This window comes from Pseudoxanthomonas spadix, from assembly GCF_003703395.1.
Taxonomy (GTDB): Bacteria; Pseudomonadota; Gammaproteobacteria; order Xanthomonadales; family Xanthomonadaceae; genus Pseudoxanthomonas_A; species Pseudoxanthomonas_A spadix.
Map to the genome: position 1 here is coordinate 111618 of NZ_RDQN01000008.1, position 42562 is coordinate 154179.

The 42562-nt window shown below is 68.9% G+C and carries 40 protein-coding genes (1 of these 40 running past the window's edge); 17 read left to right on the plus strand and 23 right to left on the minus strand.

Annotated elements, in window-relative coordinates; genetic code table 11:
- Positions 1-818, minus strand: partial view of a hypothetical protein gene (locus tag D9R12_RS12835; protein WP_244671933.1) — the 5' portion only. 67 nt of this gene lie to the left of the window's left edge; only the first 818 of its 885 coding nucleotides appear in the window; its start codon is at positions 816-818; its stop codon lies beyond the left edge, outside the window.
- A gap of 214 nt (positions 819-1032) precedes the next feature.
- Here D9R12_RS12835 and D9R12_RS12840 point away from each other — a divergent pair, with 214 nt between their 5' ends.
- The gene (locus D9R12_RS12840; RefSeq protein WP_122231016.1) at positions 1033-2313 is read left to right on the plus strand and encodes an acetyl-CoA C-acetyltransferase; all 1281 of its coding nucleotides are present in this window, start codon (positions 1033-1035) and stop codon (positions 2311-2313) included.
- 42 nt (positions 2314-2355) lie between these two features.
- Here D9R12_RS12840 and D9R12_RS12845 read toward each other — a convergent pair whose 3' ends face one another.
- From D9R12_RS12845 to D9R12_RS12855, 3 genes are read right to left on the minus strand one after another with little or no spacing between them, the layout of a single operon-like run.
- A complete protein-coding gene (locus D9R12_RS12845; protein ID WP_122231018.1) occupies positions 2356-3618 on the minus strand; it encodes a heme biosynthesis HemY N-terminal domain-containing protein in 1263 nt (420 codons plus the stop codon).
- Entirely contained in the window at positions 3615-4655 is a 1041-nt protein-coding gene (locus tag D9R12_RS12850) for a uroporphyrinogen-III C-methyltransferase (RefSeq protein WP_122231020.1), read from the minus strand. Before D9R12_RS12850 ends, D9R12_RS12845 begins: the two co-directional genes overlap by 4 nt.
- A gap of 45 nt (positions 4656-4700) precedes the next feature.
- Complete coding sequence (locus tag D9R12_RS12855) at positions 4701-5471, minus strand: uroporphyrinogen-III synthase (protein WP_122231022.1); 771 nt, start codon at positions 5469-5471, stop codon at positions 4701-4703.
- Between the two features lie 17 nt (positions 5472-5488).
- Between D9R12_RS12855 and D9R12_RS12860 the strand changes: the two genes are divergently transcribed.
- The 5 genes from D9R12_RS12860 (at position 5489) to D9R12_RS12880 (ending at position 8618) form a co-directional block, all read left to right on the plus strand.
- Complete coding sequence (locus D9R12_RS12860; protein ID WP_122231023.1) at positions 5489-5947, plus strand: YiiD C-terminal domain-containing protein; 459 nt, start codon at positions 5489-5491, stop codon at positions 5945-5947.
- Between the two features lie 31 nt (positions 5948-5978).
- Positions 5979-6407, plus strand: coding sequence for a hypothetical protein (locus tag D9R12_RS12865; RefSeq protein ID WP_244919644.1), 429 nt, complete (start codon positions 5979-5981; stop codon positions 6405-6407).
- 65 nt (positions 6408-6472) lie between these two features.
- Positions 6473-6907 carry a rhodanese-like domain-containing protein gene (locus D9R12_RS12870; RefSeq protein WP_122231027.1) on the plus strand — a complete coding sequence of 145 codons (435 nt, stop codon included), beginning with the start codon at positions 6473-6475 and terminating at the stop codon, positions 6905-6907.
- A 105-nt stretch (positions 6908-7012) separates the two neighbouring features.
- On the plus strand, positions 7013-7531 hold the full coding sequence (gene secB / locus D9R12_RS12875) for a protein-export chaperone SecB (RefSeq protein WP_014159256.1): 519 nt from the start codon (positions 7013-7015) through the stop codon (positions 7529-7531).
- 55 nt (positions 7532-7586) lie between these two features.
- The gene (locus tag D9R12_RS12880) at positions 7587-8618 is read left to right on the plus strand and encodes an NAD(P)H-dependent glycerol-3-phosphate dehydrogenase (RefSeq protein ID WP_043290284.1); all 1032 of its coding nucleotides are present in this window, start codon (positions 7587-7589) and stop codon (positions 8616-8618) included.
- Positions 8619-8796: 178 nt separating this feature from the next.
- Here D9R12_RS12880 and cls read toward each other — a convergent pair whose 3' ends face one another.
- The 8 genes from cls to D9R12_RS12925 all read right to left on the minus strand — a co-directional run bounded on the left by cls (position 8797) and on the right by D9R12_RS12925 (position 18119).
- Positions 8797-10218 carry a cardiolipin synthase gene (gene cls, locus D9R12_RS12885; protein ID WP_122231029.1) on the minus strand — a complete coding sequence of 474 codons (1422 nt, stop codon included), beginning with the start codon at positions 10216-10218 and terminating at the stop codon, positions 8797-8799.
- Positions 10219-10529: 311 nt separating this feature from the next.
- The gene (gene rpmG, locus D9R12_RS12890; protein ID WP_122231031.1) at positions 10530-10697 is read right to left on the minus strand and encodes a 50S ribosomal protein L33; all 168 of its coding nucleotides are present in this window, start codon (positions 10695-10697) and stop codon (positions 10530-10532) included.
- A gap of 9 nt (positions 10698-10706) precedes the next feature.
- Positions 10707-10943, minus strand: coding sequence for a 50S ribosomal protein L28 (gene rpmB, locus D9R12_RS12895; RefSeq protein ID WP_014159265.1), 237 nt, complete (start codon positions 10941-10943; stop codon positions 10707-10709).
- 736 nt (positions 10944-11679) lie between these two features.
- The gene (locus D9R12_RS12905; protein ID WP_122231035.1) at positions 11680-12588 is read right to left on the minus strand and encodes a hydroxymethylglutaryl-CoA lyase; all 909 of its coding nucleotides are present in this window, start codon (positions 12586-12588) and stop codon (positions 11680-11682) included.
- A complete protein-coding gene (locus D9R12_RS12910) occupies positions 12585-14561 on the minus strand; it encodes an acetyl-CoA carboxylase biotin carboxylase subunit (RefSeq protein WP_122231037.1) in 1977 nt (658 codons plus the stop codon). Before D9R12_RS12910 ends, D9R12_RS12905 begins: the two co-directional genes overlap by 4 nt.
- The gene (locus D9R12_RS12915; RefSeq protein ID WP_122231082.1) at positions 14562-15341 is read right to left on the minus strand and encodes an enoyl-CoA hydratase/isomerase family protein; all 780 of its coding nucleotides are present in this window, start codon (positions 15339-15341) and stop codon (positions 14562-14564) included.
- 5 nt (positions 15342-15346) lie between these two features.
- Positions 15347-16954 (minus strand): carboxyl transferase domain-containing protein, encoded by a 1608-nt coding sequence (locus D9R12_RS12920; RefSeq protein WP_122231039.1) that lies wholly within the window; start codon positions 16952-16954, stop codon positions 15347-15349.
- 1 nt (position 16955) lies between these two features.
- Positions 16956-18119 carry an isovaleryl-CoA dehydrogenase gene (locus D9R12_RS12925; protein WP_122231041.1) on the minus strand — a complete coding sequence of 388 codons (1164 nt, stop codon included), beginning with the start codon at positions 18117-18119 and terminating at the stop codon, positions 16956-16958.
- Positions 18120-18251: 132 nt separating this feature from the next.
- On the opposite strand from D9R12_RS12925, the gene D9R12_RS12930 reads away from it, so the two are divergent.
- Positions 18252-18872 carry a TetR/AcrR family transcriptional regulator gene (locus D9R12_RS12930; RefSeq protein WP_014159272.1) on the plus strand — a complete coding sequence of 207 codons (621 nt, stop codon included), beginning with the start codon at positions 18252-18254 and terminating at the stop codon, positions 18870-18872.
- A 119-nt stretch (positions 18873-18991) separates the two neighbouring features.
- On the opposite strand, the gene D9R12_RS12935 is transcribed toward D9R12_RS12930, so the two are convergent.
- A complete protein-coding gene (locus D9R12_RS12935; RefSeq protein ID WP_122231043.1) occupies positions 18992-19324 on the minus strand; it encodes a hypothetical protein in 333 nt (110 codons plus the stop codon).
- A gap of 98 nt (positions 19325-19422) precedes the next feature.
- Positions 19423-20304, minus strand: a complete 882-nt coding sequence (locus D9R12_RS12940) for a type II toxin-antitoxin system RelE/ParE family toxin (protein ID WP_122231045.1) — start codon at positions 20302-20304, stop codon at positions 19423-19425.
- A gap of 407 nt (positions 20305-20711) precedes the next feature.
- Here D9R12_RS12940 and aceE point away from each other — a divergent pair, with 407 nt between their 5' ends.
- On the plus strand, positions 20712-23405 hold the full coding sequence (gene aceE, locus D9R12_RS12945) for a pyruvate dehydrogenase (acetyl-transferring), homodimeric type (protein WP_043290291.1): 2694 nt from the start codon (positions 20712-20714) through the stop codon (positions 23403-23405).
- Between the two features lie 304 nt (positions 23406-23709).
- Here the strand turns inward: aceE and D9R12_RS15925 are convergent, their stop codons facing one another.
- Together D9R12_RS15925 and D9R12_RS12955 are read right to left on the minus strand one after the other, a co-directional pair.
- Positions 23710-24201: a hypothetical protein gene (locus tag D9R12_RS15925; protein ID WP_210538930.1), complete on the minus strand. Its 492-nt coding sequence runs from the start codon at positions 24199-24201 to the stop codon at positions 23710-23712.
- The gene (locus D9R12_RS12955; protein ID WP_122231047.1) at positions 24191-24901 is read right to left on the minus strand and encodes a transposase; all 711 of its coding nucleotides are present in this window, start codon (positions 24899-24901) and stop codon (positions 24191-24193) included. Before D9R12_RS12955 ends, D9R12_RS15925 begins: the two co-directional genes overlap by 11 nt.
- A 230-nt stretch (positions 24902-25131) precedes the next feature.
- Here D9R12_RS12955 and D9R12_RS12960 point away from each other — a divergent pair, with 230 nt between their 5' ends.
- Positions 25132-26106 (plus strand): MBL fold metallo-hydrolase, encoded by a 975-nt coding sequence (locus D9R12_RS12960; RefSeq protein ID WP_014159279.1) that lies wholly within the window; start codon positions 25132-25134, stop codon positions 26104-26106.
- Positions 26107-26182: 76 nt separating this feature from the next.
- Here the strand turns inward: D9R12_RS12960 and D9R12_RS12965 are convergent, their stop codons facing one another.
- Entirely contained in the window at positions 26183-27814 is a 1632-nt protein-coding gene (locus tag D9R12_RS12965; protein WP_122231049.1) for a 3-(methylthio)propionyl-CoA ligase, read from the minus strand.
- Positions 27815-28123: 309 nt separating this feature from the next.
- Between D9R12_RS12965 and folE the strand changes: the two genes are divergently transcribed.
- The 6 genes from folE (at position 28124) to D9R12_RS12995 (ending at position 32346) form a co-directional block, all read left to right on the plus strand.
- Positions 28124-28729: a GTP cyclohydrolase I FolE gene (gene folE / locus D9R12_RS12970; RefSeq protein ID WP_122231051.1), complete on the plus strand. Its 606-nt coding sequence runs from the start codon at positions 28124-28126 to the stop codon at positions 28727-28729.
- Positions 28730-28788: 59 nt separating this feature from the next.
- Positions 28789-29022 (plus strand): hypothetical protein, encoded by a 234-nt coding sequence (locus D9R12_RS12975; protein WP_147475101.1) that lies wholly within the window; start codon positions 28789-28791, stop codon positions 29020-29022.
- 173 nt (positions 29023-29195) lie between these two features.
- Positions 29196-29777, plus strand: coding sequence for a manganese efflux pump MntP (locus tag D9R12_RS12980; protein WP_014159282.1), 582 nt, complete (start codon positions 29196-29198; stop codon positions 29775-29777).
- 1 nt (position 29778) lies between these two features.
- Positions 29779-30174, plus strand: coding sequence for a YchJ family protein (locus D9R12_RS12985; RefSeq protein ID WP_043290295.1), 396 nt, complete (start codon positions 29779-29781; stop codon positions 30172-30174).
- Positions 30175-30331: 157 nt separating this feature from the next.
- On the plus strand, positions 30332-31417 hold the full coding sequence (locus D9R12_RS12990) for an NAD(P)-dependent alcohol dehydrogenase (RefSeq protein WP_122231054.1): 1086 nt from the start codon (positions 30332-30334) through the stop codon (positions 31415-31417).
- A 68-nt stretch (positions 31418-31485) separates the two neighbouring features.
- Positions 31486-32346 (plus strand): D-hexose-6-phosphate mutarotase, encoded by an 861-nt coding sequence (locus tag D9R12_RS12995; protein WP_122231055.1) that lies wholly within the window; start codon positions 31486-31488, stop codon positions 32344-32346.
- Positions 32347-32436: 90 nt separating this feature from the next.
- On the opposite strand, the gene D9R12_RS13000 is transcribed toward D9R12_RS12995, so the two are convergent.
- The gene (locus D9R12_RS13000) at positions 32437-32985 is read right to left on the minus strand and encodes a hypothetical protein (protein WP_122231057.1); all 549 of its coding nucleotides are present in this window, start codon (positions 32983-32985) and stop codon (positions 32437-32439) included.
- 244 nt (positions 32986-33229) lie between these two features.
- Positions 33230-33664: a PepSY domain-containing protein gene (locus tag D9R12_RS13005; protein ID WP_122231059.1), complete on the minus strand. Its 435-nt coding sequence runs from the start codon at positions 33662-33664 to the stop codon at positions 33230-33232.
- A 549-nt stretch (positions 33665-34213) separates the two neighbouring features.
- On the opposite strand from D9R12_RS13005, the gene D9R12_RS13010 reads away from it, so the two are divergent.
- Positions 34214-34810, plus strand: coding sequence for a biliverdin-producing heme oxygenase (locus D9R12_RS13010; RefSeq protein WP_122231060.1), 597 nt, complete (start codon positions 34214-34216; stop codon positions 34808-34810).
- Positions 34807-36717: a bacteriophytochrome BphP gene (bphP, locus tag D9R12_RS13015; RefSeq protein WP_122231062.1), complete on the plus strand. Its 1911-nt coding sequence runs from the start codon at positions 34807-34809 to the stop codon at positions 36715-36717. Before D9R12_RS13010 ends, bphP begins: the two co-directional genes overlap by 4 nt.
- Positions 36718-36749: 32 nt before the next feature.
- Here bphP and D9R12_RS13020 read toward each other — a convergent pair whose 3' ends face one another.
- From D9R12_RS13020 to D9R12_RS13035, 4 genes are all read right to left on the minus strand, one after another.
- Positions 36750-37793, minus strand: coding sequence for a glycoside hydrolase family 5 protein (locus D9R12_RS13020; protein ID WP_122231064.1), 1044 nt, complete (start codon positions 37791-37793; stop codon positions 36750-36752).
- Between the two features lie 481 nt (positions 37794-38274).
- A complete protein-coding gene (locus D9R12_RS13025) occupies positions 38275-39348 on the minus strand; it encodes a glycoside hydrolase family 5 protein (RefSeq protein ID WP_122231066.1) in 1074 nt (357 codons plus the stop codon).
- 193 nt (positions 39349-39541) lie between these two features.
- Positions 39542-40729, minus strand: coding sequence for a benzoate/H(+) symporter BenE family transporter (locus tag D9R12_RS13030; protein WP_014159292.1), 1188 nt, complete (start codon positions 40727-40729; stop codon positions 39542-39544).
- Between the two features lie 87 nt (positions 40730-40816).
- Positions 40817-42277, minus strand: a complete 1461-nt coding sequence (locus tag D9R12_RS13035) for an FAD-dependent oxidoreductase (RefSeq protein ID WP_122231068.1) — start codon at positions 42275-42277, stop codon at positions 40817-40819.
- Between the last annotated feature and the right edge of the window lie 285 nt (positions 42278-42562).

The window sequence follows — 42562 nt, forward strand, 5'->3', positions numbered from 1 at the left end:
TGGGCGCCCAGCACCGCAGCCAGTTGGCGCTGGCGCATCAGGTAATGCTCGTAGCCAAGGGCCAGGCGCTGGGGATCGTCGGTCGCCGGGGCATTGCGCTTCCTCCAGGCGGCCGGATCCAGCAGCGCCATGCGCACCTCGCCGTCGGCATAGCGCAGCAGTGGCTCGGGCGGGGCGTCCAGCCACTGCGTGTCTTCCGGTGCCAGCAGCGCAGTCTCGATCAGCGGCCACAGGCCGCCCAGGTGCTGGTGCTGGTACTGCAGGGCCATCATCGCGGCCAGGTCGTGCAGGGTCATGAAGCGCACGTGCTCGACCCTCGCCCCCAGCCCGTCCTGCAGCTGCAGCGCGGTGTCGGCGCCGGCCATGCCGCGCTCGATCAGGACCGCTTCCAGCGCTTGGCCGACCGCATCGACGTCCCCGGGCGCGCCACTGAGCAGCAACGGCAGGACCCGCAGCGCGCCGCCGACCAGCTCCGGATCGGCCTGGAACGGCCGCGGCACCGCGCCATCGGCCGCGGCGCCAAAGGCGATCACCCGCGGTCCCTGGTCGCGGCCCGGCGCGCGCTGGCGCAGTTCGTCCAGGCGCCGATGCAGCGGCCAGCCCGGGCGCAGCGCCTCGGCCGGATCGAAGTGCGCGGCGGCCAGGGTGAGTTCCAGCGTGGTGATCTGCGGGACCAGGCCGACCAGGTCGCGGGCAATCCTCTCGGCCAGCGCGCCGGCCGCGTCCTGGTCCAGCGCGGCCCGGCGGGGCGGGGCGCCACCGGCCAGTTCCAGGGCCACCAGGCCCATGACCTGCGCGGTTTGGGGTGCGTGCGTCATGCGATCGATCATGTGGGGCAGCAGCGTGTGAACCCATTCTAGCCAGCGGCGCGGACATCACCGTGACCATCTCCGGCCACGGCGCATTCACATGCCAGCGCGGAAGGTCAACGTCCAGCGTGGCCGGCCCGCAAACGCGCCGCTACACTGCGCCATACGCCAGCGCATGCGCGCTGGCGCCTGTTCGAACACGGCCGCCCACCGAGGTTTCTCCATGCCAGCTGTCCGTCCCGTTGCCATTCTTGGCGGAGTCCGCATTCCGTTCTGCCGTCAGAACACCGCCTATGCGGACGTGGGCAACCTGGGCATGTCGGTGCGCACGCTGGGCGCGCTGGTCGAGCGCTACGGCCTGCACGGGCAGGTCCTGGGCGAGGTGGCGATGGGCGCGGTGATCAAGCACCCCAGCGACTGGAACCTGGGCCGCGAGGCGGCGCTGTCCTCGGGCCTGTCGCCGCTCACGCCGGGCATCACCCTGCAGCGCGCCTGCGGCACCAGCCTGGATACCATCGCCTACATCGGCAACCGGATCGCCCTGGGCCAGATCGAGTCGGGCATCGGCGGCGGCTCGGACTCCACCTCCGAGGTGCCGATCGTCTATGCCAAGAAGCTGCGCGCGCGGCTGTTGGCGGTCAACCGCGCCAAGACGCCCCGGGACAAGGCCCGCGCGCTGCGCCAGGGCTTCAGGGTCTCCGAGCTCAGGCCCGAGTTCCCCGGCGTGGGCGAACCGCGCACCGGCAAGTCGATGGGCGAGCACTGCGAGGACATGGCCAAGGAATGGAACATCTCGCGCGATTCGCAGGACGAGTGGGCGGTGTCCTCGCACCACAAGCTGGCCGCGGCCTATGAGCGCGGTTTCTTCGATGACCTGATCGCACCGTTCCGCGGGGTCAGCCGCGACAACATCCTGCGCCCGGACACCTCGCTGGAAAAGCTGGCCACGCTCAAGCCCGCCTTCGACAGGGCGTCGGGCCGCGGCACCCTGACCGCGGCCAATTCCACGCCGCTGACCGATGGCGCCGCCGCGGTGCTGCTGGCCAGCGACGACTGGGCCGCCGCGCACGGCCACGTGCCGCTGGCCTACCTGCGCGATGTGCAGAGCGCGGCGGTGGATTTCGTCCACGGCGAGGGCCTGCTGATGGCGCCCACCATCGCCGTGCCGCAGATGCTGGCCCGGCATGGACTGGGCCTGCAGGACTTCGACATCTACGAGATCCACGAGGCGTTTGCCGCGCAAGTGCTGTGCACGCTGCGCGCGTGGGAGAGCGAGGACTACTGCACCCATCGGCTGGGGCTGCCCGGACCGATGGGGCGCATCGATCCGGCCAGGATCAACCCCAACGGGTCCTCGCTGGCCACCGGCCATCCCTTCGCCGCCACCGGCGCGCGGATCATCGCCACGGTGGCCAAGGAACTGGCCCAGCGCGGCGGTGGGCGCGCACTGGTGTCGATCTGCACCGCCGGCGGCATGGGCGTGGTGGCCATTGTCGAACGCTGAGCTGGATACCCTTCCCAAGCCCAGGGCCAGGGCCGAGGGCGGTCAGTCGCGCAGGCGCGGCAGGCCGTGGACGTCGCGTTCCTCGGGCACGGCGTGGTCGTGGATGTGCTGGCGCAGGTTGCGGTCGGGTAGCGCTGCGGCCGGCTCGCCGCGGCCGCTGGACAAGGCATTGGCGTAGCTGCGGCGGGCCAGCAGTTCCTCGCCAGCGGCGGCGTAGCCGTGGCCCAGTTCCTCCCATGCGTCGGCGCCGGCGCCCTGGGCCAGGGCCCGATGCAGGACCTCCTGCGCCTGTGACCACTGGCCCTGCTGGCGCATCAGCCGGGCCAGGGTGAGCAGCAGGCCCGGGCTGTCGGGGTGACTGTGCAGCCAGCGCTGGACACTGGCCCGGCGCGAATCCGGCTTGCCCACCGGCAGGCGCCCGTAGAGCACGATCAGCGATTCGTCCCAGCGGCTGTCCAGCGCCTGTTCCAGCGCATGGGTGGCCGCATCGTCCCAGCGCAGCGCGGCAGCACGCTGGGCGTAGGCGGCCACCACGTCCGCTTCGGTGCGCAGCGGCCTGGGCAGCGATTCCCAGCGTTCGGCCAGGGCGTTGGCATCGTCGGCCTGCAGCAGGGACTGGGTGGCCAGGCGGGTTTCCAGGTCGGCGTAGGCGTTGGCCGACAGCGCCTTGTGCTGGCGCAGCGGCCCGAGCAGGCCCCAGGCATCGCCGGCGCGGCCGACCTGGGCCAGGGCTTGCGCTCGCAGCGCCAGGCCGCGCGGCGGCAGCGGCTGGGCGTCGGCTGCATCCAGTGCGACCAGCGCCTGGGCCGGCATGGCGCGCGCCAGGGCGTCTTCGGCCAGCAGCAGGGCATGGGCGGTGGCGCTGCATTCGGCCAGGGCCTGCAGGTGGCGTTGGATGGAAGGCGCATCGTCGCGCGCCTGCGCGGCGCGCACGGCGGCGGTGCGGGCGATGACCTCGACCTCGCTGTCCTGCGCGGCGCGATCGAGCAATTTCTCCGCGCGCTGGTAGTGGCCCTGCTGCAGGGCTTCCAGACCGTCGATCAACCGGGCGCGGGCGCGCTTGCGGCGGTGCCGGCCCCAGGCGCGGAACGGCAGCACCAGCAGCGTCCACACGATCCACAGCACCAGCGCGGTGGCGATCAGGACCACGATCGCGCCGGGCACGGTGGCGGTGAGGTCATAGCCACCGACGCGCACGAACACCTGGCCCCAGTCGCGCAGGTCCTCGCGCGCGAGCCACTGCGCGCCAAGCACGCCCAGGGCGACCAGCACCAGCAAGACCAGGCAGATGCGCAGGGCCTTCATGGCGCGCCTTCATCGGACGCGGCGGCCGCCGGCTGCGGCGCCAGCGGCGGGGCCGGTGGTGGCGCGGGCTTGCCACCCATGGCCTGCAGCTGGCGCAGGGTGCTGCCCAGTTCCGGCAGCGGCGCGGTCAGCGGCAGCGCGGCCAGCCGGGTCAGCCGGGCTTCCACGGCCCTGGCCTGCGGCGAGGCCGGCCACAGCCGCGGCAGCCAGGCCGCCGCGCGCAGCACCGCAGCCTGGAGGGCCGGCGCGTCGTTGCGTTCCAGCGCGGCGCGGGCCAGGGTCAGTTCCAGCTGCAGGGCGTTTTCGAAGGCCGCGCGCTGGGCCGGCGCGATGGCCACGCGTGCGCCGCTGGGACGCACGTCGATCAGCGGTGCAAGGATGCGCTGCCAACGCGGGCGTGCGGGGTCCTCGTCAGCCACCTTCTGCGGCAGCTGCGCCAGTGCGGCGCTGACCTGTTCCAGCTGCTGCACCGCCTGGGCGCGCGGGCCTTGGCCGAGGCGGCCGATCGCGCTGCGTTCCTGTTCCAGCGCCTGCCTGAGGTTGAGCAGGCGCGGATCGTCCAGCCCGGCCAGGGTGTCGGCGGCCAGCGCGTAGGCCTGCTGCGCGCCGGGCAGGTCGCCGGCGATGGTCAGGCGCTGGGCGGCCAGGTGCAGTTCCAGCTCGGCCTGATCCAGGCGCAGCGCGGCCGCGCCCTGGCGGGTGGAATCGGCCAGCTTGGCCACGCTGTCTTCCAGCAGGGCGCCGCGCTGGCTCAGGCCGAGAATTTCGTCGCGCAGCACCCGGTTGGTGGCGGCCAGGTCCCGGAGGCGCTCGTTCTGCGCGCGCAGGTCGCGGCGCAGGGTTTCGATGCGGGCCTCCAGTGCGTCGACCTGCTGCTCGGCCTGGTCCTGCTGGCCGGTGGTCCAGGCCTGCCACTGCTGCCAGCCGTACCAGGCGGCCGCGGCCAGGGCCACGAGCAGCAGCAGGACCACGATCGGCAGCCCCAGGCGACGGCGCGGACGTTCGATTGGCTCGTGCTCGGCGGCGAACTGGTTCAAGGGCAACTCCGAAGTGCGGGCCGGCGTGATGCAACGGCCGCCATGCTAACGGAACCCGGGTGAGAACAAGGCCTTGGCCGCGCTCAGCAACTGCGCCGGGCGCGGGCCCTGCGCCTGCACGACCCGGGCGAAGCCGGCATCGGTGGCCGCCTCCATCAGCCGCGCGCTGGCCGCGACCGCCGGATGAATGAGCAAGGTCCGCTGCGCATCGGCCGCAAGCTGCTGCTGCACCTGACGCAAGGCGCCGGCACTGGTCAGCGCCACCCACGCCGGTGCCTCCAGCTCCCGCAGCCGCTGCAGCCCGGTGGCGGACACCGGCAAGGGCTGGCGCAGGTAGATCTGGGCCAGGTGCAGCCGGGCGCCGCGCGCCTGCAGCGCCGGCGCCAGCAGGCCGCGGCCATCGGGCGCGGTCACCAGGCCGACACTGCGCCGGGCAAGATCGGACAGCGCGGGCAGGGCGAGCAGGCCTTCGCTGTCCATGCGCGCCGGCGCGATCGCCGCTTCGATGCCATGCCGACCCAGCGCCGCGCGCGTGCCGCTGCCGGTGGCGATCCACGCCTGGTGCGCGCGCATGGCCAGCGGCTGCATGGCTGCGGCAAAGCGCACCGCCGCCGGGCTGGTGAACAGCACCACGTCGGCCTGCAGGGCCTGGCGCAACTGGTCGCGCGCGTCAGCGTCGTCGCGCGCGACCAGCTTCCATGGCGAAAGTGCGATCAGGCCGGCGCCGCAGCGCGCCGCGGCCTGGCGCAGCGCCGCGTGCGTGCCCTGCGGCCGCAGCGAGATGACGTACCATGCGCGCGCTCGATCCGGACCCATGAATACAAGACTACGCGATGGATCTCGACGACCTGCTGGTGCCGCTGCGCGCGACCTGCGCCTCCATGCCGCCCCTGGTGGCCATGCAGCTGGAGCTGCGCCATTTCGACGGGCAGCGCCTGTACGTGTACGCGCCGCTGGCGGCCAACGTCAACGACAAGGGCAGCGCCTTCGGTGGCAGCCTGAGCGCACTGATGACCATCGCCGGCTGGGCCCTGGCCACGCTGAAGCTGCAGCAGGCGGGCCTTGCGGCCGACGTGTACGTGGCCACCAGCAGCGTGCGCTACCGCGCGCCGCTGCTGGACGACCTGCATGCGCAGGCCTGGCTGGAACCGGACGCCGACTGGGCCGATTTCATCGACACTTTCGGTCGCCTCGGCAAGGCGCGCGTGCCGCTGCTGGCGCAGGTGCTGCTGCCTGAAGGCGGGGTGGCCGCCGAGCTGTCCGGGCGCTATGTGGCGCTGGCCAAGGGTTAGCATGCCCGGCACAGGCAAGGGGACGATCACCGTGGCACGACTTTTCTGGATGACCCTGGCGGTGCTGCTGCTGGCCAGCAGCGCGCTGCCTGCGCAGGCAGCCACCAGCCGGGCCAAGCAGCGCAAGCTGACCGACACCCAGATGCTGTTCTCCAAGGCCATGCGCTGGGGCGATTTCGAACAGGCCTGGGGCGTGGTCGATCCGAAAGTGCGCGAGCAACGCCCGCTGAGCGCGCTGCAACTGTCGCGCTACCAGCAGGTGCAGGTCAGTGGCTACAGCGAGATCGGCAGCCTGGGCGGAGCCGATGGCGTGGTGGTGCGGCTGATGGAGATGCGCGTGGTCAACCGCAACACCATGGCCGAACGCACCCTGCGCATCCGCGAGCGCTGGCGCTGGGATGACGCGGCCGGCCAATGGTGGCTGCTGGACGGCCTGCCCGACCCCTGGCAGGGCCAGTAAGCCCGTCCTGGCCGCGCTGTGCGACAATCGCCGGCCTTTTCACGCCCACCGATGCCTCTTCTGCCGTGAACTTCGAACAACTCAAGGCGTTCGCCGCCGACAACGCCATGCTGTCGCTGGCCCTGGCGGGCCTGACCATCGCGCTCATCGTGACCGAGGTCATGCGCCTGTTCCGCGGCTACACCGGCCTGCGCCCGGCCCAGCTGACCGCGCTGGTCAACACCGAGAACGCCCTGGTGCTGGATCTTTCGGCCACCGGCGAGTTCGAAAAGGGCCATATCCCCGGCAGCAAGAACCTGCCCGGCAAGTTCGATCCCAGGCACAAGCTGCTGGCCGGTGCGACCGAGCGCCCGGTGGTGCTGGTGTGCCGCAGCGGCCAGACCGCGCCGGCTGCCGCGGCGCAGCTGAAGAAGGCCGGCTTCACCAGGGTCTACGTGCTCGAAGGCGGGGTGGCCGCCTGGCAGGCAGCCGACCTGCCGCTGGCCAAGGGCCGCGCCTGAGCGCTGAACAGGCGCGCCGCCCCTGAACCGGGCCGGACGCGGCGCCACCCCATGCGATAATCCCGGGTTTTCCACCCATCACTGCACGATTTTGCGGAGTACATGATGTCCGACCAGACCACCAATGGCGCCACCCAGGCCGCTGACCAGGCCACCGGCCCGAACTTCACCGTCGAGAAGATCTACGTCAAGGACGTGTCCTTCGAGGTGCCCGGCGCCCCGGCGATCTACTCGGAGAACATCGCGCCCGAGCTCAACCTCAACCTCAACCAGCGCGTCCAGCGCCTGGCCGAGAATGCCTTCGAGGTGGTGCTGGGGGTGACCCTGACCTGCAAGGCCGGCGACAAGACCGCCTACGTGGCCGAAGTGCAGCAGGCCGGGGTGTTCGGCCTGGCCGGTTTCGATGCGCAGACCATCGACGCGCTGCTGGGCACCCAGTGCCCGAGCATCCTGTTCCCGTACGTGCGCCAGCTGCTGAGCGAGCTGATCCAGGCCGGCGGCTTCCCGCCGTTCTTCCTGCAGCCGATCAACTTCGACGGCCTGTACGCCGAGACCCTGCGCCAGCGTTCGCAGCAGGGCCAGGTGGGCACTATCGAGAACGATCCGCCGGTCGGCAACGTCTGATCTTGCCGCGGTCTGTGCTTAAGCTTGGCCCCCTGCGCCATGCCAGGGGGATGCAATGAAACCTTTGAAAGTCGCGGTGCTCGGTGCCGGTTCCTGGGGAACCGCGCTGGCCGCCCTGATCGCCCGCCACGGCCACCAGGCCGTGCTGTGGGGACGCGATCCAGCGGTGGCCCGGGCCATCGATGCCGGCCACGAGAATCCGCGCTACCTGCCCGGGATCGCGCTCCCGGTGAACCTGCACGCCACCACCGACCTGGCCGCGGCCATGGCCGATGCCGACCAGGTGCTGGTCGTGGTGCCCTCGCACGCCTTCACCGAAACCCTGCACCTGCTGGCCCCGCTGCTGCCGGCCGGCGTGGGCGTGAGCTGGGCGACCAAGGGCTTCGAGCCGGGCACGGGCCGATTCCTGCATGAAGTGGCCGAGGACGTGCTGGGCAGCGGCGTGTCGCTGGCCGTGGTCACCGGCCCATCCTTCGCCAGGGAGGTTGCCCAGGGCCTGCCGACCGCGGTGACCATCCATGGTGCAGACGAGGCTTTCTGCCAGCAGGTGGCCGACGTCCTGCACGGCCCCACCTTCCGCGCCTACACCGGCAACGACATGGTCGGCGCCGAGCTGGGCGGGGCGATGAAGAACGTGCTGGCCGTGGCCACCGGCGTGTCCGACGGCATGGGCCTGGGCCTCAATGCCCGCGCCGGCCTGATCACCCGCGGCCTCAACGAGATGCTGCGCCTGGCCGCGGCGATCGGCGCGCGCCCGGAAACACTGATGGGCCTGGCCGGCCTGGGCGACCTGGTCCTGACCTGCACCGGTGACCTCTCGCGCAACCGCCGCCTGGGCCTGGCCCTGGGCCGCGGCCAGGCCATCGCCGAGGCGGTCAGGGAAATCGGCCAGGTGGTCGAGTCGGTGCAGACCGCCGACGAGGTCATGCGCCAGGCGCGCAGGCACCGGATCGACCTGTCGATCACCGAGGCGGTGGGCGATGTCCTGCACGGCGACATCACCCCGCGCGAGGCCCTGGAGCGACTGCTGGCCCGCGAGCAGAAGCCGGAATATCCGCAAACCCTGTTCAAGGATGCAGCTGGCTGAGCGCCACTGCCGCCCGGGAGGCCTTGCGCCTGCCTTCGCGCCGGCTTCGCATGGCCTGCCGATGGGGAGGCCATGTTTTCCGGTGCACCCGACGCCTTCAGGCAGCGCTTCCGGGGAGCGAACCCGGCTTTCAACCGGCTGTGATCTTCGAGAGGACGACAACCGATCATCAGGCCGGTCAGATAAAGGAATCGGCCAGCCGCGCGATGCCTTCGCGGCTGCGCTTCCAGGCCGGCCGCCGGTTCCACGCCTCCAGGGTCAGCACGTCGCTGTGGGCCAGGTAGTCGGCCTCGATCTGGCGCATGCGCGCCACCACGCCCTGGTCGTAGCAGAGCATGCCGATTTCGGCATTGAGCGCGAACGAGCGGATGTCCAGGTTCATCGAGCCGACCAGGGCCATGTGCTCGTCCACGCTCAGATGCTTGGCGTGCAGGAAATGCGGCCGGTAGTGGGCGATCTTGACCCCGGACTGCAACAGGTCGCTGTAGTAGGACTCCTGGGCCCAGGTGGTGAGCTGCTGGTTGTTGCTGGCCGAGAGGATCAGCTGGGTGTCAACGCCCGACAGCGCGGCGATGCGCAGCGCGCTCAGGGTGCCGTCGTCGGGGACGAAGTACGGCGTGGTCAGCACCAGCTTCTTCTGCGCCAGGTGGATCAGCGCGCAGACCACGTCGCGCGCGTTGGAGAACGGATACGCCGGCCCGCTGGGCAGCAGCTGCGCGGCCACGTTGGCATCGCGCACCGGGGTGGTGGCGATCACCTCAAGTCGCTGCCCGGTTTCCAGATACCAGTCGCTGGCGAACACCGCTTCCAGGTGGGACACGGCCGGGCCTTCCACGCGCGCGACCAGCTCGCGGTTGGGGTAGCCGCGCACGAACCCGCCCGGATCGGCCAGGTTCTGCGAACCCACGTAGCCGGCGCGGTTGTCGATCACCGCGATCTTGCGATGGTTGCGCAGGTCGATGCGGCCGCTGCGGCGCCAGCGCAGGCCGCCGGGGAGCAGTTCCTGCACCTGCACGCCGCCAGCGCGCAGGCGCCTGGCATAGGCGCCGATGCCGCGCTTTGCGCCAACCGCATCGAGCATCAGCCGGCATTCCACGCCGCGCGCCGCGGCCTGCAGCAGCGCCTGGCACACCATGTCGCCGACGCGGTCATCCAGCATCAGGTAGTACAGCAGGTGCACGCGCTCGCGCGCGCCGGCGATGTCTTCCAGCAGCGCGCGCAGCGATTGCTCGTAGTCATCCAGCAATGCCACGGCGTTGCCGTGGGTGGGCATGAAGTCGCCCAGCCGTTCGACCAGCGGCACCATCTCGGTATCGGTGCCGTCGCCCTGCGGTTGCCAGCGCAGTTCGCCCAGGGGTTTTTGTTGCTCGCGGATCAGCTGCGAGGCCTCGGCCTGGCGGCGCACGCGTTCGCGCGAGAGCCACGGATGGCCGAACAGCAGGTACAGCGGCAGCCCGGCCAGCGGCACGAAGAACACCAGCAGCAGCCAGCTGCGCGCGGCGGCCGGGGTGGTGCGCGAAGGGATCCATGCCAAGGCCGCCAGGCGGATCACCCAGTCCAGGATCAGCAGCCAGCTGCCGATGGAAGGCGGCTCGGTCATCCAGGGTTCGGTGATCGGGTCATGTTCGGATTCTGCCGGTCAGGCGACGGCGGCGATAGCCATGAGCGGCGGTCACGCAAGGCCCGGCTGCGGCGGAGCAGGCCTGGTCAGGCCTGATGGTCGGGAGAGTGGGAGAGGAGCCATGCGCGCAGTTGAATGCGAGCGGTGGTTGGCCGTTGGCCTGTGGCGAACGGAGCCAAGAACAAGAAAAAGCCCGCCGGGAGGCGGGCTTTTTCTCAAAGGCGCTGGACCCCCGCCTTCGCGGGGGTAACGCAATGGCAAAGGCGGGCGCGGGCGCCCGCGCCATTGCGTTACTTGATCTTGCCTTCCTTGTAGACCACGTGCTTGCGCACGACCGGGTCGTACTTGCTCATTTCCATCTTGCCCGGGGTGTTCTTCTTGTTCTTGTCGGTCGTGTAGAAGTGACCGGTGCCTGCCGAAGAAATCAGGCGGATCTTGTCGCGCTTGCCTGCCATGATCGATCTCCTTTAGATCTTTTCGCCGCGCGCGCGCAGCTCAGCCAGAACGGAGTCGATGCCGTTCTTGTCGATGGTGCGCAGGGAGTGCGCGGAAACCTTCAGCTTGACCCAGCGGTTTTCGCTGGCGACCCAGAAGCGGCGCTCGTGCAGGTTGGGCAGGAAACGACGGCGGGTCTTGTTGTTGGCGTGGGAGACGTTGTTACCCGTCATCACTCGCTTGCCGGACACTTGGCATACGCGGGACATCTGTGCACCTCGATGAGTTGAAAGTCTGGCCAGCAATGGCCAGGCTCCTGCGGAAAGGGATCCGCAGATCTATGTCGCCCATAGCCTGGGAGACGGCGGCCCCGGCCGGTGCCGCGGATGCGGATCAGGCCATGCGATACGGGAGAAGTTTCCACTGCAGGCGGTGCGGGAATCGCGCTCCCCGCCCCTGATCCGGCAACAACCGGACGCAGCCAGCCGCCGATTATGGAGGGCTTTCCCTGCCCGTGCAAGCACTTAGGGGATGGTTCGCCCGACCGACCGGTGGGCTCCGCGCGCTGCCATGATCGCCGCGGCTGCCTTGCTAGCCGCGGACGGGCTGCTGTCGGTCAGGGCTGCAGGCCGAGGGCAAGTCGGCGCAGGCCTGCTGGGCGGCTCCGGGCGCCGGATCGATTGCTTCAACCGGCGCGCGGCGCGGGTCACTGGCGCTGATGCGGTCACCGGCGGCTTCAGCCGCAGGCGATGCCGGTCCGCCCGGGCCGCTGGCCGCGGTGCCAATCGCCAGGCCCAGCGAGAAGAACAGCGCGGAGGAAAGCAGTCGCATGACGCACATCCCAAGAGCCTGGGGAGCCAGCCTCTCGCCATCGCCGTGGGGGATGCGTGATGGCCGGGGGCGGTGAAAAAGGCGTGTCACAGCGATCCCCCCGGCGTCGGTTGTTTTTCCGCCGATCAGCCAGGGCGTGGTGCTCGGCGGCAGCGGCGCGGGCCGCGTCGGGCGTCAGGCGGGCAATGCCTGGCCGACCTTGGAGCGCGTCGGGCGGCCCAGGACATCGCTGATGAACCGGCCCACCTGCGCCAGTGCCTGCAGATCGATGCCTGTTTCGATGCCCAGGCCGTGCAGCAGGTAGGTCAGGTCTTCGCTGGCCAGGTTGCCCGAGGCGCCGGCCGCGTAGGGGCAGCCGCCCAGCCCGGCCACCGAGCTGTCGAATACCGCCACGCCATGCTGCAGCGAGGCCAGCACATTGGCCAGCGCCTGGCCGTAGGTGTCGTGGTAATGGCCGGCCAGGCGCGAGACCTCCACGCGCCGGCTCACCGCCTCGAGCATGCGCTGGGTCTTGAGCGGGGTGCCCACGCCGATGGTGTCGCCCAGCGAGATCTCGTGGCAGCCCATCTCAAACAGCGCGCCGGCCACCGCGGCCACCGCCTCCGGGGTCACTTCGCCCCGGTACGGGCAGCCGAGCACGCAGGACACGTAGCCGCGCACGGGGATGCCGGCGCGCTGGGCGGCTTCCAGCACCGCCTCGAAGCGCACCAGGCTCTGGGCGATGGAACAGTTGATGTTCTTCTGCGAGAACGCCTCGGAAGCCGAACCGAACACGGCCACTTCCTGCGCCCCGGCCGCCAGCGCCGCCTCGAACCCCCGCAGATTGGGCGTCAGCGCCGAATAGGTCACCCCCGGCAGGCGCGGCACCGCGCGCATCACCGCGTCGTGGTCGGCCATCTGCGGCACCCAGCGCGGCGAGACGAAGGCGGTGGCCTCGATGTGGCGCAGCCCGGCTTTGGCCAGGCGCTGGATCAAGGCCAGCTTGGTTTCGGTCGGGATGACCGTGCTTTCGTTCTGCAGGCCATCGCGCGGGCCCACTTCGACCACCTTGACCCGCGTGGGCAGGGACCAGGTGGCGCTCATGGCGCGGCCTGGAAATCGATCAGCTCCATCCCGGCCTGGACCTGCGCGCCCTCGTCGTGCAGGAAGGCCTGGACGGTGCCCTTGGACGGCGCGCTCAGGGTGTACTCCATCTTCATCGCCTCCATCACCAGCAGCGGGGTGCCCTGCTCCACGGTTGCGCCGGGTTGCACCAGCAGCGCGATGATCCGGCCGGGCATCGGCGCCAGCAGGCCGGCCTGGCTATCGTGCGCATCCTCGGGCGGGGCCAGCGGCCGGTGCGGCTTGAGCCGGGTATGGCCCTGGGTGGTAAACACATGCAGGTCCTCGCCCTCGGCGAACACCTCGGCCACCACCACGTGTCCACCGATGTCCAGCTGCAGCCGGCCAGCTTGCGGCGGCTGGACCAGGCGCACCGGCTGTCCGTCCAGCTTCCATGCCTGCGCGCCCTGATATTCAAGCGCGACCTCCAGCGTGTCGGCGGCGTGGACGAAGCTGAGCGTGCGCCGCGCGGTGCCGTTGAGGCGCCAGCCATCGCCCAGGTCCCACGGCGAGGGCGGCTGGGTGGCATCGGGCGCTTCGGCCAGCACGGTCCAGATCGCGGCGGCATGCAGCGCGTCCTGCGGCGGCGCGCCGGCGGCGGGCAGCAGCGCGGCGCTCTCGCGTTCGATCAGGCCGGTGTCCACCTGGCCTGCGACGAACGCCGGATGCCCCACCAGCCGCTGCAGGAACTCGACGTTGCTGGCCACCCCGACGATGCGCAGCTCGGCCAGCGCGCGCTGCATGCGGGCGATGGCCTGCGGCCGCGATGGGCCATGGACGATCAGCTTGGCGATCATCGGGTCGTAGTACGGGCTGATCTGATCACCCTGTTCGACGCCGGTGTCCAGGCGCACCTGATGATCCTGCTTGCGGGGAGCGACGAACACCGACAGGGTGCCGATCGAAGGCAGGAAGCCGGCAGCCGGGTCTTCGGCATACAGCCTGGCCTCGATCGCATGGCCGTCCAGTGCCACCGCGTCCTGCGTCAGCGGCAGCGGCTGGCCGGCGGCAATGCGCAGCTGCCATTCCACCAGGTCCAGGCCGGTGACCAGCTCGGTGACCGGGTGCTCGACCTGCAGGCGGGTATTCATTTCCATGAAGTAGAACGCGCCATCCTGGCCGACGATGAACTCCACCGTGCCGGCGCCCACGTAACCCACCGCCCGCGCCGCGTCGCAGGCCACCTGGCCCATCTGCGCGCGCCTGGCGGCGGTCATGCCGGGCGCGGGCGCTTCCTCGACCACCTTCTGGTGGCGGCGCTGGGACGAGCAATCGCGCTCGTTGAGATGGATCACCTGGCCGCCGGCGTCGGCGAACACCTGGACTTCGATATGGCGCGGCTGCTGCAGGTAGTGCTCGAGCAGCACCGTGTCATCGCCGAAGCTGGCGGCCGACTCACGCTTGCACGAGGCCAGCGCCGCGGCAAAGTCGGCGGCCTGGGTCACCACGCGCATGCCCTTGCCGCCGCCACCGGCCGAGGCCTTGATCAGCAGCGGATAACCGATCGCCTCGGCCTGGGCCTGCAGCTGCGCCGGATCCTGGTCGGCGCCGTGGTAGCCGGGCACCAAGGGCACGCCGGCGCGCTGCATGATGGCCTTGGCCTGGGACTTGGACCCCATGGCCTGGATCGCGCCCACCGGGGGTCCGATGAAGACGATGCCGGCGGCCTGGCAGGCCGCGGCGAAGGCCGCATTCTCCGAGAGGAAACCGTAGCCGGGATGGATGGCCTGAGCGCCACTGCGGGTAGCGATCTCCAGGATCGCCTCGCCCTTGAGGTAGCTGTCCACCGCCGGCGCCGGACCCAGCCGCCAGGCTTCATCGGCCAGGCGCACGTGGCGTGCGCGCGCATCGGCATCCGAATACACCGCGACCGTGGTGATGCCCAGGCGCCGGCAGGTGGCGATGATCCTGCAGGCGATCTCGCCGCGGTTGGCGATGAGGATCTTCTCGAACATCTACAGGCTCCAGGACGGCGCGCGTTTGTCGAAGAAGGCGGCGATGCCTTCGCGCGCGTCCGGGCTGGCACGCGCCTGGGCGATGGCCTGGCAGGTCAGGGCGATCAGGCGCGCGTCGATCGGCTGGCCGGCCACGTCCGCGATCAGGCGCTTGATCGCCGCCGCCGCCGTCGGCGCACCGGCCAGCAGCGCCGAGGCGATCTGATCCACCCGCGCATCCAGTGCCTCGGCCGGTACCACCTCGTGCACCAGTCCAAGCGCACGGGCTGCCTCGGCGTCGAAACGCTCGCCGGTCAGGAAGTAGCGCTGCGCCGCGCGCGCGCCGATGGCGCCGATGACGTACGGGCCGATGGTGGCCGGGACCAGGCCCAGGCGCACTTCGGTGGTGCCGAACACCGCCGAGGTCTCGGCGATGGCGATGTCGCATGCCGCCACCAGCCCGGTGCCGCCGGCCAGCGCCGCGCCCTGCACGCGGGCCACGGTCGGCTTGGCCAGCGTGGCCAGGATGCGCAGCATCTCGGCCAGGGCGCCGGCATCGCGCAGGTTGTCGTCGAAATCGTGGTCGGCCATGCGCCGCATCCATGCCAGGTCGCCGCCGGCGCAGAAGCTGCGCCCACGCCCGGCCAGCACGACCACGCGCACCGCCGGGTCCTGCTCGACCTGCCGCAGCGCGCCGGTCAGCGCCTGGATCAGGTCCTCATCGAAGGCGTTGTGCCGCTGCGGGCGGTTGAGCCAGAGCGTGGCGATTCCGCGTTCGCCGGTGATTTCGACATCGGCCATGGCGGTCACATCCTGAACAGGCCGAAGCGGGTCGCCTGGCGCGGCCCATGCGCGGCGGCGGACAGGCCCAGCGCCACCAGCCTGCGGGTCTGGACCGGATCGACGATGCCATCGTCCCACAGCCGCGCGGTGGCGTAGTACGGGTTGCCCTGGTGTTCGAACCGGGCGCGGATGGGCTGCTTGAAATCCTCTTCTTCCTGCGCGCTCCACGTGCCGCCGCGTGCCTGGATGCCGTCGCGCCTGACCGTGGCCAGCACCGCGGCGGCCTGCTCGCCGCCCATCACCGAGATGCGCGCATTGGGCCAGCTCCACAGAAAGCGCGGCGAATAGGCCCGGCCGCACATGCCGTAGTTGCCCGCGCCGAACGAGCCGCCGATCAACACGGTGAGCTTGGGCACCTGCGCGGTGGACACGGCGGTGACCAGCTTGGCGCCGTCCTTGGCGATGCCGCCGTGCTCGTACTGCTTGCCGACCATGAAGCCGCTGATGTTCTGCAGGAACAGCAACGGGATCTGGCGCTGCGCGCACAGCTCGATGAAATGCGCGCCCTTGAGCGCGCTTTCGGAAAACATCACCCCGTTGTTGGCGATCACCCCCACCGGTTGTCCGTGCAGGTGGGCAAAGCCGGTCACCAGCGTGGTGCCGTAGCGGGTCTTGAACTCGTCCAGGCGCGAGCCATCCACCATCCGCGCGATCAGCTCGCGCACCTCGTAGGGCTTGCGCGTATCGCACGGGACGATGCCGTAAAGCTCCTGCGGGTCATAGCACGGTGCCTCAGGTGTCATGGCATCGGGATGCGCCGACGGCGCCTGGCCCAGGTTGGCCACGATCTGGCGCAGGATCGCGATCGCATGCGCGTCATGTTCGGCGTAGTAATCGGCCACGCCGGAAATGCGCGTGTGCACATCGGCCCCGCCCAGCTCTTCGGCGCCCACCACTTCGCCGGTGGCGGCCTTGACCAGCGGCGGGCCGCCCAGAAAGATGGTGCCCTGGTCCCTGACGATCACCGTCTGCTCGCACATCGCCGGCACGTAGGCGCCACCAGCGGTGCACGAACCCATCACGCAGGCGATCTGCGGGATGCCCAGCGCCGACAGGTTGGCCTGGTTGTAGAAGATCCGGCCGAAGTGCTCGCGATCGGGAAACACCTCGTCCTGCAGCGGCAGGTAGGCGCCGCCCGAATCCACCAGGTACAGGCAGGGCAGGTGGTTGTGCAGGGCCACTTCCTGCGCGCGCAGGTGTTTCTTGACCGTCATCGGATAGTAGGTGCCGCCCTTGACGGTGGCATCGTTGGCCACGATCACGCAGGCGCGGCCATGGATGCGGCCGATGCCGGCGACCACGCCGCCGGCCGGCACCTGGCCTTCGTACATGTCGTGGGCGGCCAGCGGGGACAGTTCGAGGAAGGCCGAGCCGGGATCGACCAGCAGATCGATCCGCTCGCGCACCAGCAGCTTGCCGCGCGCCACGTGCCTGCTGCGCGCCGCCTCGCTGCCGCCGCGCATGACCGCCTCGGTGGTCTGGCGCAGCTGGTCCACCAGCTGTTGCATGGCCTGGGCATTGGCGCAGAACTCCGGCGTGCCGGTGCGGATCCTGGAGACGATCGCCCCCACCTCAGAGCGCCTCGTTGAACAGTTCCCGCCCGATCAGCATGCGCCGGATCTCCGAGGTGCCCGCGCCGATCTCGTAGAGCTTGGCATCGCGCCACAGCCGCCCGGTGGGGTACTCGTTGATGTAGCCGTTGCCACCCAGCGCCTGGATTGCCTGACCCGCCAGCCAGGTGGCCTTTTCGGCCGAGTACAGGATGGCGCCGGCGGCATCCTTGCGCGTGGTCTGGCCACGGTCGCAGGACTTGGCCACCGCGTACACGTAGGCCCGGCAGGCGTTGAGGCCGACGTACATGTCGGCCAGCTTGGCCTGCATCAGCTGGAACTGCCCGATCGGCTGGCCAAACTGCTTGCGGTCGTGCACGTAGGGCACCACCACGTCCAGGCACGCGGCCATGATCCCCAGCGGACCGCCGGACAGCACCACGCGCTCGTAGTCCAGCCCGGACATCAGCACCTTGACCCCGCCGCCGACGCTGCCCAGCACATTTTCCTGCGGGACTTCGCAGTCGGTGAACACCAGTTCGCAGGTGTTGGAGCCACGCATGCCCAGCTTGTCCAGCTTCTGCGCGGTGGAGAACCCCTTGAAGTCCTTCTCCACGATGAAGGCGGTGATGCCCCTGGAGCCGGCGCTGGCATCGGTCCTGGCGTAGACGATCAGGGTGTCGGCATCGGGCCCGTTGGTGATCCACATCTTGTTGCCGTTGAGCACGTAACGGTCGCCGCGCTTGTCGGCGCGCAGCTTCATGCCCACCACGTCCGAGCCGGCGCCCGGTTCGGACATGGCCAACGCGCCGATGTGCTCGCCGCTGACCAGCCGCGGCAGGTAGCGCTGCTTCTGCGCCACCGTGCCATTCTTGCTGAGCTGGTTGACGCACAGGTTGGAGTGGGCGCCGTAGGACAGGCCGATCGCCGAACAGGCCCGCGAAACCTCTTCCATCGCCACCACGTGCGCCAGATAGCCCATGTTGCTGCCGCCGTAGGCCTCCTCCACGGTCAGTCCCAGCAGCCCCATCGCTCCGAGCTTGGGCCACAGCGCGTTGGGGAAGCGGTTGTCCCGCTCGGCCTGCCCGGCCAGCGGGGCGATTTGGCCCTGCGCGAAATCGTGCGTGGCCTCGCGCAACGCGTCGATCTCCTCGCCAAGGCCGAAATCCAGGTGTTTGAAGTGCATGCCGGTGACGCTCCCGTCGGCCCCGTCTGCAGGGGTTGATCGCGCGCATGCTACGGCCGGACCATTTGGAAGTGAACCAATATTCAAAAATCTGAGGTAGATTCATACCATCGTCGTAGAGGCGCACAGACCATGGCATACCGGCGCTCTGCGCTGATGGAAGAGCGATTGGCCGGAAACCGGGTTCGGATCACCAAGGCCGCCCGGCAGTTGGTGGCGCAGGGCGGGTTCCGCGGCGCGTCGATCGCCGCGGTGGCCAAGGCGGCAGGCCTGTCCACCGGCGCGATCTACCGCTATTTCCCGTCCAGGGCTGCGCTGTTCGTGGAAGTGCTTGAAGAAGCGGTGCGGCGCGAGTGCGAACTGCTCACCGCCATCACCGGCGGTGCCGGCTCGGCCGAGCAACGGCTGTGCGCGGCGGTGGAATCGTTCACCCGGCGCGCGGTCGAGGGCCCCAACCTGGCCTATGCCTTCATCGCCGAGCCGGCCGATCCGCAGGTCGAAGCCGCGCGCCTGCTGGCCCGCGAGGCGTTCAGCGACATCTTCAAGCGCCTGCTGCGCAGGGGCGTGGCCTCCGGCGAGTTTCCCAGGCAGTCGGTCGAGGTGAGCGCCGCGTGCATCGTCGGCGCCTTCACCGAGGCGCTCGCCCATCCGGCGCCCAGGGCGATCCGGCGCATGGACAGTGGCAAGCGGATCGAGGCGATCGTCGAATTCTGTCGCCGCGCCGTGCTGGGACGGCCGCGCGCCACGGGCTGAGCCTGCGGCCAGAACACTCGCGCCGCGCGGCGTGGTGTCGAGGTCGCGCTGGGCCGGTCCACCCACAACGACCGCGAGTGGCAAGGCGTGGCCCGGCGCTCAGGCCGGGCGCTCGGGCCCTACTTGGCCGGTACCCGCTGAAACTCGTCGCTGCCGGTATTCAGGTGGCCGCTGGCCTGGTCGATGGCGAAGTTCACCGTCTCCCCGTCGTTGCTCACCTGCAGCACGCCATCCTTGTAGATGGCCGGGTAGTTCTCGGTCTCCGGCTTGCGGCTGAAGAACTTCGGGGTGGTGCTGCGGACCATGAACGACTCGCCGTTGCGCTCGATATCCATCGTCTCCTCCTGCGCCTGCACGTTGACCCAGTGGCCCACGAACTCCTCGCCCTTGGTCCTGGCGCAGCCGGCCACCAGCATCGTCGCGCCCAGCGCGATCCCCATCCACTTGATCATTGTCGTTCTCCGGTTTCGAAACTGGGGCGAGGATGGCGGCTGGGGGATGTACGCAGGGTCAAGGGCGTTTCCGGGAAATGAACAGCTCAGCCAGGGCGTTAGCGATACGGCCCCGGTCCCTTCCACACCAGCTGGCCCTGCTTGTAGACCTGCAGCATGGTGATGATCTCGCGCGAGTCGCCGATGCCCTGCATCTGCGGGTCGCCCGGATCGAGCGCGCGGCACTTGCCCGAGCCGTGCCTGAGCACGATGTCCAGGGTGCAGACCATGTAGTAGCGGGTGCCGGGCAGAGGGATGAAGAATTCCTTCATGCCCTGGGCCATCCAGGCGCGCACCTTCTCTTCGGCGCGCGGTTCGTAATAGGCGTGGTAGCCGCCGATCTCCAGGCTGGGGCCGCTGGCGCCCAGGTCGCGCTGGTTGCCACGATCGGTGGCGAGGCTGTCGGCCAGGCCGTCGTCCATGGACGTGTCGCGCTCCAGCAGGCCGGGCGGGCGGCCCCAGGTGGCGGCACGCCCGGGGCTGGGCGGCGGGTTGGCCGGCGCCTGCGCCTGCTGCGGCGTGCGCCGGGACTGGCTGGGCATCGACCAGCTGTCGTCGGCGGTGGTGGTGGGGATGTCGGCCTTCTGGTCGGGCACCGGGTCGGCCGGTCGCGGGACCAGGCTGGTCTGCAGCGGCGTGGTCGCCGGCTTGCGCTGGGCGAGGGGCTTGCTGGGCGCGACACGGGCCGGCGGGGCGGGCGTGGGCGGCGGACTGGGCGGGGCGTTGCTGGCCGGGTCGGTGCTCTTGCCGATGAACTCCATCTTCATCCGCCCGCCGCTGGCCGCGCCCTGCGGGGTGGTGAAGGTGGGCTTGGGGTCGTGCAGCAGGGCCAGCAGCATCAGCACGTGCAGCAGCGCGCTGAGCAGCGCCGCGATCCATGGCTGCAGGCGCTCGCTCCTGGGGTCGGCCTGGGGTCCGAGATGCGGCGACGCCTCGTTCATGCCACCAGCGCTGCGTCAGGGGTGCGGACCTTCATGTGGGGATGGACAGCGTGCAGCCGGTGGGGGTTTGACATCGTAGCGCGGGCGCGCGTGGCCTCACGTGTCGGTGGCGCGAGCGTCAGGTGGCAAGAACCCGTGGAGGTGCGCCGGCGCCACCACGCCGGTGACGAACGGTCGATCCAGGTGCAACCAGAATCCGGCGCCTGACACTTTTGCGTCACACGAAGTCCAGCATGGACGCGGGTTGGAAGGCGACTTGACGAAAATTCGCCATAAAGGCGCGTCGTCGTCGTCTGTATCCATGGTCGAACCGACGCCCGCCACCTGCCTGCCTTACAATCGCCTGCTCAAGACACACACACCGGCTGCCGCGCCTGCGTCGCGGCGCATCAGGCGAGGAGACGGCGATGAACTGGTTGAACGAGGTGCTGCAGAGTGATCCGGATCCGGCAGAGACCCAGGAATGGATCGAAGCGCTCAAGGCGGTCATCGACACCGAAGGCCCGCAGCGTGCGCATCAGTTGCTGGAAGACCTGGTCGAGCTGACCCGCCGTTCTGGCGCCTACCTGCCGTTCTCGCCGACCACCGAGTACGTCAACACCATCGCCCCGGCGCTGGAGGCCAAGTCGCCCGGCGACAGCGCGATGGAGTGGAAGATCCGTTCGATCATCCGCTGGAATGCCATGGCGATGGTGGTGCGTGCCAACCGCAAGCCCGGCGACCTGGGCGGCCATATCGCTTCCTTCGCCTCGGCCGCCACGCTGTATGACGTGGGCTTCAACCACTTCTGGCGCGCCCCGTCGGACAGGCATCCTGGCGACCTGCTCTACATCCAGGGCCACAGCGCCCCGGGCATCTACGCCCGCGCCTTCCTCGAGGGGCGTATCAGCGAGAACCAGCTGGACAACTTCCGCATGGAAGTGGACGGCAAGGGCATCTCGTCCTATCCGCACCCGTGGCTGATGCCGGACTTCTGGCAGACCCCGACCGTGTCGATGGGCCTGGGGCCGCTCAGCGCGATCTACCAGGCGCAGTTCATGAAATACCTGGAGCATCGCGGCCTGATCGAGAAGTCCGACCGCAAGGTGTGGTGCTTCGTCGGCGATGGCGAGACCGATGAGCCGGAGACCCTGGGCGCCATTGCCCTGGCCGGCCGTGAAGGGCTGGACAACCTGATCTTCGTGGTCAACTGCAACCTGCAGCGCCTGGACGGCCCGGTGCGCGGCAACGGCAAGATCATCCAGGAACTGGAAGGCGTGTTCCGTGGCGGCGGCTGGAACGTCATCAAGCTGCTGTGGGGCTCGTACTGGGATCCGCTCCTGGCCCGCGACACCGACGGCATCCTGCGCAAGCTGATGATGGAAACCGTCGATGGCGAATACCAGAACTGCAAGGCCTTCGGCGGCGCCTACACGCGGGCCAATTTCTTCGGCAAGTATCCGGAGACCGCCGCCATGGTCGCCAACCTGTCCGATGACGACATCTGGCGCCTCAACCGCGGCGGCCATGATCCGCACAAGGTCTACGCCGCCTATGACGTGGCAGTGAAGACCACGGGCATGCCCACCGTGATCCTGGCCAAGACGGTCAAGGGCTACGGCATGGGCAGCGCCGGTGAATCGCTCAACCCGACCCACCAGACCAAGAAGCTGGACGACGACGCGGTGCGCCATTTCCGCGACCGCTTCAACATCCCCCTGAGCGACAAGCAGCTGGCCGAAGCCGAGCAGGTGCCGTTCTACCACCCCGGAGCGGATTCGCCGGAAGTGAAGTACCTGCAGGAACGCCGCGCAGCCCTGGGTGGCTACCTGCCCAAGCGCCGGCGCAAGGCCGACCAGTCCTTTACCGTGCCGGGCCTGGACAAGTACGAGCGCCTGCTCAAGTCCAGCGGCGAGCGCACCTATTCCACCACCATGGCCTTCGTGCAGACGCTCAACATCGCCCTGCGCGACAAGCAACTGGGCCCGCGCATCGTGCCGATCGTGGCCGACGAAGCGCGCACCTTCGGCATGGAAGGCCTGTTCCGGCAGATCGGCATCTATGCCCCGTTCGGCCAGAAGTACAAGCCGGTCGATGCCGACCAGCTGATGTACTACCGCGAGGACCAGTCCGGCCAGGTGCTGCAGCAGGGCATCAGCGAGCCGGGCGCGATCTCCTCGTGGATGGCCGCCGGCACCAGCTACTCGGTGTCCAACGTGCCGATGCTGCCGTTCTACATCTACTACTCGATGTTCGGCTTCCAGCGCGTGGGCGACATCGCCTGGCAGGCCGCCGACATGCGTACCCGCGGCTTCCTGCTGGGCGGCACCGCCGGCCGCACCACGCTCAATGGCGAAGGCCTGCAGCACGAGGACGGCTTCAGCCAGGTCGTCGCCGGCGGCATCCCCAACGTGCGCAGCTACGATCCGACCTTCGGTTACGAGGTCACCGTGATCCTGCAGCACGGCATGAAGTCGATGATGGAAGAGCAGAAGGACGAGTACTACTACCTGACCCTGATGAACGAAAACTACGCACACCCGGACATGCCGGCCGGTGCGGAGGAAGGCATCATCAAGGGCATGTACCTGCTGCAGGATGCCGGCAGGCCCAAGAAGGGCGAACTGCGCGTGCAGCTGCTGGGCAGCGGCACCATCCTGCGCGAGGCCATCGCCGCGGCCGAACTGCTGGACAAGGATTTCGGCGTCACCGCCGACATCTGGTCCTGCCCCAGCTTCAACGAGCTGCGTCGCGACGGCTTCGCCGCCGAGCGCTGGAACCGCATGAACCCCGAGGCCAAGACCCCGCGCAAGGCCTACGTGACCCAGCTGCTGGAAGGCCGCTCTGGGCCAGCGATCGCCGCCACCGACTACGTGCGCGCCTTCGCCGACCAGATCCGCGCGTTCGTCCCCGGCCACTACACCGTGCTGGGCACCGACGGCTTCGGCCGCTCGGATACCCGCGCCAACCTGCGGCGGTTCTTCGAGGTGGACCGGTACTACATCGCCCACGCGGCGATTGCGGCGTTGGCCAAGGAGGGGAAGATGACGGGCAAGGATGTGGCCCGGGCGATCAAGCAGTACAGGATTGATGTGGAGAAGGTGAGTCCGGATGGGGCTTGATGCTGCGTTGAGGTGAGACCAGGAAAAGCGGCCTTCGGGCCGTTTTTTCTTCTCCTCAGCGTGGAGTCCGGCTGCTCCTTCTCCCCCGCCTGCGAAACAGGGGTCAGAGTGCACTTTCCCGAGCTGCTTTGACCTTGGGTGGTCGCCCGATGCGGGCAGCGGGTCCGGCGCGTCTGCCCAGTTGGTGTTCAATGGCTGCGCGGAAGCAGTCATTGCCCAGCGCGTGCTGGCGCTGCAGGTTGAGGCGAATGGCAGCGGTTTCGTCGGGATGGATGGCCTCCAGCACGAAGCGCCGAAACAGGGGTCAGAGTGCACTTTCCCGAGCTGCTCTGGCCTTGGGTGGTCGCCCGATGCGGGCAGCGGGTCCGGCGCGTCTGCCCAGTTGCTGTTCAATGGCTGCGCGGAAGCGGTCATTGCCCAGCGCGTGCTGGCGCTGCAGGTTGAGGCGAATGGCAGCGGTTTCGTCGGGATGGATGGCCTCCAGCACGAAGCGCCGGTAGATCTCCGTCCGCATATCGGCAGCGGCGATGGCGGTATAGCGCGGATGTGGCTGTACCAGCGCATCGGCCTGGCCGAGTCCGTTGCAGCGATGACTGGACCATGGGGAGTCCGCGGGATCGGCGACCATGCCGGCGCGGACCGGGTTGAGTTCGATGTAGCGGTAGCAGCGCAGCAGATAGGTTTCATCCTGCACCGGGCACGATTTGTAGCGGCCTTCCCACAACGTGCCGGTCCGTCGATAGTGATCGTTGATGTAGCGCACGTAGCGGCGACCGAAATAGGGGTCAGAGTGCACTTTCCCGAGCTGCTCTGGCCTTGGGTGGTCGCCCGATGCGGGCAGCGGGCCCGGCGCGTCTGCCCAGTTGGTGTTCAATGGCTGCGCGGAAGCGGTCATTGCCCAGCGCGTGCTGGCGCTGCAGGTTGAGGCGAATGGCAGCGGTTTCGTCGGGATGGATGGCCTCCAGCACGAAGCGCCGGTAGATCTCCGTCCGCGTATCGGCAGCGGCGATGGCGGTATAGCGCGGATGTGGCTGTACCAGGAGGTCGGCCTGGCCGAGTCCGTTGCAGCGATGACTGGACCACGGGAAGTCCGCTGGATCGGCGACCATGCCGGCGCGGACCGGGTTGAGTTCGATGTAGCGGTAGCAGCACAGCAGATAGGTTTCATCCTGCACCGGGCACGATTTGTAGCGGCCTTCCCACAACGTGCCGGTCCGTCGATAGTGATCGTTGATGTAGCGCACGTAGCGGCGACCGAGCGACTGCATCAGCGTCGACGCCGCGCCCGCGTGTTGGCTGGTCAGCAACAGATGCACATGGTTGGTCATCAGCACATAGGCATGCACGGCGATGCCGAGCTTGAGCGTCAGCTCCCGCAGGTCCTGCAGATAGCGCGTCCGGTCGATGTCGGCGAAGAAGCACGGCTGCCGATCATTGCCCCTTTGCACGATGTGCTGGGCAACACCGGGAAGATCCAAGCGGGGCTGGCGTGGCATGGGCGATCCTTCGCGCTACGGTTCGGCCAGCGTCACCCACCTGCCGCGCCCGTACGATCAGGCGACGACCCGAGCCCGGGTAGGAAAAGTGCACTCTGACCCCGGTTTTGGTCGTTATAGTTGCGTCCATGGCTCAACCCAACGAATCCGCGCTCCATTATCCCCTTGGCGACACCCTGCCGGCATCGGCCGAAACCCTGGAGCTTGCGCCAGGGGTCAGGTGGATCCGCATGACCCTGCCCTTTGCCCTGGATCACATCAATCTCTGGTTGCTGCGTGATCGTCAGGAAGATGCGTACGGCAAGCTCGTCGAGGGCTGGACCGTGGTGGACTGCTGCGTCAACCGCGACCAAGCACGAGCTCAGTGGGAGGCGATCTTCTCGACCCAGCTCGAAGGCCTTCCGGTACTGCGCGTCATCGTCACCCACATGCATCCCGACCATATCGGCCTGGCCGGCTGGCTCTGCCAGCACTGGAAGGCGCCGTTGTGGATCAGCGCCACCGACTACAACTTCGCCCGCGTGGCCATGCAGGGCCGGGAAGGCTTCGGCGATGAAGCCGATGCGGACTTCTACAGCCTGCACGGGCAACACGACCAGACCTTCCTCAACCACGTGCGTGGCCGCGGCAGCTATTATTCTTCGCTGGTCGCCAGCATCCCCGGGACCTACCACCGCATCCTCGACGGGACGGTGATCACCATCAACGGCCGCAGCTGGCACTGCATCGCAGGCTATGGCCACGCCCCCGAGCACATGGCCCTGCACTGCCCCGAGCTTGGCGTGCTGATCAGCGGCGACATGGTCCTGCCCCGCATCTCCACCAACGTCAGCGTCCACGCCTCCGAGCCCGAAGCCAATCCGCTGCAGCTGTTCCTGGATTCGCTGCAGCGCTACTTCGCCCTGCCGCAGGACACCTACGTGCTGCCCTCGCACGGCAAGCCCTTCACCGGCCTGCACCAGCGCGTCCAGCAACTGCTTGACCACCACCAGGAACGCCTGGACGACATCATGCAGGCCGTGCAGACCCGGGTCCTGAGCGCGGCGGACATCCTGCCGATCCTGTTCAAGCGCCAGCTCGACCCCCACCAGATGACCTTTGCCATGGGCGAAGCGCTGGCCCACCTGCACTACCTCTGGTACAGCCGGCAACTGCAGCGCAGGCGCGATGACCAGGGTGTGCTGCGCTTTGGGCTGCCCGGCTGACGGGGTAGACGTTCGGGGCGGATGACAAGAAAGGGCACCTTGAGGGTGCCCTTTACAGCCCGGTCAACACCGTGTTTCAGGCGGTCGGCAGCTTGTGATCGGCGAACATCTGGCGCAGCTTGAGCTTGTAGAGCTTGCCGGTGGCGGTGTGCGGCAACTCATCGACGAAGACCACGTCATCGGGCGTCTGCCAGTTGGGGATCTTGCCCTTGAAGAAGGCCAGCAACTCCTCGCGGGTCACCTTTGCCCCGGGCTTCTTGACCACCACCATCAGCGGCCGCTCGTCCCACTTGGGATGGTGCGCGGCAATCGCGGCGGCCTGTTGCACCGCCGGGTGTGCCATCAGCACGTTCTCCAGCTCGATCGAGCTGATCCACTCACCCCCGGACTTGATCACGTCCTTGGAGCGGTCGACCACCTGCATGTAGCCATCGGCATCGATGGTGGCCACGTCCCCGGTGGGGAACCAGCCCTGGTGCAGCGGCGACTTGTCGACGTTGAAGTAGCTGTCGATGACCCAGTGGCCACGCACCTCCAGATCACCCGAGGCAATGCCGTTCCAGGGCTGCGGGTCGCCTTCGGCGTCGACGATGCGCATGTCGACGCCGAACACCGCCCGGCCCTGCTTCTCCAGGATCTTCTGCCCGGCTTCCAGCGGCAGGTTGGCGTGCTTGCCCTTGAGGCGGCAGATCGTGCCAATCGGCGACAGTTCGGTCATGCCCCAGGCGTGGACCACCTCGACGTTGTAGTCATTCTCGAAGGTGCGCAGCATGGACGGCGGGCAGGCTGAGCCGCCGATGATCGTGGTCCTGAAGGAGCTGAACCTGAGGTTGTTGGCCTGCACGTGGTTGAGCAGCCCCTGCCAGATCGTGGGCACGCCCGCCGATATGGTGACCTGCTCCTGCTCCATCAGCTCGTAGAGCGAAGGCCCATCGAGGTGATGGCCCGGCATTACCAGCTTGCAACCGACCAGGGCAGCCGAGTACGGCACGCCCCAGGCGTTGACGTGGAACATCGGCACCACCGGCAGCATGGTGTCGGTGGCCTTCAGGCACATCGAATCCGGCAGCGCCGAGGCATAGGCGTGCAGCACCGTCGAGCGGTGCGAATAGACCGCGCCCTTGGGATTGCCGGTCGTGCCGGAGGTGTAGCAAATGCTGGCCGCGGTGTTCTCGTCAAACGTGGGCCAGGTGTAGTGGCCGTCTTCGGCTTCGATCAGCTCTTCGTAGCAGAGCAGGTTGTCCAGGACATGCTCGCGCGGCATGTTGTCGCGACCGCACATGAGCACCACATGCTTGAGCGCAGGCAGGGTGGGAGCCAGCTTCTCGACCAAGGGCAGAATGTTGAGGTCCACGAACAGGATCTTGTCCTGGGCATCGTTGATGATCCACGCCACCTGCTGCGGAAACAGGCGCGGGTTGATGGTGTGGCAGACCAGCTCCGAGCCGGAGACCGCGTAGTAGATCTCCAGGTGGCGGTAGCCGTTCCAGGCCAGGGTGCCGACGCGGTCGCCGGGCTCGCAGCCCAGCCGCTGGAGCGCCTGGGCCAGCTTGCGCGAGCGCAGTTCCACCTCGGCCCAGCTGGTGCGGTGCATGTCCCCCTCGACCCGCTTGGACACGATCTCGGTATCCCCGTGATGCCGCGCTGCATGGATGAGCAGCGAAGAAATCGACAGGGGCATCTGCATCATCTGACCCATCAGGCTCATGAACCACCTCCGGAAATTAGCGCAGGACAAAGGCTCTGGACGCGCCGAGCTTTTGAAAAATGAAAATCCGCACAATCATAGACCCGATTACCGGGGCCACGCCGTTCCAGGGCCCTGCGGCAGGGGCGATGGATGGAACATCCGCGCCATGCGGCGGTGCGGCACAGGTCGAGCCCGACGGGTTCAGGGGCGCTTTGGCCCCGTGGCGTGCCGCGCCGCACCGCTGCGTTCCGCGCCCTGCGCGCAGACGCCTGCAGACCCATCCGGTACGATGCCGGCCCTGTTCTGCGCCCGGACAAGGCTGCGCCCATGAGCGATTCCGACAACACCCGCGGCGGCGTCAGCCGCGACCAGGCCGAGGACGCGGTGCGCACCCTGCTGCGCTGGGCCGGCGAGGACCCGGCCCGCGAAGGCCTGCTCGATACGCCCAAGCGGGTGGCCAAGGCCTATGGCGACTGGTTCAGTGGCTACCGCAGTGACCCGCATGAGTACCTGGCCCGGACCTTCGAGGAGGTGGCCGGCTACGACGAGCTGATCGTGCTGCGCGACATCGAGTATGAAAGCCATTGCGAGCATCACATGGCGCCGATCATCGGCAGGGTCCACGTCGGCTATCTGCCCAACGGCAAGGTGGTGGGCATCAGCAAGTTGGCGCGCGTGGTGGACGCCTACGCCCGCCGCTTCCAGGTCCAGGAAAAGATGACCGCGCAGATCGCCCAGTGCATCCAGGACGTGCTGGCCCCGTGCGGAGTCGGCGTGGTGGTCGAAGGCGCGCACGAGTGCATGACCACCCGCGGTGTGCACAAGCGCGGGGTCAGCATGGTCACCTCCAAGATGCTGGGTCAGTTCCGCAAGGACGCGCGCACCCGCGCCGAGTTCCTGCGCTTCATCGAAGTCGGCAGCGCCAGGCGCTGACGGCGTTGTCATCCGGCCCCGGGCGAGCGCGCGGCTGCCCGCGGTCCGGACAGTTCGCCATGAATCCAGGTGATGTCCACGCGATACGCCGGTTGCGCGTCTTCTGCTGGCTGACCGCGTTGCCGATCGCCGCCACCGATGCGCACGCGCCGCTGGCGCGCGAGCTGCCCGAGCGCACGCCGGTGATGCCTTCGCACCTGCGGTTTGCGGTGGTCCAGCACGCGCCGCGCGTGCCTGTGTATACTGCGCGCCCCGTCCGGCGATGCCCGGTGGGGAACCTCCTTGGGGAGTAGCCGGCTCTTCCGCGCAGCGGAGCGAGCGTCGCCGTCAACATACTTGGCCTGAACCGGCCATGGCGGTTGCAACCAGTCTGGTTGGCGAGACCAACGAGCAGCCCAGCACGGCTGATGGCCGGCGTGCGGGCCGTTCGTTTCGTCCGCGTTACCGGCCTGGTGATCCCATTCCAATGAATCCGATTTCCATCCTCCTGCTCGGCCTGGCCATGTCCACCGATGCGTTCGCCGCTGCGCTTGGCAAGGGCGCAGCCATGACCAGGCCCACCCTGCTGCAGGCGCTGCGCGTGGGCCTGATCTTCGGCGTGGTTGAAGCGATCACCCCGGTGATCGGCTGGCTGATCGGCTCGGCCGCCTCCCGCTACGTCCAGGCCTGGGACCACTGGATCGCCTTCGTCCTGCTGGGTGCGCTGGGCCTGCACATGATCTGGAAGGGGCTGACCGACAACGACGAAACCGGGGACAGCGCCGGTCATGGCAACGGCAACGTCTTCACCCTGGCCCTGACCGGCCTGGCCACCAGCATCGATGCGATGGCCGCGGGCGTGGGCCTGGCCTTCGTGCAGGTGCCGATCCTGGTGGTCGCCGGCGTCATCGGCAGCTGCACCTTCGTGATGGTGACCCTGGGCGTGCTGGCCGGCCGCGCGCTGGGCGCGGTGATCGGACGCCGTGCCGAGCTGGTGGGTGGGGCGATCCTGATCCTGGTCGGCGTGGCGATCCTGTACGAGCACATCGGCGGCGCGGCCGGCGGTTGATGTGACGGCCCTGCCCAAAGCCTGCCCTTGCGACAGCGGCGCGCCCTACGCGCGCTGCTGCGGCCCGTTGCATGCCGGCGCGCCCGCGGCCGATGCCAGGGCGCTGATGCGTTCGCGCTACAGCGCCTACGTGCTGGGCGATGCAGATTATCTGCTGGCCAGCTGGCACCCCACCACGCGCCCGGCGGCGCTGTCGCTGGCCGATGCGCCGGGCAGGCGCACGGTGTGGCTGGGGCTGAAGGTCCAGGCGCATGCGTCGACCGGCCCGGACACGGCCGAAGTCAGCTTCACCGCGCGCCTGCGCGTGGGCGGTGGCTCGGCCCGGCGCCTGCACGAGCGCAGCCGTTTCGTGCGCGAGGACGGGCACTGGTTCTATGTGGATGGTGATGTGAGCTGAGCGCCAGCATTGCACGTGCCGATGCCGTGAAGGCTGCAACAGCCGTGCGCAATGCTGCGTTGCAGGCCGCTTCCCGCGGTTGGCGTCTAGCATTTGCACCATGCCGCGCAGCGCGCGTGGCGAGCCTGATCGTTCAACCCCCACCGGAGTCTTCCCCATGTCCCATGCCCATGGCTATGCCGCCCAATCCGCCCACAGCCCGCTGGCGCCGTTTTCGTTCGAACGCCGCGCACCCGGCCCGCACGATGTGCGGATCGACATCCTGTACTGCGGGGTCTGTCACTCCGACCTGCACACCGCGCGCGACGAGTGGCACAACACCCGCTATCCGTCCGTACCCGGCCACGAGATCGTCGGCCGGGTCACCGCCGTCGGCAGCGACGTCAGGAACTTCAAGGTCGGCGACCTGGCCGGCGTGGGCTGCATCGTCGACAGCTGCCGCAGCTGCCCGTCCTGCCAGGCCGGCGAGGAGCAGTACTGCGATGCCGGCTTTACCGGCACCTACAACGGCCCGATGTTCGGCGGCGGCGAGAACACCTACGGCGGCTATTCGGACCACGTGGTGGTCGATGAGAAGTACGTGCTGCGGGTAAGCCACGACACCGACAACCCCGGATCAAGTCCGGAGCAGACTCTGGCCGCCGTGGCACCGCTGCTGTGCGCCGGCATCACCGTGTATTCGCCGATGGCGCACTGGAAGGTCGGTTCCGGCCAGTCGGTGGGCGTGGTTGGCCTGGGCGGCCTGGGCCACATGGCGGTCAAGATCGCCAAGGCCATGGGCGCGCACGTGGTGCTGTTCACCACCTCGGAGAGCAAGCGCGAGGACGGCAAGCGCCTGGGCGCCGACGAAGTGGTGATCTCCAAGGACGCCAAGCAGATGGAGGCGCAGGGCAGCAAGCTGGACTTCATCATCAACACCGTGGCCGCCTCGCACAACCTGGATCCGTTCCTCAATGCGCTCAAGCGCGATGGCGCGATGGTGCTGGTCGGTGCACCCGAGCATCCGCATCCCACGCCCACCGTGTTCAACCTGATCATGCGCCGGCGCACCATCGCCGGCTCGCTGATCGGCGGTATCGCCCAGACCCAGGAGATGCTGGATTTCTGCGCAAAACACGGGATCGTGGCGGACATCGAGATGATCGCCCCGGCGCAGATCAACCAGGCCTACGAGCGCATGCTCAAGGGCGATGTCAAGTACCGCTTCGTGATGGACCTGGCCAAGCTGGACAAGGCCGCGTAAGCCTGCGCCAGGCAAGCCTGGAACCGGCGGGCGGCTACACTGGCCGCCGGTTTTTCATCCGTGATGCCATGGCCCACACGCTGACCGAATCCACGCTGCATGGCCTGCCTGTGCTGCGGATCGAAACGCCGCTGTGCACTGCTGCGCTGTCGCTGCACGGCGGCCAGCTGCTCTCGTTCGTGCCGGCCGGTGCCGGTGAGGTGTTGTGGGTCTCGCCGCTGGCCACCGGCGCGCCGGCGGCGATCCGTGGCGGCGTGCCGGTGTGCTGGCCGTATTTCGGCAGGGAAAACCAGCCGAGCAACGTGCCGCAGCATGGCTTCGCCCGCAACACGCGCTGGACGCTGGAAGCACCGCGCGAGGACGCAGATGGCAACCTGCATCTGGGCCTGTCGCTGCCCGGGCACCCCGGCACGCCACTGCGCCTGCGCCAGATCCTGATCCTGGGCACCGGCCTGCAGCAGGCGCTGATCACGCACAACCCGTCAGAGCGCACGCTGTCCCTCACCCAGGCCTTGCACAGCTACTTCGCCGTGGGCGATGCCCGGCAGGTGCATATCGAAGGCCTGGACGGGCTGGACTACGACGACAAATACAGCGGCCAGACCCTGACCCAGCGCGGCCACTGGCACCTGTCCGATCCGCGCGATCCCGGCCGCAGCGACCGCATCTACCATGCGGCCGGCGGCCACTATGTCCTGCACGATCCAGTGCTGGACCGGCGCCTGCGCATCACCACCACCGGCAGCCATGCCGTGGTGGTGTGGAATCCCGGCCAGGCCGGTGCCCAGGCACTGGCCGATGTCGCCGATGCGCACTGGCCGGCCTTCGTCTGCGTGGAAGCGGCCAACGCCGCGCGCGATGTCGTCCGCCTGGCGCCAGGTGCCAGCCACACCCTGGCGCAGGCGGTGGAAGTGCTGCCCGCGGCCTGAATGCGCAGCGCTTGGCCAGCAGCGCAGCAGCTTGGACGCCACTGTCCCGCGCGCGGCGTGCGCAGGGCCAAGCGCGTGTCCGGTGCGCCACTACAGGCGCGCGTAGGCGAAATGGCCGAGTTGGACGAGCTTGTCCAGTGAGGCATCGCGCTGCTGTTCGTCCAGGGCGTCGGTGAGAAACACCAGGGTCTGGCCGTTGCGCGCGATGGACAGCACCGCGATGTCCGAGAGCAAACCGGCCGACGGATCGCGCGCCTCGACCACTGCCGTGGCGTAGTTGCCCAGGTCCCTCGGCGACACCATCCGCACGCGCTGCGCCGCACCCGGGGACTTGGGGTCGATGAAGCCGGCCACCAGGTCGCGGACCTCGTCCTGCGGGGTATGGCCCTTGGAGGCCCATTGCTGCACCAGCAGCCGGCCGAAGTCGCCGTTCCACTCGCAGGTGGAGATGCCGAAGGCGGCGTGGTGCTCCGGTGCGCGAGTGACCTCACCGGGGAACACCTGGCGCAGCTCGTCCAGGCTGATCAGGTCGCAGGGAGTGGCCGCCCTGGGCGCGGTACCCGTGGCGGCCACGGTGTAAGACGGCGGCGTGCCGGCGGCCGGCGCCGTCGGCGGCGTCCGCTCGCAGGCGGCCAGCATGATCAGGACCAGCCCCAGCTGCCATCGCGGGCAGCAAACCGATGCGCGTGGGTGCGCATCTTGGGCACGAGGAAGGGGCATGGACGACCTGGGGACTGCTGGTGGGGGAAAGCCAGCTTCTGCCTAGGACCAACCCCGTTTGCGGCCAAAACAGGACACCGTGCACATTTTTCCCTTTTGAACCCCCCGCTCAGGCCGCCCGCCGCGGCAGCCTGCGCTAACTCATTGCGCCGCCAGCGCCAGCTCAGTCGCTTTCTGCGTTCAGCACCGAGCCGTCCTTCGGGCTCAGCTGGACTTCCACGTTCTTGCCGTCGCTGCGCTCGACCTTGGCTTTCCACAGGCCACCGTCGAAGTCGACGTCGTGCACCTTGGCATAGCCGGCCGCAACCAGCTTGGCCTTGATGTCGTTCTCGCTGAGGTTGGAGACCTGGGTATCGGTGAACACCTGGCCGCTGGCCGGATCCACGCGCACGTCGGTGCGGTTGCCGTCGGCGCTGGTGGCATCGGCTTGCCACATGCCGTCTTCGAAATCGATGTCGGCGATCCTGGTGTAGCCCTGCTCGGTCAGCAGCTGGCGGACCTGCGGCTCGGTCAGCCCTTTGGTTGGGGTGTCGGTGGCGCTGGCGGCGCCGGCCATGGCAAAGGCCAGCATCAGGGCTGTGGCGCGGAAGGTTCTCATGATCGTGCTCCGGTGATTGGACGGGCGACCACTGGGCCAGCCCAGCCGTCAACGGCAGGTCAGGATTTGCCTGCGCCTGGCTGAACAGGCGGCCTGGCGCACTGATTCGGCCGGAGGAAAGCCTTGCAGGCGAAGGCTTTCGCCGCCCTGGTCAGGTTTCTGAACAAACTGCCCTTGGCCAAGCCCCAGGTGCCCTGTTGCGGCCTTGCGCGCCCCTTCCAGGCAAGCCCCGTGCTGCCGAAGCCCACCCCGCGCCGGGCCGTGGCGGCGCCAGCCCTGGCCGCGCACGATGGTTGGTTCATTGGCGCGCGCGCTGCTAGCAGCCTGTCGGACTTTGGTCGGCCGGGCTGCGAATCCGCCTGTGCGGTCCATCTTTCCGCCGCTTCTTGGCCATAGCACCACTATGGGCCGGCGAACCGTCGAAAATCTGACCTCGCACAGCCGAATTCTCGCCTCGACCACCAAAGCCCGACAGACTGCTAGGCTCGCCTTGGCCCGAACGCCCGCTTGCCGACGCCGGGCATTGACCTTTGCTTCCGCCGCGCCCGCATGTCCCCAGTTCCCCAGGTTGAACCGCAGTCTGCCGCACGTTTCCTGCGTGAGGTCACCGCGCAGGCGCATGCCCGGGTCGAAGCCTTGCCGCACATGCCCGCGCTGGCCGCCGGCACCCTGGATCGCGCGCGCTACGCGCAGGTGCTGGGTTGCCATCTGGCGGTCTTGGCCCCGTGGGAATGCACCCATGCGCCCTGGCTGGACACGCTGGCCGCGCACGGCTGGCCGTATCGCCGCCGTGCCGCTGCCCTGCGCCATGACCTGGCCGCGCTGGAGGCCAGCGCCCCGATGGCGCCGCAACCGGCTCTGCCGGCCGACGGCCCGGCCCGCGCGTGGGGCATGTTGTACGTGGTCGAAGGCGCGCTGCTGGGCGGCCGGATCATCGCCCGCCAGTTGCGCCTGCAGCAGCCGCAGCTGGCCCCGGCGCTGGCCTACCTGGACATGGGCAGCCAAGATCCCTCGGCCTGGCGCCGCTTCCAGGGCTGCCTGGAAGCGGCGCTGGCCGATCCGCCTTCGCGCGCGCAGGCCGCGGCCGGCGCCAGGGCGATGTTCGCGCGTTTCGCCCACCATCTTTCCGCGGGAGTGCGTGCATGAGGGGCGCGTTCGACCCGGTGGACATGGACGCATGCGCGCGCGAGCCGATCCACATCCCCGGTTCCATCCAGCCGTACGGCGTGCTGCTGGTGATCGACCCGGCCAGTGGCCGGGTGGTGCAGGCCAGCGCGACGGCGGCGGCGCTGCTGGGGGTGGACGCCGGCGCGCTGCTTGGCCAGCGCTGGGACGCGCTGCTGGACCTGGGGGCGCGGGTCCTGCCGGCCGCCGACCCACAGGCCGAGCCGCTGCATCTGGCGCATGCGCCGGTGACCTTCCCGCAGCGCGGCCAGCCCACCGCCGAGCCCTGCGTGGCCGCCTGGCACCTGTCGCCGGAGCAGTGGCTGGTGGAGATCGAGCCGCGTGATTCGCAGGCCTGCGATGTCACCGCGCGCGATGCGCTGCCGGTGCTGCGCCTGCTGGAGCGCGATGGCTCGGTGGCCGAAGCCGCCCTGCGCGTGGCGCGCGAGATCCACGCCATGCTGGGCTACGAGCGGGTGATGGTCTATCGCTTCGACCAGGACTGGAATGGCGATGTGATCGCCGAAGCCAGGGCGGCGCATCTGCAAGGCTACCTGGGCCTGCATTACCCGGCCACCGACATCCCGGCGCAGGCGCGGGCACTGTACCTGCGCAACCGCGTGCGCCAGATCGCCCACGTCGGCTATCGCCCGGCGCCGATCGAGCCGGTGCTCAACCCGCACAGCCAGCAGCCGGTGGACCTGAGCGATGTCAGCCTGCGCAGCGTCTCGCCGGTGCACCTGGAATACCTGGGCAACATGGGCGTGCGCGCCACCCTGGTGACTTCGATCGTGGTCAATGACGTGCTGTGGGGACTGGTGTCCTGCCACCACGACCGGCCGCTGTTTGCCAGCCACGCCATGCGCGATGTGGCCGACGCGCTGACCCGCGGCCTGGCCGCGCGCATCGGCGGGCTGCAGGCGGTGGAACGGGCGCGCACCGAATCGGCCCTGCTCACCGTGCGCGAGAAGCTGATCACCGCGTTCAACCAGATCGGCACCGGCACCGCAGACATGCTGGCCGACATGGCGCCGGAGCTGATGGACGTGATCGATGCCGATGGCGTGGCGATCTTCCACGGCCATCAGGTGACCGGCCACGGCCAGCTGCCGGCAGCGCAGGACCTGACCCGGATCCGCGCCCGGATCGAGGCGCGCAACGACCAGAACCTGCGCGAAGGCGCGGTCGGCGCGCTGCAGACCGATGCGATTGGCACCACCTTCCCGGAACTGGCCGACCTGGCACCGCTGGCCGCTGGCGTCCTGTTCGTGCCGTTGATGCCACAGGCGCGCAGCGCACTGCTGTGGACCCGGCGCGAGCAGGTGCAGACGGTCAACTGGGCAGGCAATCCGCAGCTGGCCAAGCTGCCGGATATCCCCAATTCGCGCCTGTCGCCACGCAAGAGCTTCCAGCTGTGGCAGGAAACGGTGCGCGGGCGTTCGCGCCCGTGGTCGAGGCTGGACCTGGAATCGGCGCGCAGCCTGCAGGTGCTGATCGAGCTGATGGAGCGCAAGCGTTACCAGCAGGACTTCACCATGCTGGAGGCTTCGCTGGCGCGGCTGCGCCAGGCCGTGGCGATCATCGAGCGCGGCCCGACCGGCATCGCCCGGGTCGTGTTTGCCAACGACGCCTTTGCCCGGCTGGCCGATACCGACACCTCGGACATGATCGGGCGCGACCTGCGTACGCTGCTGGATCCCTCGCTCCCGCCCCGGCAGCTGGCGCAGCTGGAAACCCGGCTGGGCCAGGGGGAAGCCAGCGGTGCGGTGCTGCCGCTGCGGGTGGCCAATGCCGATCCGGTGGCCTGGCAATTCGATTTCGAACCGCTGCCGGCAGCGGCCGGCAAGACGGTCAGCCACTGGCTGCTGCAGCTGCGCGAGCCGGATTGATGCCGGCCCGCGCGGCGGTCACCGCGTGATGCCTACTTGCCGGTGACCTCGCGGGCGTGCGCCGACAGGACCGCCAGTTGCGGCTTGGCCACGCCATCGACCGGCTGCACGCTGAAGATATAGCTCGGGTTCCACCAGGCACCAGCGGCCCAGTAGGTCCAGCCCAGCCACACATCGCTGTTGGTCTGCATGTACGCGAGCATGCCGTCCAGGGCGGCCATGCAGGTGGGGTTGTCGGCCGCGCCGAATTCACCCAGGAAGCCGACCTTCTGGTTGGCACGCAGCCAATCGGTGAAGCCCTTGAGCTTGTCGGCGCCGATGGTGGTGCTGACACAGGTGGCCGAGGTGCCCGAGTAATCCTTGTCCAGGTACTGGTGCACTTCGAAGGCCAGGTGATTGGCCGGGTCGCTCAGCTTGGCCAGGGCATCGCCATTGGAGATGCCGCCGCCGGCCGAGGCGCTGTTCCAGCTGTGCGCGCCGGTCCATGCCACGCCCGGAACCAGCACCAGGTTGCCGGCCCCGGTGGCGCGGATGGCATTGATGCCGGCCTGCGCGGCGCTGGCCCAGGTGGTGGAGGACAGCCCGGCCGGCTCGTTCATCAGGCCGAAGATCACTGCATCGTCGTTGGCGAAGGCGCTCGCCAGCTGCCGCCACAGGTCGGCGAAAACCGTTTCGGGCACGGTGCTGCTGCCGATGGCGGCGCCGTTGTATTTGCCGTAGTTGTGCGGGTCCAGAATGATCTTCAGGCCATGGTTCCTGGCGCGGGTGACCGCGGTGCGGATCTGGCCCAGCTGCGCGGCATCGAGGGTGACGCCGGCGTTGGGCTGCAGGCGCTCCCACAGGAACGGCAAGCGGATCACGTTCATGCCCTGATCGGCGAAGTATGCATAGTCCGCATCGGAGGCATACATGTAGTCCTTGAACAGCACGCCTGGCTTTTTGGACGAGTTGAATTCGGCCCCGGCCAGATTGACGCCTGCGTACTGCAGCGTGGTCTGTGCGTGGGCGCTGGAGGCGCAGGCCAGTCCGGCAGCCAGGGCCAGGGTGTTCAGCAAAGTGGTGATCGAAGGGCGCATTGGGGGATCTCGGTGGTGTCGTGCGGACGCGCTCGGCGTGTCGCAGCAGGGGGATGGATTTGTCTTGCTGAACCGGTGGCTGGCGTGACGTTCGTGCCAGACCGACAGCCATCGTGGGCGTGTCATCTGCAAGCGGTGGCGCCGGCATCGGGGCTGACCGTTGCCGGCTCGACTTCGTCGCGCGTGGACCGCCGCAGTTCCAGCGTCCGTGGCGTGGCGTGCGGATCAGTTCCTGATTCCACCCGTGGCGAGGTCGGGTGGAATTTCGCAATTGGCATGCCAGTCAGCGTCCCCGCCCGCACCGCAATGTGCGTAGCGTGACAGAGTTCGATCGATCACCTGGATGACCCGCACACGCATCGAGATGGCATCGCCGCACGCGTGGCCGGCGGCGCCTGTTGCTGCCCGCGCGGGCGAGCATGCAAGAAAACAGCCGCACTGCATGCGGCTGTCGGGTGTCGAAAGGGGTCGGTTTGTGCCCTCAGTGGGCGTGCTTGTTCGACTGGGTGATCTGGCGGGCGTACCTGGACAGCACCGCCATCTGCGGTTTGTCGTTGCCCTCCTTGTCCGGCTGGACATTGAACATGTAGCTCGGCGGCCACCAGCCACCCGCGGCCCAGTAACTCCAACCACGCCACACATCGCCATTGTCCTGGATGTAGGCCAGCATTCTGTCCAGCGCGGCCAGACAGGCCGGGTCGGGACTGGCGCCGAATTCGCCCAGGAACCCGGTCTTGCCGTTCTCGCGCAGCCAGCGGGTGAAGCCTTCCAGGCGGCGCACGCCGATGTTCTGGTCGTCGCCGCACTCGGGCTTGGTGCCCGACGAGTCCTTGTCCAGGTACTGGTGCGCTTCGAACACCAGCCGGTTGGCTGGATCCTTGAGCTTGGCCAGCGCATCGCCGTTGGAGGTGCCGCGCCCGGCGACCCGGCTGCCCCAGCTGTGGGCCCCGCTCCAGGCCGTGCCCGGCACCAGGATCAGGTTTTGCGCGCCTGCCGCGCGGATCGCATCGATGCCGGCCTGGGCGATCCTGGCCCACTCGGTGGCGCCCATGTCGTGCGGCTCGTTCATCAGGCCGAACATCACCTGCTTGTTGTTGGCAAACGCCGGCTCCCTGGCCAGGCGCGCCCACAGGTCGGTGAACACTGCCACCGGCACCGCCTCGCTGCCGATCTGCGCACCGTTGTAGTCGGCGTAGTTGTGCACGTCCAGCAGCACGGTGATGCCACGCCTGGAGGCGTTCTCCACCGTCTTCTGCAGCAGCTTGAGCTGGATGGCGTCGAACTCGCCCCTGGGCTGCGGTTGCAGGCGTTCCCACAGGAACGGCAGGCGCACCACGTTCATGCCCTTGGAGGCGAAGTAGTCGAAGTCCTTCTCGGACGGGTAGGTGTAGTCCTTGAACAACGTGCCTGGCTTCTGGCTGGCCTTGAACTCGGCGCCGGCCAGGTTGACCCCGGCGTACTGCAGCACGCGCTGCTGGGCGCTGGCGGCCAGCGGGGTGGCCAGCAGCAGCGTGGCCAGGGCCAGGCTGAGCGTTCGGCAAAGGTGGGTGCGCATGGACGTCTCCGTGGGGTCAAACCATCGTCATGCCCGGCGGCCGACAGGCGTAAGCGACCACCAAACGGCACGATGCATGGACGGTGCAGGTGGGGGAAGCGACCGCATTGCAGACATGAGCCTACGACATCCAACGCAACACGCCGATGAAACGGCCGGCGCCAGGCCTGACCATTGCGTCATCGGTGAACGATCAGCCGGTCTTGCGCGGACGCAGCACCAGCAGCGCGACGCCACCGCCCAGCAGGCCCCAGAACGCGGCGCCGATGCCGTGCACGCTCAGTCCGGAGGCGGTGATCAGGAAGCTCAGCAGCGCCGCCTCGCGGCTGCCGTGGTCTTTCAGCGCCCCGCTCAGGTTGCTGCCCAGCGCGCCCAGCAGGGCGATGCCGGCCATGGCCATCACCAGCTCCCTGGGAAACGCGGCCAGCAAGGTCACCACGGTCGCGCCGAACAGGCCGACCACCAGGTAGATCACCCCGGCCCAGACCGCGGCCATGTAACGGCGCTGCGGATCCGGGTGGGCTTCCGGCCCCATGCAGATGGCCGCGGTGATCGCCGCCAGATTGAGCGAGAACGCCCCGAACGGCGCCAGCACCACGTTCAGCGCGCCGGTCCAGCCGATCAGCGGCGAAACCGGCATGTGATAACCCGAGGCACGGATCACTGCCACGCCCGGCACATTCTGCGAGGCCATGGTCACCACGAACATCGGCAGGGCGATCCCCAGCAGCGCGGCGAAGGAGAAGGTCGGGGTGACCCACACCGGGCGCGTGGGCGTCAGCACGACGCTGTCCAGATGCAGCAGCCCGCCGCCGGCTGCCACCGCAATCCCGACCAGCAGCGTGGCGATCACCGAATAGCGCGGCCACAGCCGGCGCATCAGCAGGTAGCTGGCCAGCATCGCCAGCACCAGCAGCGGCTGGGTCCTGACCGCGACGAAGGTGTCCAGGCCGAAGCGCAGCAGGACCCCGGCCAGCATGCCCGCGGCCAGCGGCAGCGGGATGCGCGAGAGCATCTTCTCGAACACCCCGGAAAATCCCGCCACTGCGATCAGCGCCGCGCACACCACGAACGCACCGATCGCATCGGACAGCGGCAGCGCGGTGGTGGTGGCCGCCAGCATCGCCGCCGCCGGTGTCGACCAGGCCGTCACCACCGGCATCCGATAGCGCAGCGACAGGCCGATGCAGGTCAGGCCCATTCCCACGCCCAACGCCAGGATCCACGAACTGGTCTGGGCCTGGTCGGCACCGACCTGGCGCGCGGCCTGGAACACGATCACCGCCGAACTGGCAAAGCCCACCAGCACGGTGACCAGGCCGGCGGCCAAGGCCGAGACGGAGGAATCACGCAGCAGGCGGGCAGGTGTCAGGGCAGACATGGTGGGCACTGGAAGTCGGCCGTGGCAACGCGCGGCAGATGGAAGGCGCAGGCACGGCCAAGACCGCGCCTGGGTGCGGATCGTGGCTCAGCCCAGCAACAACTCCGCGATGCTGGCTGCTGCGTCGCGCCCCTCCGCCACGGCGGTGACCACCAGGTCGGCGCCGCGCACCGCGTCGCCGCCGGCGAACAGCTTCGGGTGGGTGGTCTGGTAGGGCAGGCGCTGGCTTCCATCAGCGTTCACGCCGCCGGCCACGATCCGGCCGTTGGCCTGGCCTTCCACGCCCAGCGCGGACAGCCACTCGGGCAGGGTCGGCGAGAAGCCGAAGGCGATGATCACCACGTCCGCGTCCAGCAGCGATTGGCTGCCTTCGATTGGCTCGGCGGTGCGGCGGCCGCGCGCGTCCGGTTCGCCCAGGCGGGTCTGGACCACGCGCACCGCGCAGGCCTTGCCGTCCGGGCCGGCTTCCACTGCCAGCGGCTGGCGGTTGAACAAAAAGCGCACGCCTTCCTCGCGGGCGTTGGCCACCTCGCGCGCGCTGCCGGGCATGTTGGCCTCGTCGCGGCGATAGGCGCAGGTGACCTTGGCCGCGCCCAGGCGAATGGCGCTGCGCACGCAGTCCATGCCGGTGTCGCCGCCGCCCAGCACCACCACGCGCTTGCCGGTCAGGTCGGGCAGGACGATCTTGTCTTCCCAGCCGGCGATCGGCCGGCCCCAGGTGTCGCCGCCGGTGACGATGCGCGCGTTCTGGACCAGGAACGGCAGCGCCGGCAGCACCCCTTCCAGGTCCTGGCCGGGCAGCCCGCCGTCGGTGTAGCGATAGGCGCCGGTGCCCAGGAACACCGCGTCGAACTCGCCCAGCAGCTGCTCCATGGTCACATCGCGGCCCACTTCCACGCCCAGCCGGAATTCCACGCCCATGCCTTCCAGCACCTCGCGGCGGGTGGCGATCACCGACTTGTCCAGCTTGAAGCTGGGAATGCCGAACTGCAGCAACCCGCCGATCTGCTCGTAGCGGTCGAACACCACCGCATGGATGCCGGCATGGGCCAGCTGGTCGGCGCAGGACAGGCCGGCCGGACCGGCGCCGATCACCGCCACGCGCTTGCCGGTGGGCGTGACGCTGCCCATGTCCGGGCGCCAGCCGGTGGCCAGGGCGGTATCGACGATGTACTTCTCGACCGCGCCGATGGTCACCGCGCCGAATTCCTCCAGCGTGCAGCTGCCTTCGCACAGGCGGTCCTGCGGGCACACCCGGCCGCAGACTTCCGGCAGCGGGTTGGTGGTGTGGCACAGGGTGGCCGCCTCGTGGATGCGGTTTTCCTGGACCAGCTGCAGCCACTGCGGAATGGCATTGTGGACCGGGCATTTCCAGCTGCAGTACGGATTGCCGCAGTCCAGGCAGCGTCCGGCCTGGTACTGGGCATCGGCCTTGTCGAACTTGCCGTACAGCTCGCCCCAGTCGCCGGAGGTGCGCAGTTCCACCGGGATGCGCTGGGGCATCTGGCGGGGCAATTCGAGGAACTGGAAGGCTTGCTTGCGGCTCATGGAAAATTTCTCGGATGGTCCCGCTCGGGGAGCGTAGGAGCGGACCGCAGGGCCGCGAGAGGCTTCACCGGGAAAGCCCCATCGCGCCCTGAGGTGCGCTTGTGTCTGCGCGAAGGTCTAGAGTTTGGGTGGAGAGCGATGTGCGGCAGGCCGATGGAGCGCAGTGTTGCCAAGCACGTGTAGGAGCCCGGGCCGCCGCACATCGACCTCGTCCCTAGCCCGAACAGTTGAACGAGCTCAAGCTCGAACTTCACAAGCGTGGGCAGGATCGAGGCGGCTCTCTCC

Coding starts and splice junctions, on each gene's coding strand:
- D9R12_RS12840 (WP_122231016.1), top strand. CDS start 1,033: ATGCCAGCTGTCCGTCCCGTTGCCATTCTTGGCGGAGTCCGCATTCCG.
- D9R12_RS12845 (WP_122231018.1), bottom strand. CDS start 3,618: ATGAAGGCCCTGCGCATCTGCCTGGTCTTGCTGGTGCTGGTCGCCCTG.
- D9R12_RS12855 (WP_122231022.1), bottom strand. CDS start 5,471: ATGGGTCCGGATCGAGCGCGCGCATGGTACGTCATCTCGCTGCGGCCG.
- D9R12_RS12860 (WP_122231023.1), top strand. CDS start 5,489: ATGGATCTCGACGACCTGCTGGTGCCGCTGCGCGCGACCTGCGCCTCC.
- secB (WP_014159256.1), top strand. CDS start 7,013: ATGTCCGACCAGACCACCAATGGCGCCACCCAGGCCGCTGACCAGGCC.
- D9R12_RS12880 (WP_043290284.1), top strand. CDS start 7,587: ATGAAACCTTTGAAAGTCGCGGTGCTCGGTGCCGGTTCCTGGGGAACC.
- cls (WP_122231029.1), bottom strand. CDS start 10,218: ATGACCGAGCCGCCTTCCATCGGCAGCTGGCTGCTGATCCTGGACTGG.
- rpmB (WP_014159265.1), bottom strand. CDS start 10,943: ATGTCCCGCGTATGCCAAGTGTCCGGCAAGCGAGTGATGACGGGTAAC.
- D9R12_RS12905 (WP_122231035.1), bottom strand. CDS start 12,588: ATGAGCGCCACCTGGTCCCTGCCCACGCGGGTCAAGGTGGTCGAAGTG.
- D9R12_RS12910 (WP_122231037.1), bottom strand. CDS start 14,561: ATGTTCGAGAAGATCCTCATCGCCAACCGCGGCGAGATCGCCTGCAGG.
- D9R12_RS12915 (WP_122231082.1), bottom strand. CDS start 15,341: ATGGCCGATGTCGAAATCACCGGCGAACGCGGAATCGCCACGCTCTGG.
- D9R12_RS12925 (WP_122231041.1), bottom strand. CDS start 18,119: ATGCACTTCAAACACCTGGATTTCGGCCTTGGCGAGGAGATCGACGCG.
- D9R12_RS12930 (WP_014159272.1), top strand. CDS start 18,252: ATGGCATACCGGCGCTCTGCGCTGATGGAAGAGCGATTGGCCGGAAAC.
- D9R12_RS12935 (WP_122231043.1), bottom strand. CDS start 19,324: ATGATCAAGTGGATGGGGATCGCGCTGGGCGCGACGATGCTGGTGGCC.
- D9R12_RS12940 (WP_122231045.1), bottom strand. CDS start 20,304: ATGAACGAGGCGTCGCCGCATCTCGGACCCCAGGCCGACCCCAGGAGC.
- aceE (WP_043290291.1), top strand. CDS start 20,712: ATGAACTGGTTGAACGAGGTGCTGCAGAGTGATCCGGATCCGGCAGAG.
- D9R12_RS12955 (WP_122231047.1), bottom strand. CDS start 24,901: ATGCCACGCCAGCCCCGCTTGGATCTTCCCGGTGTTGCCCAGCACATC.
- D9R12_RS12960 (WP_014159279.1), top strand. CDS start 25,132: ATGACCCTGCCCTTTGCCCTGGATCACATCAATCTCTGGTTGCTGCGT.
- D9R12_RS12965 (WP_122231049.1), bottom strand. CDS start 27,814: ATGAGCCTGATGGGTCAGATGATGCAGATGCCCCTGTCGATTTCTTCG.
- folE (WP_122231051.1), top strand. CDS start 28,124: ATGAGCGATTCCGACAACACCCGCGGCGGCGTCAGCCGCGACCAGGCC.
- D9R12_RS12975 (WP_147475101.1), top strand. CDS start 28,789: ATGAATCCAGGTGATGTCCACGCGATACGCCGGTTGCGCGTCTTCTGC.
- D9R12_RS12980 (WP_014159282.1), top strand. CDS start 29,196: ATGAATCCGATTTCCATCCTCCTGCTCGGCCTGGCCATGTCCACCGAT.
- D9R12_RS12990 (WP_122231054.1), top strand. CDS start 30,332: ATGTCCCATGCCCATGGCTATGCCGCCCAATCCGCCCACAGCCCGCTG.
- D9R12_RS12995 (WP_122231055.1), top strand. CDS start 31,486: ATGGCCCACACGCTGACCGAATCCACGCTGCATGGCCTGCCTGTGCTG.
- D9R12_RS13000 (WP_122231057.1), bottom strand. CDS start 32,985: ATGCTGGCCGCCTGCGAGCGGACGCCGCCGACGGCGCCGGCCGCCGGC.
- D9R12_RS13005 (WP_122231059.1), bottom strand. CDS start 33,664: ATGAGAACCTTCCGCGCCACAGCCCTGATGCTGGCCTTTGCCATGGCC.
- D9R12_RS13010 (WP_122231060.1), top strand. CDS start 34,214: ATGTCCCCAGTTCCCCAGGTTGAACCGCAGTCTGCCGCACGTTTCCTG.
- bphP (WP_122231062.1), top strand. CDS start 34,807: ATGAGGGGCGCGTTCGACCCGGTGGACATGGACGCATGCGCGCGCGAG.
- D9R12_RS13020 (WP_122231064.1), bottom strand. CDS start 37,793: ATGCGCCCTTCGATCACCACTTTGCTGAACACCCTGGCCCTGGCTGCC.
- D9R12_RS13025 (WP_122231066.1), bottom strand. CDS start 39,348: ATGCGCACCCACCTTTGCCGAACGCTCAGCCTGGCCCTGGCCACGCTG.
- D9R12_RS13030 (WP_014159292.1), bottom strand. CDS start 40,729: ATGTCTGCCCTGACACCTGCCCGCCTGCTGCGTGATTCCTCCGTCTCG.
- D9R12_RS13035 (WP_122231068.1), bottom strand. CDS start 42,277: ATGAGCCGCAAGCAAGCCTTCCAGTTCCTCGAATTGCCCCGCCAGATG.